We start from the raw sequence: 57,010 nt of genomic DNA, 5'->3' as shown, positions 1-57,010 counted from the left end.
AAGCGGAAGGCCTCGGGCGCGGTGAGCGAGACGGCCATGCCGTGCGGCACGATCGCGTCGTCCTGGGGGTAGCCGGCGGGCCGGTAGTCGCGGACCCGGCCGGCGATCGGGTAGGCGTTGGCGTGCGGCACGTGGACCCCGGCGTTGCCGAAGCCGAGGCCGGCGAAGGTCGCGGCGAGGGCCATCTGCTCCCGGGCCTCGACGTCGCCGCCGTCGGCGACCGCCCGCCGGAACGAGCCGGCCAGCAGGGTCATCGCCCGCTCGGACCACAGGTCGGCGATCGGGTTCGCCCCGCAGTAGGGCACCCGCTGCTCGGGCTGCTTGGCGTCGAAGTCGGCGAACCAGCGCGCCGTCCAGCTCTCGAGGGCGTGGCAGAGGATGTCCATGCCGGCGGCCGCGGTGACCATGGCCGGCTGGGTGAGGGTGAGCGCCGGGTCGACCACGGCCATGGTGGGCCGCAGCCGCGGGTGGCTGATGCCGGTCTTGACGTGCAGCGAGAGCACGTCGAGCACGCAGATGGTGGTGCTCTCGCTGCCGGTGCCGGTGGTGGTCGGGACGGCGACCAGCGGCAGCAGCGCGTCGACCGGCGCCAGCGCCCGGCCGACCGGGGCGTTGACGTAGTCCATGAGCTCACCGGGGTTGGTGGTGAGCAGGTTGACCGCCTTGGCGGTGTCGATCGCCGAGCCGCCGCCGACGGCGACGATCGCGTCGAACGGCCCGGCGTCGCGAGCGAACCCGATCGCCTCCGTGAGCGACTCGTCGGTCGGCTCGACGCGCGCGCGGTCGAAGACCACGACGTCGAGCCCGCGAGCGCGGGCCTGGTCGGCGATGCGCGCCGGGTGGCCGGTGGCGGCGACGCCGGGATCGGTGACGAGCAGCACCCGCCGGGCGCCCAGCGCGGCGAGGTCGTGGCCGATCTCGCCGGAGGAGCCGGAGCCGAACTTCAGCGCGGGGGCGGCGTAGGTGAAGACCGTCTCACTCATGTCCGCAGCCTAGTGACGAGCACCACGCCCGGGTCGGGCCGCATCGGCCGATCCGGGCCCGCGCGAGCACGGGGCGTGCGATCGTTGAGGCGATCTTGAGGCCGTCCTCGGCCTCCGTGCGGGGGCACCGTGGGTTACTGGCTGCCAGCACGCGACGTCCCGGGTCGAGCACGACGACGCGCCGGTTCGGATCCCCCCACCAGGAGTAGTAGAGGAACATGTCCCTCATGACGTCCGCCGCACGGGAGGCGTCGCTGCCGCGGCTCTCCGACGGCGCCGACGCCACGCTCCGCACCGTGGTCCCCGAGGGCATCTGCCGCGCGTTCCGGGTGCTGCCCTACGCCCAGCACGAGGGCCGGGTCCTCGTCGCCGCCGCCGACGCCGACGACGAGATCACCGCGCACGTGGTCGCCGAGCGCGTCGGTCGTCCCGTCGTCCTCGTGACCCACCGGGTCGCCGAGATCGTCGACGCCGTCGACGCCGCCTACCCGCCCGTCACGGCCGAGGTCGAGACGCCGCACGCCCGGCGCGCGCGCGAGCAGATGACGCAGCTGCTCGTCGCCGACCGCGCCGTCACCCCCGCACAGCTGCAGGACGCGCTGGCGGAGTACAGCCGCACGGGCGACCCGCTCGGTGAGATCCTCGTCGCGAGCGGAGCCATCGACGAGGGCGTCCTCGTCGATGCGCTCGCGCGCCTGCACGGGCTGCCCCGCGCCGAGCTGAGCGGCGTCGTCCCCGACCCCGGGCTCGTCGACCTGCTGCCCGAGCACCTCACGCGCACGCTGCAGGCCGTGCCGATCGCCGAGCACGACGGCGACGTCGTGCTCGCGGTCGCCCGCCCCCTGACCGGCGACGCCCGTGCCGCCGTCGCGCAGGCGCTCGGTCGGCCGTTCCAGCAGCGCCTGGCGCACCGGGCCGACCTCGCCCGGCTCGTGCAGCAGGTGCGCAGCACCCGGTACGCCGAGGTGGCCACGACCCACCTCGTCGAGCACCGTCCCGACCAGTCGGCACGCACCGTCGTCACGCCGGCCCAGCGCACGACCCTCTACGTGCTCGCGGCGCTCGCCGTCGTCTCCGCCGTCCTGGCGCCGGCCACGACCGCCGTCGCGCTCGTCGCCCTGGCCAGCGCCGCCTACCTGGCCGTCGCGGCCTACCGCCTCCGGTTGACCCTGCACGCGCTCGGCACGCGTCTCGAGACCGACGTCACCGACGAGGAGATCGCCGCGCTCGACGAGCGCACGCTGCCCGTCTACACGATCCTGGTGCCGCTCTACCAGGAGGCCGCGATCGTGCCGCGACTCGTGCGCGACCTCCACGCCCTCGACTACCCCCGCACCCGCCTCGACGTGAAGCTGCTCTGCGAGGCCGACGACGTCGCGACGATCGCGGCGGTCGAGCGCCTCGGGCTCCCGCCCCACCTCCAGCTGGTCGTCGTGCCCGACACCGAGCCCAAGACGAAGCCCAAGGCGTGCAACTACGGCCTGCAGCTGGCCACCGGCGACCTCGTCGTCATCTTCGACGCCGAGGACCGCCCCGACCCCGACCAGCTCAAGAAGGCCGTCGTCGCCTTCGACCGGGCGCCCGACGAGGTCGTGTGCGTGCAGGGCAAGCTCAACTACTTCAACCAGCACCAGAACCTGCTCACCTCGTGGTTCTCCAACGAGTACGCGATGCAGTTCGAGCTCGTGCTGCCCGCCATGGGCGCCGCCGGCGCGCCGATCCCGCTGGGCGGCACCTCCAACCACTTCCGGACCTCGGTGCTGCGCGACATCGGCGCCTGGGACCCCTTCAACGTCACCGAGGACGCCGACCTCGGCATCCGGCTGCACCGCGCAGGTCACCGGACGGCGATGATCGACTCGACGACGCTCGAGGAGGCCAACTCCGACCTGCGCAACTGGGTCCGCCAGCGCTCGCGCTGGAACAAGGGGCACTACCAGACCTGGCTCGTGCACATGCGCCACCCGGCGCGGCTGCTGCGCGAGATCGGCCTGCGCGACTTCGTCTCGTTCAACCTCACGATGGGTCAGGCCTTCGTGCTGCTGCTGAACCCGGTGTTCTGGGTGGTCACCGTGCTCGGGCTCCTCACGCAGGGCGGCGTCGTCACCGACGTCTACCCGCACGCGGCGCTCTACGCGGCGAGCGTGGCGCTGTTCCTCGGCAACTTCGTCTTCGTCTACCTCAACGTCGCCGGCAGCCTGCACCGCGGCGAGTTCGGCCTCACGCGCGTCGCCCTGCTCTCGCCGGTCTACTGGGCCCTGATGAGCTTCGCCGCCTGGCGCGGCTTCCTGCAGCTGTTCACGATGCCGTTCTACTGGGAGAAGACCGTGCACGGCCTCGACGAGGTCCGGCCGTGAGCCTCGACCACGCCCGGTCCGGGGTCGTCCGCCTCGGCGTCCGACGCACCGCCGACCTGCCCCGACGTCGCGGCGAGAGCCTCGCGGTGCTGGCTACGTTCACCGTCCTCTACACCGCGGTCGGCCTCTGGCTCGTGCGCGACCTGCACGTGGTCGAGCCCGAGACGCTCGACCGGTGGGCCCGGGCGCTGGCGATCTGGCACGGCGACGACCCCGGCCTCGGCGCCGTCGGCCGCGACCACGCCCCGCTGTCGGTGCTGCTGCTGGCGCCGTTCACGCTCGTCTCGTCACTCGCCACCTCGCAGGTGGCGATCCCCGTCGTGTCGGCGCTGGGCGCCGGCTGGGTCATGGTCGTGCTCGACACGATGATGCGGCGGGCCACGCTCGACCTGCCCGTGCGGCTCGCCGTGCTCGCGGCCCTCGGCCTCAACCCCGTGGTCGTCGTCCACGCCGCCACGGGCGGGCACGACGTGCTGTGGCTCGCCCTGGTCGTGACGGCGCTCGGCGGCCTCGTCGCCTGGTACGTCACCGCCGACGTCCGGTTCGTCATGGTCTCCGGGTTCGCCTTCGCCGGTGCCACGCTCACCGGCTACGGCAGCCTGCCGTTCGTCGTGGTCAGCACGGTGGCGGTCGCCGCGCTGGTCCGCCGCCTCGGTGCCGACCGCACCGAGGTCGAGGGCACCACGGTCGGCTTCGCCTCGCCCGCGCTCTACGTCGTGGTGCTCTGGGCCGGGTTCAACGCCGTGGCGCTCGGCCGGCCGTTCGGCTGGCTCGTCCCCGACCGCGGTCCGGCGGTGTCGTTCGCCGACGCCGCCCGCGGCACCGCCGACCTCGTGCTGCTCGGCGCGCCGGTCGCGCTCGTGGTGCTGCCAGCCCTGGTCGTGGTCGGCACGGTGCGACGCAACCCGCTCGCGCTGTGGCTCGGCGTGCTCCTGCTGACCTCGATCGTGCTGCCCGGCACCGGCGCGGTGCTCGGGCTCGCCGACCGCCCGCCGTCCGTCGCCGACGCCCTGCCCGTCCTGCTCCTCGCCGTCGTCGGCGCGATCTGGCTGATCCGTTCGGCCCTCACCGACGCCCGCCTCGTCGCCGGGGCCCTCGTCACCGGGCTCCTGCTCAGCGTCCCGGTCACCTTCGCAGCCATGGCCGACGCGCCCCGCCCGAGCCTCGAGCGCTCGTTCCACGACGCCGTCGTCGACGACGTCGCGGGGTAGCTACGGCGCTCGCAGCGCCTCGCGCACCACGGCGGTGACCTCGACGGCGCCCGCCGTCACGTCGGCGACCGGCACCCACGCGACGGCGTCGGTCGTGCCGCCCTGCTCGACGACGAGGTCGGCGTCGGGCACGTCGTCGACCAGGGTGGCGGCGTAGACCAGCCCGACGGTCTGCAGCTCCTCGTCGCGGCCGTTGGGCGCCGTGCCCTGCACGGTCTCGGACGTCGCCGCGAGCAGCCGGCCGGGCTCGCAGGTGGCCCCGGTCTCCTCGGCGACCTCGCGGACGACGGCGGCACGGGGCTCCTCGTCGAACTCGACGCCGCCGCCCGGCAGCGTCCAGAGGCCGGTGTGGAAGCCGCGCGACGAGATGCGGGTGAGCAGCACGGCGTCGTGGGGCGTCGAGCGCCGCACGAGGGCGTAGGCGGCGACCCGCTGCCAGCGGAAGGGCCGGTAGGCGTCGAGCGCCTCCTTGACCATCGCGACGACCGGCACGGTGCCGTCGAGCACGTCGGCGACCGGGCGCCACGCCGCCTCGATGGTGGAGCCGTCGACCTCGACGACGTGCGGCTCGGGCGAGTCGACCGGCACCCAGCCGTCGTAGACGATGCGCAGCGAGTGGGCGTCGACGCGGCGACCGCGGCGCCAGGTGTCGGGCAGGTGCAGGCTGAAGGTGCGCGCGGTCGGCGCGATCGTCACGTCGAGACCGGTCTCCTCGTGCACCTCGCGGACGACGGCGTCGCGCGGGTCCTCGCCGTGGTCGAGGCCGCCGCCGGGCAGCGTCCAGAGCTCGCTGCGCGAGACGCGCGGGGCCAGCCGGCTGAGCAGGATCTGGCCGTCGCGGACGATCACGGCGTAGGCCGCGACCCGCTGCACCTGAGGACCTGCCATGACCCCAACCCTAGAGAAGGGCAGGACTCCACGTGGGGGTGACTGCCGAACGCGGCATGCCGTCGAGGGTGTAGGACTCGTCACGTCCGACCGCGTCACCGCCGAGGTGTGCGGGATACCACGGTGCCCACTCCCCCGGCCGCGGGCGGTGCTCGGGCAGCCGCTGGACGTCGTCCAGGGTGGCCTGGAGGGTGGCGCCCAGCCGGCGCGTGGTCTCGACGAGGTCGGCGTCGGGCGCGACCGTCGTCGGCGTCCCGACCCGGACGTCGACCGTGCGTCCGCGCGTGACGAGCGGCCGGGGGAAGGGCGCGTCGAGCGCGCGCTTCTGGCCCCACAGGCGCTGCCCGCCCCAGACCGTGACCGGCACCAGCGGCGCTCCGGTCTCCCGGGCGAGGGCGACGGCGCCGGGCATGAGGGCCCGCACCGCGTAGGCCGCCGAGATGCCGGCCTCGGGGAAGACGCACACGACCTCCCCCGCGCGCAGCAGCGCGCGGGCCCGCAGGTAGGCCGCCGCCGGGGCCTCGCGGTCGACCGGCACGTGACCCATCGCGCTCATGGCCCGCCCGGCCGGGGAGTCCCAGATGTCGGCCCGGCACAGGAACCGCACACGGCGACCGGTCGCGAGCAACGCCCGGCCCACGAAGACGAAGTCGGGGAACGAGACGTGGTTGCAGGCCAGCACCACCGGTCCCTCGGCGGGCACGTGCTCGGCGCCCTCGGCACGCACGCGGAGGTCGAGGGCCCGCAACGCGACCTTGCCGGCCGCGATCGCAGCGGCGTAGACGGGCTCCATGCCGGGTGTTCGGAGCGGGCTAGGAGAACGGCGGGCGGTGGTCCTGGGCGAGCGAGCGTCGTCCGGCCCAGCGCCACACGCGGGCGGCGCGGTCGCGGTCGTCGTCGGTGACCAGGTTGCCCATCCAGCGCAGCGCGAGCGTCATCAGCCAGTCGGAGCGCATGCCCGCGGGGCCGAGCGCGGGCAGCAGCCGCGGCACGGTGACCAGCCCGGCGAGGCGACGGGCGATGGAGAACGCCTCGCCGTAGTGGCCGCGCAGCAGTGCCGGCCAGGCGAGGTCGAGCTCGTCGCGCTCGAGCATCACCTCGACCAGCAAGCGGCCGGTCTCGAGGCCGTAGTCGATGCCCTCGCCGTTGAGCGGGTTGACGCAGCCGGCGGCGTCGCCGATGAGCGCCCAGTTGCGCCCGGCGACGTTGCTGACCGCGCCGCCCATCGGCAGCAGGGCCGACGTCTTGGCCCGCAGGTCGCCCTCGAGCTCGAACTCCTCGCGGCGCTCGTCGGCGTAGAAGTCCATGAGCGGCTTGATCGCGATGTCGGCCGGCCGCTTGGCCGTGGCCAGCGTGCCGACGCCGAGGTTCACCTCGCCGTTGCCCAGCGGGAAGATCCAGCCATAGCCGGACAGGATGGCGCCGTCGGCGCCCCGCAGCTCGAGGTGGCTGCTGATCCACGGGTCGTCGGCCATGCCGCTGGCCACGTAGGAGCGACCGGCGACGCCGTAGACGGTCTCCCGGTGCCACTCGCGGCCGAGCAGCTTGCCGAGCGGCGAGCGGACGCCGTCGGCGACGACGAGGCGACGGCAGCCGACCTCGAAGGTCTCCTCGCCCTGCTTGAACACCACGGCGGCCACGCGGGCGCCGTCCCAGCGGACGTCGACCGCGCGGGCGCCGTCGATCGCCGTCGCGCCGCTCTTGATGGCGGCGGTACGCAGGTGGTCGTCGAGCTCGGTGCGCGCGACGGCGCTGCCCCAGTCGGGCAGTGTGCCGCCGGGCCATGGCAGCAGCAGCGTCTGGCCGAAGCCGTGCGCGCGCAAGCCCTGGTTGACGGTGTGGGCGCGCAGCCAGTCCTCGAGACCGAGCCGGCTGAGCTCGCCGATCGCGCGCGGGGTGAGGCCGTCGCCGCAGGTCTTGTCGCGCGGGAAGACCGCCATGTCGGCGAGCACGGTGTCGAGCCCGGCCCGGGCGGCCCAGGCCGCGGCGGCGGACCCGGCCGGACCCGCCCCGACCACCAGCACGTCGGTCTCCCTCGGCAGCACGCTCACTGCTCCATCATCTCAGCCCCACCCCAAGACGCCGAGTCGGCGCGGGTCAGGCCTGGGTGTAGGCCTGGTGGGCGAGCAGGTGGACGGCGTCGTCGGCGCAGGCCGTGGTGGGGTGCGCGACGAACACCGATCGGGTCTCGTCGGGCAGGTAGACCCGGAACCCGTCGACCTCGGTCGGGCGGCACTCGTCGGCCGGGTAGGAGCCGGCCGCGGCCTCGGAGACCAGCGCGGTGGCCTGCTCGCCGGGCTCGATGGTGAGCACCTCCGGCTTCGGGGCCTGACCGCTGGTGTCGCGGTCGGCCGGGGCGCCGACCTGCTCGCCGTCGCCCCCGCCGACGTAGGACAGGCCGCCGAAGCCCTCGATCTGGCACCAGATCTCCGAGGTGTTGGTGACCACGAGGCTGCCGTAACGCGTACCGGCGGCGTTGTCACCCGGCTCGTAGGTGACCGCCACGTCGCCCGCGCGGCACTCGGTCGGACCCTCCGGCTCCTCGGGATCGGCCCCCGGCGTCGCCGGGGCGCTCGAGGCGTCGGGGGCGTCGGGGGTGACGGTGCTGCCCGGCACCCCCGGCGTCGGCCGGCCGGCGGTCTCGCTCGCGCGGTCGGCGGGCGCGGCGTCGGAGCCGTCGTCGTCCGAGCCGCAGGCGGTGAGTCCCCCGGCGAGGACGGCGACCGCGGCGAGCGAGGCGAGGGTGCGGGCGGTGGTGGGCACGGGCATCGGTGATCCTCCAACGTGTCGTCGTTCGGCTGTCCGGGGTGAGACCTCGACGAGGCGCCCGGAGTTGTCGCGCAGACCTGAGAGGTTCTCGAGAACCGGGTCAGGCCGGGCGCCGGTAGGGCTGGTGCCCGATCAGGTGGACGGCGGGGTTGGCGCACCCGGTCGTCGGGTGGACGACGTACTGCGAGACCCGGGCGTCGGGCACGTAGACCCGGAACCCGTCGACGGGCACGGGGCGGCAGGTCCCCCGCGGGTAGTTCTGGGCGACCGACTCGTCGACGCGGCTCACGACGCTCTTGCCGGGGTCGAGCACGGTGACGGGCCGGCGTCCGGGGTCGCGGGTGGCCGCGGCCCCGATCTGCGTGCCGTTGCCGTGGCCGACGTAGGACAACCCGCCGTAGCCCTGCACGAAGCAGACCTGGTCGGGGGTGGTGTTGGTGAGCTTGATGACGCCGAAGCGGTGCCCTGCCCCGGCGCCGCGGGCGTGGTACGAGGCGGTCAGGTCACTGTTGGCGCACTCGCGCGGCTGGGCGGCGGCCGGCTGCGCCGTGACTCCCACCAGCGTGGCGCTGGCGGCGATCGTGAGCGCGGCCGCGGCGTGGACGACGGCGATCTTCTTCATCTCGAACACCTCTTCCCCGGCCCCGCACGGTGCGGGACCGTCATCTCCTACGACACCGCCGCCGGGGAGAAAGTTGCCAACGGCAACCGAAGAAGAGGCTGAGAACCTGTCCGGAAACGCGCCGAGGGCCCGCCGCGCAGCGCGCGACGGGCCCTCGGACGGTGGCTCAGTTCTGGTACGACCCGAAGTCGAAGTCGTCCAGCGCGACAGCCTGACCCGAGCCCTGACCGAACTCGTAGTCGTAGGAGTCGTAGCCGGTGACCGAGTAGGCCGCGGCGCGCGCCTCCTCGGTGGGCTCGACCCGGATGTTGCGGTAGCGCTCCAGACCCGTACCGGCCGGGATGAGCTTGCCGATGATCACGTTCTCCTTCAGGCCACGCAGGCTGTCGGAACGGCCGTGGATCGCGGCGTCGGTGAGCACGCGGGTGGTCTCCTGGAAGGAGGCCGCCGAGAGCCACGACTCGGTCGCGAGCGAGGCCTTCGTGATGCCCATGAGCACCGGACGACCCGAGGCCGGCTTGCCGCCCTCGGAGACCACGCGACGGTTCTCCTCCTCGAACTTCACCCGGTCGACCAGGTCGGACGGGAGCAGGTTCGTCTCGCCCGACTCGATGACCGTCACGCGACGCAGCATCTGCCGCACGATGATCTCGATGTGCTTGTCGTGGATGGCCACACCCTGCGAGCGGTAGACCTTCTGGACCTCGTCGACCAGGTGCTCCTGCGCCTTGCGGACACCGAGGATGCGCAGGACGTCCTGCGGCGACTCGGTGCCGACGATCAGACGGCGCCCGACCTCGACGTGCTCGCCGTCGGCCACCAGCAGGCGCGAGCGCTTGCTGACCGGGTACTCCTGCACCTCGGAGCCGTCGTCGGGCGTGATGAGGATCTTGCGGGTCTTGTCGGTCTCGTCGATCTCGACGCGGCCGGCCGCCTCGGCGATCGGGGCGAGACCCTTGGGCACGCGGGCCTCGAACAGCTCGACGACGCGGGGCAGACCCTGCGTGATGTCGTCGGCCGAGGCCGAGCCACCGGTGTGGAAGGTACGCATGGTCAGCTGCGTGCCGGGCTCACCGATCGACTGGGCGGCGATGATGCCGACCGCCTCGCCGATGTCGACGAGCTTGCCCGTGGCCAGCGAGCGGCCGTAGCACTTGGCACAGGTGCCGGTGCGGGCGTCGCAGGTCAGGACCGAGCGGACCTTGACGGTCGGGACGCCGGCGGCGATCAGCTCGCCGATCTTGACGTCGCCGAGGTCGCCGCCGGCCTCGACCAGCACCTCGCCGGTCTCGGGGTGGGTGACCTCGGTGGCCGCCGAGCGGGCGTAGGCCGCGGTCTCGGCGTTGTCGTCCTTGCGGACGACGCCGTCGTCGCCGACGACACCGATGACCTTGGGCAGACCACGCTCGGTGCCGCAGTCGTCCTCACGGATGATGACGTCCTGCGAGACGTCGACGAGTCGACGCGTCAGGTAGCCCGAGTCGGCCGTGCGGAGGGCGGTGTCGGCGAGGCCCTTGCGCGCACCGTGGGTGGCGATGAAGTACTCGACGACGGTGAGGCCCTCGCGGAAGTTCGACTTGATCGGCCGCGGGATGATCTCGCCCTTCGGGTTGGCCACGAGACCACGCATGGCCGCGACCTGGCGGATCTGGTTCATGTTGCCCGAGGCACCGGAGTTGACCATCACGAAGATGGGGTTGGTCCGGTTGTTCTGCTCGAAGTTGTCCTCCATGGCCTTGCCGACCTTGTTGGAGGCCTCGGTCCAGATCTCGATGAGCTCCTGGCGACGCTCCTCGTCGGTGACGAGACCGCGCTCGAACTGCTTCTGGATCTTGGCGGCCTTGTCCTCGAACTCCGAGAGGATCTCGACCTTGTTGTCGGGCGTGACGACGTCGTCGATCGAGACCGTGACGCCGGAGTGGGTGGCCCAGTAGAAGCCGGCCTCCTTGAGGGCGTCGAGCGAGGCGGCGACCTCGACCTTGGTGTAGCGCTCGGCGAGGTCGTTCACGATCGCGCCCAGGGCCTTCTTGCCCACCTCGTAGTTCACGAAGGGGTAGTCGGCCGGCAGGGTGTCGTTGAACAGCGCCCGGCCGAGGGTGGTGTCGAGGGTGAAGGTCAGCGCCTCGCCGGTGAACAGCTCGTGGTCGAGCGGCGGGACGGTGTCGACGAGCCGGATCTTGATCTCGCTCTGCAGCGTGATCTCGCCCCGGTCGAAGGCCATGATCGCCTCGGCCACCGAGGAGAACGCGCGACCCGAGCCCTCGGAGCCCGGACGGTCGGACGTCATGAAGAAGAGCCCGATGATCATGTCCTGGGTCGGCATGGTGACCGGGCGGCCGTCGGAGGGCTTGAGGATGTTGTTCGTCGACAGCATCAGGATCCGCGCCTCGGCCTGGGCCTCGGCCGACAGCGGCAGGTGCACCGCCATCTGGTCGCCGTCGAAGTCGGCGTTGAACGCCGTGCAGACGAGCGGGTGGATCTGGATGGCCTTGCCCTCGATGAGCTGCGGCTCGAAGGCCTGGATGCCGAGGCGGTGCAGCGTGGGCGCCCGGTTGAGCAGCACCGGGTGCTCGGTGATGACCTCCTCGAGCACGTCCCAGACCTCGGGACGCACGGCGCGCTCGACCATCCGCTTGGCGGACTTGATGTTCTGCGCGTGCGAGAGGTCGACGAGGCGCTTCATCACGAACGGCTTGAACAGCTCGATCGCCATGTTCTTCGGCAGACCGCACTGGTGCAGCTTGAGCTGCGGACCGGAGACGATGACCGAGCGGCCCGAGTAGTCGACGCGCTTGCCGAGCAGGTTCTGGCGGAAGCGACCCTGCTTGCCCTTGAGCATGTCGGACAGCGACTTCAGCGGCCGGTTGCCCGGGCCGGTGACGGGACGACCGCGGCGGCCGTTGTCGAACAGCGAGTCGACGGCCTCCTGGAGCATCCGCTTCTCGTTGTTGACGATGATCTCGGGCGCACCGAGGTCGAGCAGCCGCTTCAGTCGGTTGTTGCGGTTGATGACGCGGCGGTACAGGTCGTTGAGGTCGGACGTCGCGAACCGGCCACCGTCGAGCTGGACCATCGGGCGCAGGTCCGGCGGGATGACCGGGACGGCGTCGAGCACCATGCCGCGCGGCTGGTTGCCGGTCTTGCGGAACGCGTCGACGACCTTGAGGCGCTTGAGGGCGCGGACCTTCTTCTGGCCCTTGCCGGTGGCGATGGTCTCGCGCAGCGACTCGACCTCGGCCTCGATGTCGAAGCCCTCGAGGCGCTTCTGGATCGCCGTGGCGCCCATGTGGCCCTCGAAGTACTTGCCGAACCAGTTCTTCATCTCGCGGTAGAGCAGCTCGTCGCCCATGAGGTCTTGGACCTTGAGGGTCTTGAACGTCGACCAGACCTCCTCGAGGCGGTCGAGCTCGCGCTGGGCACGGTCGCGCAGCTGCTTCATCTCGCGCTCGGCGCCGTCGCGCACCTTGCGGCGCTGGTCGGCCTTGGCGCCCTCGGCCTCGAGCGCGGCGAGGTCGTCCTCGAGCTTCTTGGTGCGGTCCTCGAGCGAGGTGTCGCGGCGCTTCTCGAGCATCTCGCGCTGCTGCTGCACCTTGGCCTCGAGCGAGGTCAGGTCGCGGTGACGGGCGTCGTCGTCGACCGAGGTGATCATGTAGGCCGCGAAGTAGATGACCTTCTCGAGGTCCTTCGGGGCGAGGTCGAGCAGGTAGCCCAGCCGCGACGGCACGCCCTTGAAGTACCAGATGTGGGTCACGGGAGCGGCGAGCTCGATGTGGCCCATGCGCTCACGGCGCACCTTGGAACGGGTCACCTCGACGCCGCAGCGCTCGCAGATGATGCCCTTGAAGCGCACGCGCTTGTACTTGCCGCAGTAGCACTCCCAGTCCCGGGTGGGACCGAAGATCTTCTCGCAGAAGAGGCCGTCACGCTCGGGCTTGAGCGTGCGGTAGTTGATGGTCTCCGGCTTCTTGACCTCGCCGTGGCTCCACGTGCGGATGTCGTCCGCGGTGGCCAGGCCGATCTTGAGCTGGTCGAAGAAGTTCACGTCGAGCACGATGGCTGCAACCCTTCGTAGTTACTTGAAGAAAAGAAGTTGAGGGGGGCGGAGGCCGGCGCCGCCCGGGGGCGGCGCCGGCGCATCACACCTCTTCGACCGAGCTGGGCTCGCGACGCGACAGGTCGATGCCGAGCTCCTCGGCGGCGCGGAAGACGTCCTCCTCCGCGTCGCGGAGCTCGATCTGCGAGCCGTCCTGGCTGAGCACCTCGACGTTCAGGCAGAGCGACTGCATCTCCTTGACGAGCACCTTGAACGACTCGGGGATGCCGGAGTCGGGGATGTTCTCGCCCTTGACGATGGCCTCGTAGACCTTGACGCGACCGGGCACGTCGTCGGACTTGATCGTCAGCAGCTCCTGCAGGGCGTAGGCGGCGCCGTAGGCCTCCATCGCCCAGACCTCCATCTCACCGAACCGCTGGCCACCGAACTGGGCCTTACCGCCCAGCGGCTGCTGCGTGATCATCGAGTAGGGGCCGGTCGAACGCGCGTGGATCTTGTCGTCGACGAGGTGGTGGAGCTTCAGGATGTACATGTAGCCCACCGACACCGGGTCCTTGAACGGCTCGCCGGAGCGACCGTCGAACAGGTTCGCCTTGCCGGTCTCGTCGATCATCCGCACGCCGTCGCGGTTGGGGATCGTGGCCCCGAGCAGGCCGGTGATCTCGTCCTCGCGCGCACCGTCGAAGACGGGCGTGGCCACCTTCGAGTCGGGCTCGGCCTTGTCGGCGTGGATCTTGATCAGCCGCTGCTTCCAGTCGGCGTCGGACTTGTCGTCGGACAGGTCGAGGTCCCAGCCCTGCTTGGCGAGCCAGCCCAGGTGGAGCTCGAGGATCTGGCCGATGTTCATGCGTCGCGGCACACCGAGCGGGTTGAGGACGACGTCGACGGGCGTGCCGTCCTCCATGAAGGGCATGTCCTCGATCGGGAGGATCTTGGCGATGACGCCCTTGTTGCCGTGGCGGCCGGCGAGCTTGTCACCGACGGAGATCTTGCGCTTCTGGGCCACGTAGACCCGGACCAGCTGGTTGACGCCGGGCGGCAGCTCGTCGCCGTCCTCGCGGTCGAACACGCGGACGCCGATGACCGTGCCGGACTCACCGTGCGGGACCTTCATCGAGGTGTCGCGCACCTCGCGCGCCTTCTCGCCGAAGATCGCGCGGAGCAGGCGCTCCTCGGGGGTGAGCTCGGTCTCGCCCTTGGGCGTGACCTTGCCGACCAGGATGTCGCCCGTGGTGACCTCGGCGCCGATGCGGATGATGCCGCGCTCGTCGAGGTCGGCCAGCATCTCCTCGGAGACGTTGGGGATGTCGCGGGTGATCTCCTCCGGGCCCAGCTTGGTGTCGCGGGCGTCGACCTCGTGCTCCTCGATGTGGATCGAGGTGAGGACGTCCTCCTGCACCAGGCGCTGGCTGAGGATGATCGCGTCCTCGTAGTTGTGGCCCTGCCACGGCATGAACGCGACCAGCAGGTTGGTGCCCAGCGCCATCTCGGCGTCGTCGGTGCACGGGCCGTCGGCGATCGGCGAGCCGACCTCGAGACGGTCGCCCTCGGCGACGAGCGGGCGCTGGTTGATGCACGTGCCCTGGTTGGAGCGACGGAACTTGGCCAGCTTGTAGGTGGTGTAGGTGCCGTCGTCGTTCATCGTCTCGACGAGGTCGGCCGAGACCTCCTTGACGACGCCGGCAGCCTCGGCCACCACGACGTCGCCGGCGTCGACGGCGGCGCGGTACTCGATGCCGGTGCCGACGAACGGGCTGTCGCTGGTGATCAGCGGGACGGCCTGACGCTGCATGTTGGCGCCCATGAGCGCGCGGTTGGCGTCGTCGTGCTCGAGGAACGGGATGAGCGCGGTGGCGACCGAGACCATCTGCCGCGGCGAGACGTCCATGTAGTCGACCTCGTCGGCCAGGACCTCGGAGACCTCGCCACCCTTCTGGCGCACGAGCACGCGCTCGTCGACGAAGGAGCCGTCGTCGTCGAGGATCTGGTTGGCCTGGGCGATGACCTGGCGGTCCTCGTCGTCGGCGGTGAGGTAGTCGATGCGGTCGGTGACCTGGCCGTTCTCGACCTTGCGGTAGGGCGTCTCGACGAAGCCGAACGGGTTGATGCGGCCGTAGGAGGCCAGCGAGCCGATCAGACCGATGTTCGGACCCTCAGGGGTCTCGATCGGGCACATGCGGCCGTAGTGCGAGGGGTGGACGTCGCGGACCTCCATGCCGGCGCGGTCGCGCGAGAGACCACCCGGGCCGAGGGCCGAGAGGCGCCGCTTGTGGGTCAGACCGGCGATCGGGTTGGTCTGGTCCATGAACTGCGAGAGCTGCGAGGTGCCGAAGAACTCCTTCAGCGCCGCCACGACCGGCCGGATGTTGATCAGCGACTGCGGCGTGATGGCCTCGACGTCCTGCGTGGTCATGCGCTCGCGGACGACGCGCTCCATGCGGGCCAGACCGGTGCGGAGCTGGTTCTGGATGAGCTCGCCGACCGTGCGCATGCGGCGGTTGCCGAAGTGGTCGATGTCGTCGGGGCCGACGTCGAGCGGGCCGGCCGGCGCCTCGACCTGCTCCTTGCCGTCGTGCAGCGCGACGATGTACTTGATCGCGTTGACGACGTCGGAGATGGTCAGCGTCTGCTGGTCGAAGGCCTCGACCAGGCCGAGCTTCTTGTTGATCTTGTAGCGGCCGACCTTGGCGAGGTCGTAGCGCTTGGGGTTGAAGTAGTAGTTCTTCAGCAGCGTCAGCGCGGCCTCGCGGGTGGGCGGCTCGCCCGGGCGCAGCTTGCGGTAGATGTCGAGCAGCGCGTCGTCGGGACCCTGCGTGTGGTCCTTCTCCTCGGTGAGCTGGATCGACTCGTACTGACGCAGCTCCTCCATGACGGCCTCGTAGTCGTAGGCCTCGCCGGTGTCCTCGGCCACGGCCTGGAGGGCCTTGAGGAGCACCGTGATGTTCTGCTTGCGCTTGCGGTCGAGGCGGACGCCGACCAGGTCGCGCTTGTCGATCTCGAACTCGAGCCAGGCGCCGCGCGAGGGGATCAGGCGCGCGGTGTAGATGTCCTTGTCGGAGGTCTTGTCGGGCGTGCGCTCGAAGTAGACGCCGGGGCTGCGGACCAGCTGCGAGACGACGACGCGCTCGGTGCCGTTGATGACGAAGGTGCCCTTGGGGGTCATCAGGGGGAAGTCGCCCATGAAGACCGTCTGGCCCTTGATCTCACCGGTCTCGTTGTTGGTGAACTCGGCCGAGACGTAGAGCGGCGCGGAGTAGGTGAAGTCCTTCTCCTTGCACTCGTCGACGGAGTACTTGGGGTCGTAGAAGACGGGGCTCTCGAACGAGAGCGACATCGTCTCGGAGAAGTCCTCGATCGGGGAGATCTCCTCGAAGATCTCCTGCAGGCCCGACTTGGGCGAGACGTCGACGCCGGCGTCGAGGCGGGCCTGGACCTGGGCGTCCCAGGCCTCGTTGCCGACCAGCCAGTCGAAGCTGTCGGTCTGCAGCGAGAGGAGCTGGGGAACCGCGAGGGGCTCGGTGATCTTCGCGAACGAGATGCGGCGGGGGTTGCCGCCGGTGGTGCTGGAGCTGGCAGAGGTGCTGCGCGCGGCCAAGAGAGATCCTTCGAAGCGTCATTCGACCGGAGAACGCCGGACCACCACAACATCGCCACCGGGCAGGCAGATGCGCATCTGAGGGCAGGCGCAAAGGGCCACAGTACAGCACTCGTACGCGCACCACAACACTTCCGGGCGCCGAAAGACGAGCGTTGTTCGATGATGAACCCGACGGGCCCGCCGGTCAAGGACATCGGGCCAATTCGGGCCGCTCAGTCGCAGGTTCCGCCCGGTTGGGTGATCAGGCAGTCGACGAGCCACCGGTCGTCGTCGTCGACCATGCGCAGCGTGACCTGGTCGCGGTAGACGGTGTCCTTGCCGGCGTTCTTGGTCGGGCGGTCGACGAAGACGAGGACGTCGACGCGGTCCTCGCCCGTGCGCACGACGCCCGAGGCGAGCACGTCGGTCGTGACGATGGACTTGGTGCGCGTCGCGTTGTCGGCCACGACCTCGGAGAACTCGTCGAACTCGGTCGCGAAGCGGTCGGTGAGGTAGGGCCGCGCGGCGGCGAAGCCCTCCTCGAGGTCGCGGAAGTCGTAGGAGAGCACCGGGCCGATGGCCGCCTCGGCGGCGGCCTGCGCGGCCGCCACCTCCCGGGCGTCGGGCAGGCCGCCGCCGTCGTCGTCGTCGCCGCCGACGCCGGTGACGAGCGAGACGGCGGTCGCGACCACCAGGACGGCGGCGAGGACCGCGAGGCAGGCGGCGAGCCGGGCCGGCCCTCGGGAGGGCCGGCCGTCGGCGCTGCTGGCGGCGCTGCTGGCGGCGACTCCCCCAGCAGGGCCGGCCGTCTCGTCGTCGGGCTCGTCGGAGTCGTCGGCGGGGGTCTCCTTGGCGAGGGTCACCGCGGTCGGCGGCTCGGCCACGACGTCGTCGGCGACCCGGTCGTCGGCGTCGTCGCCGTCGTCCTCGGCGGCGGCGAGCTCGGCGTCGTGGGCGGCACGGCGGTCGGGGTCGAGCAGCACCTCCGCGGCGCGGTTGCGCTGCTTGAAGCGTCGGTCGGACGGCTCGAGGTCGGCGACCGAGGCCTTCCAGGCGCTGCGGATCTCGGCGTCGGTCGCGTCCTGCTCGACGCCGAGGACGTCGTACCAGCTCGGGATCATCGGTAGGCCTCCCAGGCGTCGAGCGTGACCACGAGCTCGCCCATGGCGGTGCCCAGGTCGGTGCGGGCCGTGGCGCAGGGCGCGGTGTCGGCGGTCGCGCAGTCGGCTCCGAGGGCGGTGACGGCGTCGCCGACCGCGACGGCCTGGCTCAGGGTGCGCTGCACGAGCGAGGTGACGTCGCCCGGCGGCTCGCCGACGTAGACGCGGCTGTCGGGGTTGGTGGCGCCGCGCAGGCTGTTGGCCAGCGAGCCGGCCGCGGTGCCGAGGGCCGCCGGCGCGTCGGCGCACCCGGCCCGGGCCGGGTCGGGCGCCAGGGGGAAGCTGCACGCGTCGAGGTCGTCGATCGCTGCCCGCACGCTGACCTCGCGGTTGGCGACGATCTCGGCGAACCGGCTGGTGATCGCATCGGTGCCGGCGGCCGGCGGCTCCGACGTCGCCCCGCCGCCGGGAGACCCGGTCGGCGGGTCGGTCGGCGGGTCCGTCGGCGGGTCGGTCGGCGCGTCGGTCGGGTCGCCGGTCGCGGTCTCGTCCTCGCCGCTGACGCCCTCGAAGGCGTCGACGAGCCAGGTGCCGTCGATGCGCACGAGCTGCACCCGGAGCCGGAACTGGCGCTCGCCGGCCGCGACGCGGTCGCCGTCGGCGGCGTCGGCCGCGGGGTCGGGGTAGGACTGGGTGAGCGAGCCGGTGACCAGCGCGGACGCCGCGTTGTCGTCGAGCGACTCGAGCGCGGCGACGTAGACCTCCGCCTGGCGGCCGACGCCGGCCTGCGACACGGTCGCCTCGGCCAGGGCGACCTGCTCGTCGAACTCGGTCGCGAAGGCGGGGGTGATCAGCTCGCGCACGCCCGCGGCGTAGGCGGGCAGCTTGTTCTGGGCGTCGAGGTCCTCGGGCCCGTAGTTGAACAGCCGCAGCACGAACTGCTGGGCCTGGTTGAGCACGAGGTCGCGGGTCCGCGGGTCGTCCGCGTCGCCGTCGGCGCCGGCGTCACCCTCGGCCGAGGCGCCGAAGAGCTGCCCGGCGCGGCTGCCGACGGACCCCGAGGTGTCACCCCACCGGACGCCGAGCACGGCCAGGCACGCGACGGCCACCACGGCCGAGACGGCGACGACGATCGTGAACGAGCCGGGACGTGTGCGGTGACCTACTGACCCATCGCGGGTTGGAGGTACAGCCACTTCCACGACTCCTCTCCGACCGACCGGGGGGCAACGGTAGCGGGCTGGTCCCAGGGCGCGACGGGCCGCGGGTCGGCCGGGTCGGTCAGCGTGACCTCGCCGGTGTCGGGGTCGTAGAAGGCGTCGGGACGCGCGTAGCCCGTGGCGGCGCGGGGCGGCAGGTTCTGCGCGCCGCGGGGGTTCGACTTCGACGGCGGCTCGGTGCAGCGGGCGTCGACGTTCATGCCCGGGTCGGTGAACCGCTCCTGGGGCGTGCGCTCCACGGTGCCGCCGTAACCCTCGTAGCACGGCGAGGTCGTGCTGAGGATCAGGCCGAAGTGGGCGTCGTAGGGCTTGTCGCCCTCCTTGGCCACCACGGTGAACGTGCCCTCGACCACGTAGGGGTAGATGGAGAAGATCTGCTTGATGCCCGGCAGGTTCTCCTGCACGACCTCGCCGGTGGTGATGAGGTTGTCGAGCAGCGAGCCGAGCTCGACCCGGTTCTCCTCGATGAGCGCGCGCACCTGGTTGATGTTGCTCGACCCGGTGTCGATGAGGCGCTCGAGGTCGGGGTTGGCGTCGGCGAGGGTGCCGCTGAACAGCGCGAGCTGGTCGGCGAAGGTGCGCAGGTTGCTCTGCGAGTCGATCTGGGTGTTGAGGACGACGTTGCTGTCCTCGATCAGCTTCGTGGTGATGTCGAAGTTGTCGTCGGCGGCCTCGATGAAGGAGTTGCCGGTGTCGATGATCGTCTCGAGGTCGTCGCCGGTGCCCTGGAAGGCCTTGCCGAGCTCGTCGACGGTGGTGCGCAGGGCGTCCTGGTCGACGGAGCTGACGGTGCGGGACAGGTTGCCGAGGAGCTGCTCGGTCTGGATGGGGATCCTCGTGTTCGCCATCGCGATCTGGGAGCCGTCCTCGAACGGCTTCCCGTCGTCGGACTCGGGCTGGAGGTCGACGAACTGCTCGCCGACCGCCGAGCGGTTGCCGACCTCGGCGATCGAGTCGGCCGGGATGTCGTCCCACTTGTTCTCGATCTCGAGGACGACGTCGACGCCGTCGTCGGTCAGCTCGAGCTCCTTGACCGTGCCGACGCTGGTGCCGCGGTAGGTGACCTCGGCGCCGGCGAAGATGCCGCCGGCGTCGCGGAAGTGGGCGGTCACCTCGTAGCTGTCGTCGCGCACGAGCTTGTCGAGGCGGGCGTAGCGCGCGCCGACGAAGCTCACGCCGAGCAGCGTGATGATCACGAAGACCAGCAGCTGGACCTTGGTGCGACGGGTGATCACTGCGTCACCATCCCCGGGGTCAGCAGGCTCACCAGAGCCGGGTCGTAGACGGCCATCAGCTCGCCGACGGTCGGGCCGCTGCCGCTGGGCTGGTCGGCGGCCCCGAGGCCCGGCCGGTTGAGCAGTCCGCCGATGCCCGACAGCGCGCCCGGCAGGCCGGGGATGTCGAGCGGCAGCAGCCCGCCGTTGCCGCCGTTGCCGTTGCCGCCGTTGCCGCCCAGGCCTCCGAGGCCGCCCAGCGGACCTTGCGGACCGACCAGACCGCCGAGGATGTCGCAGATCGGGTTCGACGGCGTGTTCTCGCACACGGAGTCGACGAGGCCGGCGAGGCAGGCCCGGTTGAAGGTGTCGATGCACGCGGCGAGGGCGTCCTGGGCGTCGGCGCACAGGTCGGCGAAGTCGGGCAGCGGCCCGACCTGGGGAATCTCCTCGAGCGGTGTGCACGGGATGCCCGGCAGCTCGCCGGTGAGGTCGAGCTGCAGGTTGATCGACAGGTTGGTGTAGTCGCCCATGTGCAGGTTGCGGGCGACCTGCGGGTCGCGGCCCACGGCCTCGTCGACGAACGGGTAGGTCAGAGCCACGTTGAAGGAGTCGACGAGCGCGTCGCCGGCGGCCGCGAGCTGGCCGAGGATCGGCTGCAGCTGGCGGACCGAGACGATGGTGTTCTCCTTCGAGCGGCGGATGACCCGCACGCCGACGTCGCTCAGCCGGTCGAGCTTGTCGAGCATGGTGACGAGGTCGTCGCGCTGGCGGTCGAGCGAGAGCACGGCCGAGGGCAGCTCCTCGAGCGCGAGGTCGATCTTCGGCTGCTGCCGGCGGACGCCGATCGCGAGCTGGTTGAGCGACTCGATGGCGTCGACGATGTCGGCCTTGTTGGCGTCGAGCTGGCCCATGAACGAGGCGACCTGGTCGAGCAGCGACTTCACGGAGTCCTCCCGCCCGGACAGGGCCGCGTTGACCTCGCGGGTGATGGTGCGCACCTTGTCGAGACCGCCGTTGTTGAGCAGCAGGCTCAGTGCACCGAGCACCTGCTCGACCTCCGGCGTCTGGCCGGTCGAGTCCAGGGTGATCTCGTCGCCGTCCGCCAACCTGCCGCGCGCGCCCTCGGCGGGCGGGGCGAGGGAGACGAACTTCTCGCCGAGCAGGCTGGTCTGGCGGATGGTGGCGGTGGCGTTCTCGGGCAGGTCGACGTCGTTGCGGATCTCGATCTCGACCTCGGCGGTGTAGCCGTCGAGCTCGACGGAGGAGACCTTGCCGACGTTGACGTCGTTGACCTTCACGCTCGACTGGGGCACCAGGTCGAGCACGTTGTCGAACTGCACGGTGATCTTCATCGGGTCGCTGCCGACGTCGGTGCCTCCGGGCAGCGGCAGCTGGTAGACGTCGAAGTCGCAGCCGGACAGCAGCACGCTGCCGACGACGACGGCGACCAGGCCGCGGACGAGGCGCTTCACCGGCCGTCTCCCTTCGTCGGGACGGCGGACGGCACGAGCCCGCCCAGGGTCGGGTCGGACTCGCCCGCGTAGAGCGACCCGGTGCCGGGAGCCATCGCGGCGGCGCGCGGCAGCGGCAGCGTCTGGATGAGGTTGCAGAGCGTCTGGGCGTCGTCGTAACCGGCGACGAACGCGCACAGCACGTCCTTCGGGTCGTTGGTCAACTTGTGCAGCAGGTTGCCGATGTTGGCGTTGGTGTCGAGGGTGCCGGTGTCGGGGTTGTAGGTCAGCTGCAGGTTGTTGAGCGCCAGCGGCGCGATGCGCAGCGTCTCGTCGAGCGCCGCACGCTGCTTGACCAGCACCTTGGCGACCCGGTTGACGCCCTTGATGTCCTGCTTGAGGATGCCGCGATTCTCCTTGACGAACGAGCCGACCTCGTCGAGCGCGGTGCCGAGGTTGCGCAGCGAGCCCGCGAGCTCCTCGCGCTCGTCGGCGAGCAGCGTGGAGACCCGCGCGAGCGAGTCGTTGAACTCGCGGACGGTGGTGTCGTTGTCGGCGAGGGTGGTGATGAACTTCTGCAGCTCGGCCGCCGCGCCGAAGAGCTCGTCCTTGTTGTCGTCGAGCGTCGTGCTCAGCCGGCTGAAGTCCTGGATGGTCTGGTTGAACTGCTCGCCCTCGCCGCCGAAGTTGCGGGCGGTGACCTTCAGCAGGTCGGACAGCGCACCGTCGGCGTTGGCGCCGTTGGGACCGAGGGCGACGGTGAGCCGGTCGAGGTTGGCGTAGATCTGGTCGAGCTCGAGCGGGATCTCGCCCTCGGTCTCGAGCACGGCGTCGTCGGGCAGGGTCTTGTCGCCCTTCACGAACGCCGGGCCGATCTGCACGTAGCGGTCGCCGACGATGGCCGGCGAGATGATCATCGCTCTCGCGTCCATCGGCAGGTCGACGTCGGGGTCGTAGGTCATCGTCACCTTGACCCGCTCCCCCTGGGGCACGATCGTCTCGATGCGCCCCACGGGCACCCCGAGCACGCGCACCTCGCTGCCCTCGTAGAGCGACACGGTGCGGTCGAAGTAGGCGGTGACCACCTTGTCGTCACTGCCCTCCTGGAAGAAGACCAGGGCGGCGACGGCGACGAGCAGCAGAATGACGAGCGGCGCGGCGATGCGCTTGAGGACGTCCATCACGGCGAGGCCTCCTGACCGAGCACGGGCAGCGGCGGGAGGTTCTCGATGTAGGTGTCGAACCACGGGCCGGTGCCGAGCGTGTTGGCGAAGACGCGGTAGAACGGCGCCAACAACCGCAGGCTGTTGTCGAGGTTGTCCTCGTTCTTGTTGAGCACGTCGAGCACCCGCTTCAGCTCGGTCAGCGCCGGCTTGAGGTCGGCCCGGCTCTGGCGGACCAGGGTGGTCAGCTCGCGCGAGAGCGTCTGGGTGGAGACCAGGATGCGGTGGATCTGCTCGCGACGCTGCAGCAGCGCCTCGAAGAGGACGTCGGAGTCCTTCATGATCTGCACGATGTCCTCGTCGCGGTCGCCGAGGACGGTCGAGACCCGCCGCAGGTTCTTCAGCAGCGAGTTGATCTGGTCGTCGCGCGCCGAGAGGTTGGACGAGAGCCGGCTGAGGCCGTCGAGCGCCCCGCGGAACTCCTCCGGGGTGTTGCGGGTGAGGTCGGCGAGAACGGTCAGCGACTGCGAGAGCTGGTCGGTGTCGATGCCGGCGCCGCTGTCGGTGCCGTCGTCGGCGGGCTCGCCGTCGCCGATGGTCTCGGCCAGGCCCTCGAAGGCGTCGACCACGTCGAAGGGCAACGTGGTGCGCTCGACCGGGATGGTCGAGCCCTCCTCGAGCTGACCGTCGCCGGCCGGCTCGAGGGAGAGGTACATGGCGCCGAGCAGGGTCTTGACCTGGATCGAGGCGGCCGTCTGGTCGCCGAACTCCTCGTCGGTCTTGACGTTGAAGGTGACCCGGACCAACCCGTCGTCGATCTTGATGTCGTCGACGGTGCCGATGCGGACCCCGGCCATGCGGACCTCGTCGTCGGGGCGCAGGCCGGCGGTGTCTTGGAACTCGGCCTGGTAGGTGTCACCCCCGCCGATGAGCGGGAGGTCCTGGGCCTTGAACGAGGCCACCAGCAGCAGCAGGATCGCGGCGATGCTGATCGCCCCGATGATCACGGGGTTGCGTTCGCGGAAGGGCTTCATCGCGAGCTCGCCTTCGGGGTCGTCACGTGGTTCATCCGAGCGTGCACCTCGGTCCACCGATGTTGGGCGGGATCGGCAGCTGGTCGATCGACGGCAGCGGCGCCGGCAGCTTGACGCTGCCGGTGAAGTCGCAGAGGTAGAAGTTGAAGTAGGAGCCGTAGATGGCCGTGCGTCCGATCTTGTCGAGCTTGATCGGCAGCACCTGCAGCGCCCGGTCGAGCTCGGCCTTGTTGCGGTCGATGTTGCCCGCGAGCTTGCGCAGCTTCTTGATGTCGTCGACGAACGGCGGCCGGACGCCGACGACGAGGTCGGCGGTCTCCTCGGTCAGCAGGCTGATGCCGTCGAGGGAGTCGAGGATGGCCCGGCGGTCGTCCTTGAGGCCGGCGACGAGGGTGCGGAAGTTCTGAATGAGCGCGGTCAGCTGCTGGTCGCGGTCGGCGATGTGGTCGAGCACGAAGTCGAGGTTCTCGAGCAGCTCGCCGATGACGGCGTCGCGGTCGGCGAGCTCGTCGGTGACCGAGGCGGTGCTGCGCAGCAGCCCCTCGAGCGTGCCGCCCTCGCCCTGGAAGACCTGGATGACCTCGAAGGACAGCTTGTTGACGTCGTCGGGCGACAGGGCGCGGAAGAGCGGCTTGAAGCCGTTGAACAGGCGCGTGAGGTCGAGCGCGTCGGTGGTGCGCGACCGAGGGATGGTCTCCCCCGGCTCGAGGATGCCGGTCTCGCCCTCGCCCTGGCTCAGCGCCAGGTAGCGCTGGCCGACCAGGTTGCGGTAGCGCAGCGCGGCCAGCGTCGACTGCGTGAGCTCGGTGCCCTTCTCGACGGTGAAGGTGAGCTCGGCCTGCTTGGCCGGCTGGTCGAGCGTCGGGGCGGCGAGGTCGGCCTCGTCGTTGTCGACGATCTCGATCTTCTTCACCGTGCCGACCTTGACGCCGGCGATGCGCACGTCGTCGCCCTCGACCACGCCCGTGGCGTCGTTGAAGACGGCCTTGTACTCGCGGGTCGGCTCGAAGCTTAGGTTGCCGATGAGGATCACCAGCAGACCGGTGGCCATGAGGGTGACCACCATGAAGACGGTCAGCTTCGCCAGGTCGAGGGAGGTCTTCTTGTCGAGGATCTTCACTGCAGGCTCACCTCCGCGCCGCGCGCCATGGGGGCGACCAGCAGCGGGCCGAGGTCGCTGACCTCGTCGGCGTCGACGCCGAGACCCGGCGCGAGCAGCTCGCGGTAGAGGTCGGTCTCGGCCGGGCTGCCGAGGTCGCCGTCGTCGCCGAGGTAGCTGGTGCCCACGCGCGAGGTGCCCTTGCCGGTGGGCCGGTCGACACCGTCGTCGAAGTCGGGCACCCGCTTGAAGATGTTGTCCTGCGACCACGGCGGGTTGGGCAGGTTGATGCAGGTGGGCCCTCGGTCCACGGCGATGCGCGGCAGGTCGCCGGTGTCGTAGGGCCGCGGCTGGCGCGGCAGGGTCTCGAGCACGATGTGCAGCTTGAACCCGCGGAAGGCCTCGGCCTGCAGCTTGCCGGCGTTGACCAGGCCCTGGGTCAGGCAGGGGAACTCGGGTGAGTAGCGGGCCAGCACGCGCAGCTGGCGCGCGCCGAGGTCGGCCAGGCGCACGAGCTCCTCCTCGTTGTCGGCCAGGAAGGTGCGCGTGGTGTCGGAGAAGTCGCCGACGTCGGTGAACAGCTGCTGCAGCTTCGCCTCGCGGTCCTCGAGCGTGGTGGTGGTCAGCACGGTGTTCTCGAGCACCTCCCCCACCTCGGGCAGGATCTCGTTGTAGACGTCGGAGACCTCGGAGGTCAGGCGGAGGTCCTCGACCAGCTCGGGGATGCGCGGGTTGAGCCGCTTGAGGTAGGCGTCGAGGGTCTCGAGGTTGTCGCCGAGGCGGTCGCCGCGGCCCTCGAGCGCCGTCGCGAGGGCGGTGAGCGTCTCGCTGATCTTCTCCGGCTGCACGGCCTGGAGCAGCGGGTAGAGGTCAGAGAGGACGGCCTCGACCTCGGTCGGCACCTTCGTCTTGGTGATGACGTCGTCGGCCTGCAGGGTGCCCTGCGGGTCGTCGGGGACGACGAGCGAGACGTACTTCTCGCCGAACAGCGTCTTGGGCACGATCGAGCCGGTGACGTTGGCCGGGATCTGGTCGATCTTGTCGGGGTAGATGCCGAGGTCGATCTCGGCGCCCTTGTCGGTGGGCCGGTAGTCGAGCACCTCGCCGACGATGACGCCGCGGACCTTGATGTCGGCGCGCTTGGGCAGCTGCAGTCCGATCGTGGAGGTCTCGAGCGTGACCTCGTCGTAGTCGGTGAACTTCTTGGTGAAGATGGCGTAGGTGAGCCACACGCCGCCGACGAGCAGCGCGAGGAACACCACGCCGAGCAACCGGGCGTTGAAGAGGACCTTCTTCATCTCACCTCACCCGGCCAGTCTGACGGTCGTGCTGGCGCCCCAGATGGCCATGGACAGGAACAGGTCGATCACGTTGACGGCCACGATGCTCGAGCGGACGGCGCGGCCCACGGCCACGCCGACCCCGGCCGGACCGCCCGAGGCGGTGTAGCCGTAGTAGCAGTGGATGAGGATCACCACGACGGCGAAGACCAGGACCTTGCCGAAGGACCACAACACGTCGCCCGGTGGCAGGAACACGTTGAAGTAGTGGTCGTAGGTGCCCGAGCTCTGCCCGTAGAACTGGGTGACGACGAGCCGGCTCGCGACGTAGGAGGACAGCAGGCCGACGACGTAGAGCGGGATGATCGCGATGAGGCCGCCGACGATGCGGGTCGTGACCAGGAACTGCATCGACGGGATGGCCATCACCTCGAGGGCGTCGACCTCCTCCGAGATGCGCATGGCGCCGAGCTGGGCGGTGAAGCCGCAGCCGACCGTGGCCGCGAGCGCGATGCCGGAGACCAGGGGGGCGATCTCGCGGGTGTTGAAGTAGGCCGAGACGAAGCCGGCGAAGTTGGCCGTGCCGAGCTGGTCGAGCGCGGCGTAGCCGGACAGTCCGACCTGGGCGCCGGTGAAGAACGTCATGCCGAGGATGACGCCGACCGTGCCGCCGATGACCGCAAGCGCGCCGGAGCCGAGGGTGACCTCGGCCAGGATGCGCATGATCTCCTTGGGGTACCGGGTGACCGAGCGCGGCGTCGCCGCGAGGGCGCGCAGGTAGAACGCGAGCTGGTTGCCCAGGTCGTCGAGCGAGCTGAGCGGCTTCTGGTAGACCGCCTTGATGCTGGCCATCGCCTGCCTCAGCCTCCCTTCGGCGGCACGAGCTGCAGGTAGATCGTGCTCAGCACGAAGTTGACGACGAACAGCAGCAGGAAGGTGATGACGACCGACTCGTTGACGGCGTCGCCCACGCCCTTCGGACCGCCGCCGGCGCTCATGCCCTTGTAGGAGGCCACGATCGCGGCGATGAGACCGAAGATGAGCGCCTTGATGAGGCCGATGTAGAGGTCGGGCAGCTGGGCCAGCGCGGTGAAGCTGGCGATGTAGGCGCCGGGGGTGCCGTCTTGCAGGATCACGTTGAACACGTAGCCGCCGGCGACGCCGACCACGCTGACCAGCCCGTTGAGGAAGACCGAGACGAGCATGCACGCGAGCACGCGGGGCACGACGAGCCGCTGGATGGGGTCGATGCCGAGCACCATCATGGCGTCGAGCTCCTCGCGGATCTTGCGGGCGCCGAGGTCGGCGGCGATCGCCGAGCCACCGGCGCCGGCGATCAGCAGCGCGGTGCCGATGGGCGCGGCCTGCTGGATGACGGCGAGCACCGACGCCGAGCCGGTGAACGACTGCGCGCCGAACTGCTTGATCAGGCCACCGACCTGCAGCGCGATCACCGCACCGAACGGGATGGCGACCAGCGCCGTGGGGATGATCGTGACCGAGGCGATGAACCAGGCCTGCTGCAGGAACTCGCGCAGCTGGAACGGGCGGCGGAACAGGCCACGGAACACGTCGAGCGCGAAGGCGAACAGGTTGCCCGCGGTGCCGACGGGGCGCAGGATGCGCGCCGAGGTGATGGATGCCATGTATCAGAGGAGGTCGACGGTCTCGACGCCCGGGTTGGACGACTGGAACGACCCGGGAGGCGGCGTGACGCCGTTCTCGCGACACCACGCGCCCGGCTCGCGCTGGGCCCGGCGCGGGATGCCGCTCGAGGGCATCATCTGCAGCGGAATCGGCGGCAGCGGCGGGAGCTCGAGGTGCGACTCGGCGGCCAGCTCGTCGGCGTCCTTCTCCTCCGACATGCCGATCGGGCCGACCATCTGGGAGTTGAGGAACTGGCGCACGACCGGCTCTTCAGAGCTGAGCAGCATCTCGCGCGGGCCGAACATCGCCAGGTGCTTGTGGTAGAGCAGGCCGATGTTGTCGGGCACCGTGCGGCAGCTGTTGACGTCGTGGGTCACGATCATCATCGTCGCGTCGATCTGGGCGTTGAGGTCGACCAGCAGCTGGTTGAGGAACGAGGTGCGGACCGGGTCGAGACCCGAGTCGGGCTCGTCGATCAGCAGGATCTCGGGGTCGAGCACCAGCGCGCGGGCCAGGCCGGCCCGCTTGCGCATGCCGCCGGAGATCTCACCGGGCAGCTTGTCCTCGGCGCCGAGCAGACCGACGAGGTCCATCTTCTCCATGACGATGTCGCGGATGTCGGACTCGGACTTCTTGGTGTGCTCGCGCAACGGGAAGGCGACGTTGTCGTAGAGGTTCATCGAGCCGAACATCGCGCCGTCCTGGAACAGCACGCCGAACAGCTTGCGGATCTCGTAGAGCTCCTTCTCGGGGCACGTGGCGATGTCGGTGCCCTCGATGATGATCGAGCCCCGGTCGGGCTTGAGCAGGCCGATCATGGTCTTGAGCAGCACCGACTTGCCGGTGCCGGACGGGCCGAGCATCACGCAGATCTCGCCTGCGGGGAACGTGAGCGTGACGTCGCTCCAGATCAACGACTTGCCGAACGACTTGGTCAAGCCATCCAGCTTGATCTCAACACCCATGTCTGTCCTTCACTCGTCGTCGTCGGCACGGGGCCGGGAGCACGTGCGGTGACGTCGCGCTGCGTGGCCGGCACCACACACTCGTGAGTAACAACGTCGCCGCCCCAGCGAGGTTACGCATCTTTGTGCCTGACGTCACGTGGATGCCCAGATCCGAGACCGAGCCGAGACAGAGGCTCTCACCTGCGACAACGCGGTCCGGCACCCGCAGACGCCACGAGGCGGCCACCCCTAGGAGGGGTGACCGCCTCGTGCTGGTCGCGCGGCACCGGGCCGCGCGTCAGGTCACTTGAGGGTGACGGTGGCGCCGGCGCCCTCGAGGGCCTCCTTGGCCTTGTCGGCCGCAGCCTTGTCGACCTTCTCGAGGACGGCCTTGGGCGCGGACTCCACGAGCTCCTTGGCCTCCTTGAGACCGAGCGAGGTGAGGGCGCGCACCTCCTTGATGACGTTGATCTTCTTGTCACCAGCGGCCTCGAGGACGACGTCGAACTCGTCCTGCGCGGCGGCCTCCTCGCCACCACCGGCAGCGCCACCGGCGGCCGGGGCGGCGGCCACGGCGACGGGGGCGGCGGCGGTGACGCCGAAGGTCTCCTCGAACTGCTTCACGAACTCGGAGAGCTCGATCAGGGTCATCTCCTTGAAGGCGTCAAGGAGCTCGTCGGTGCTGAGCTTCGCCATGGTGGCGTTCCTTCCATTCGGGTGCCCGGGCGGCGTGCGCCGTCCGGGCGGGTTTCAGGTGGTGTGGTGAGCGCCTGGATCAGGCGTCGGTGGTCTCGGCCTCGTCGGCAGCGGCCTCGGAGGTCTCCTCGGCGGGAGCCTCCTCGGCAGCGGCCTCCGGAGCCGGGGCCTCCTCGGCGGCGGCCGGCGTGCCGGCACCACCTGCGAGGATCGAGGGGTCCTCCTCGGCCTTGGCCTGCAGCGCACCCGCGAGACGGGCGGCCTGGGCGATCGGCGCGTTGAGGAGGTAGACGGCCTGGGAGAGCGAGGCGAGCATCGCGCCCGCCAGCTTGCCCAGGAGCACCTCGCGCGACTCGAGGTCGGCCAGCTTGGCGACCTCCTTCGCGTCGAGGATGTTGCCGTCCAGGACACCGCCCTTGATGACAAGAGCGGGGTTGGCCTTGGCAAAGTCACGCAGACCCTTGGCCGCCTCGACGACGTCGCCATTGATGAAGGCGATCGCGGTCGGGCCGGTCAGCAGGTCGTCGAAGCCGGTGATGCCCACCTCGTTGGCGGCGATCTTGGCCAGCGTGTTCTTGACCACGGCGTAGTTGGCGTTCGCACCGAGGGAGCGGCGAAGGTCCTGCAGCTCCTTGACGGTGAGACCGCGGTACTCGGTCAGGACAGCGCCGTCAGCGTCGTTGAACTGCTCAACGATCTCCTCGACGGCGGCTTGCCTCTCAGCCCGCGCCATGGGTCTCCTTCCGGACGGAGACCACCATCTGGCCCGAGAAGCACGAACGCCCTGAGCGCGGGCGCTCAGGGCGTGGGCTTCTGGACGAAGCTGCTCTGGTCACCTGCGCAGGCCGTCCGCGTCGCGGAACCTTCGGTCTGGGTGCGGTGCACCTGGACCACCGGCGGTCTCTGGTTTCTGCGGACGACTGTACGGGGGCGTGCGGACGTCGTCCAAATCCGCGGCCCGCTGGACGGCGACGGCCCGCCCAGCGTGCGCTGGACGGGCCGACGTGACGAGCAGGCTGGGAGGCTCAGGCCTCCGCGTCGTCCTCGCCCGCGACGTTGCGCACGCGGTTGGGGTCGACCTGGATGCCGGGGCCCATGGTCGTGGAGACCGTGACCTTCTTCAGGTAGCGGCCCTTGGAGCTGGCCGGCTTGAGCCGCAGCACCTCCTCGAGGGCGGCGGCGTAGTTCTCGGCAAGCTGGGTCTCGTTGAACGAGGCCTTGCCGATGATGAAGTGCAGGTTGGCGTGCCGGTCGACGCGGAACTCGATCTTGCCGCCCTTGATGTCGGTCACGGCCTTGGCCGGGTCCGGGGTGACGGTGCCGGTCTTGGGGTTCGGCATGAGGCCGCGGGGGCCGAGCACGCGGCCCAGACGACCGACCTTGCCCATCATGTCGGGGGTCGCGACGACGGCGTCGAAGTCGAGCCAGCCACCGGAGACGCGCTCGATGAGCTCGTCGCCACCGACGATGTCGGCGCCGGCGGCCTCGGCCGCGGCGGCCTTGTCACCGTTGGCGAACACGAGGACGCGAGCGGTCTTGCCGGTGCCGTGGGGCAGGTTGACGGTGCCGCGCACCATCTGGTCGGCCTTGCGCGGGTCGACGCCGAGACGCATCACGACGTCGAGGGTCTCGTCGAACTTCTTCTTGCTGGAGGCCTTGGCGATCTTGATCGCGGCCAGCGGGGCGTAGAGCTCGTCCTTGTCGAACTGCTCGGCAGCCGCGCGGTAGGTCTTGCTGCGCTGCATGGTGATGTCTTCTCTCTGGAGTGGAGCTAGAAGGACGTGGTACGGCGGGCCAGCAGGGGCCCTCCCACGGGTGTTACTCGGTGGTGACGCCCATCGATCGGGCGGTGCCCTCGACGATCTTCATCGCGGCGTCGATGTCGTTGGCGTTGAGGTCGGGGAGCTTCGTGGTCGCGATCTCGCGCACCTGGTCCTTGGTCAGCTTGCCGACCTTCTCCTTGTGCGGGACGCCCGAGCCCTTCTGCAGACCGGCGGCCTTCTTGATCAGCTCGGCGGCCGGCGGGGTCTTGGTGATGAAGGTGAAGCTGCGGTCCTCGTAGATGGTGATCTCGACGGGGATGACGTTGCCGCGCATGGACTCGGTCTGGGCGTTGTAGGCCTTGCAGAAGTCCATGATGTTGACGCCGTGCGGACCGAGCGCGGTACCGACCGGCGGGGCCGGGGTCGCGGCGCCGGCCTGGAGCTGCACCTTGACGAGTGCGGCGATCTTCTTCTTGGGAGGCATGATCCTCTTCCTTCTCGTGTGGTCACGACGGGGGCGGGTGCCCCCTGCCACGGGGTGTTACTGCTGTTCAGTCTGACTCGCCACGCGCACCAGGAGAAATCCGGAGGTCGCGCGTCGCGTCGGCCTTGCGCGCTGGGTCGGCGGTGATGCGACCCGCGTCAGACGCGCTGGATCTGGTCGAAGCGGAGCTCGACCGGGGTCTCGCGACCGAAGATCTCGACGAGGGCCTTGACCTTCTGGGCCTCGGCGTTGATCTCGGTGACGGTGGCGTGGAGCGTGTCGAACGGGCCGTCGATCACGATCACCGAGTCGCCCTCGTTGAGGTCGACCTCGATGGTGCGCTTGGCGGCGGTGGTCGTGCCACCCGACGCGGCGGCCGGCGAGCCGGCGGCCGCGGCGACCTCGGCCGCAGCGGCCTGGACGGCGGGGGCGAGCATGTTCTCGACCTCGTCCATGAGCAGCGGCACCGGCTGGTGGCTGTTGCCGACGAACCCGGTGACGGACGGCGTGTGACGCACCGTCGACCACGACTCGTCGGTGAGGTCCATGCGGACCAGCACGTAGCCGGGGTGCGAGGGCCGCTTGCGGGTGCGGCGCTGGCCGTTCTTGATCTCGACGATGTCGGCCATGGGGACCACGATCTCGTGGATGTAGTCCTCCATGTTGAGCGAGACGATCCGGTTCTCCAGGTTCGACTTCACCCGGTTCTCCATGCCGGAGTAGGTGTGCACGACGTACCAGTCGCCGGGCTTGGCCCACAGCTCGCGGCGGAACGCCTCGAGCGGGTCCTCGTCGACGACCTCGGCGGCGGCGGCCTCCTCGTCGGCGACCTCAGCGGCGTCGAGGGTGTCGACGGTCTCCTCGATCGCCTCGGCGGCCTCCTCGTCGGCGACCTCGGCCTCGGCCTCGACCTGGTCGAGCACCGGCTCGTCGACGCCCTCGCCCTGGTCGAGCGCGGCGACGACGTCGTCGGCCTCGGTCTCGACGTCGGCCGGGGCGGTGCCCTCGGCCGCGCCCTCGGTGGCCTCGGCGACGTCGTCCTCGAAGGACACGTCGTCGAGCACCGCGTCGGCGTCGTCGACGTCGTCGGCCGAGGCCGGCGTGGCGTCGTCGAGCTCGGCGGCACCGGCGGTGTCGGACTCGTCGGACTCGTCGGCGAAGTCGAAGTCGTCGTCGAGAGAGGCGGTGTTGGCCTCGTCAGCCTCGTCGAAGTCGGCGTCGTCGAGGTCGTCGAGGGAGAACTCGCCCTCGTCGAGGTCGACGGTCTCGTCAGGCTGCTCGGACACGTGCTGCTCCATCACTTGCTAGGGGGTACGGCGGGGCGTCGGCCACACGGCCGACCGGGCGTCGGTCAGACGCCGGACTGGCCACCGAAGATCTTGAACGCCAGCTGGCCGAAACCGAGGTCGAGGGCCGAGACGATCGCCATCATCACCAGCACGAACACCATCACCACGATGAAGTAGGTGATCAGCTGCTCCTGGGTGGGGTAGACCACCTTGCGCAGCTCGGCGACGACCTGCCGGTAGAACGTCGGGATGCTGGTGCGCTTGTTCGACTCGCTGGGCTTGTCGTCCCGGGAACCGCGGACCGCGCTGCTGTCCGACACGCCACTCACCTCTCGCCGTACGTCTGGAGCGTGGTCGTTGTGATCACGCTGGTCGTGCTGGTCGTGCTGTCTTGCAGGGCACGAGGGACTTGAACCCCCAACCTTCGGTTTTGGAGACCGATGCTCTGCCAGTTGAGCTAGTGCCCTCCATGGGGATCGTCATGCCGCTCCGGCCCGGTCGCGGGCACGGCGAAGCATGGGGAAGATCCACCGGTGGTGGAGTCTACGGGTCGGCGGTGAGCCACGTCCAAACGACTGCCGAACCCGGCCGCCTCAGACCCCGCTCGGACGACCCCGCTCGACGCCCTCGGGCCGGTTGCGCCCGCCGAAGGCGTACTCGAGCGCGAAGAGCACGAACCCGACGGCGACCAGTCCCCCGCACCACAGCAGCGAGGTCCAGTCGTCGACGACCATGTAGACGGCCACGGCGACGTTGCCGACGACGCCCAGGACCAGCAGCACGCTCGGTGCCCGGTAGGTGTCGCCGTCGTCGTCGCGACCGCGCAGCTTGAACGTGGCCAGGATGACCATCGTGTAGACGACGAGGAGCAGCAGCACCGTGACGTCGGCGAGCTTGGTGACGACGTCGAGGTCGCTGCCGGCCTGGGTGATGGCGAAGCCGACCAGCAGCAGCGCGACGACCACGCCGACCGAGAAGAGCGAGCCCACCCACGGCGTCCGGCGCGTGGGGTGCAGGGTCGCGAACGCGTCGGGGACGACGTCCTCGCGCGCCATGCCGTAGAGGATGCGCGGCTGGGTGACGAAGGTGACCAGGGTGGTGTTGGTGATCGCGACCATCGCGATCAGGGAGAAGATCACGGTGACCGCGCCGACGCCGATCGGCAGCAGGCCCGACGACGAGCCCTCCCGGACGACCTCGAGCAAGGGGACGTCGGACCCGGCGAGCACCTCGGTGGAGACGACCATCGAGGTGCCGGCGGCCACGATCACGTAGATGATGCCGGCGACGACCATGCCGCCGATGAGGGCGCGCGGGAAGTGTCGCTGCGGCTCGACGACCTCCTCGGCCACGTTGGCGGCGTTCTCGAAGCCGGTCATGGCGAAGAAGGCCAGCGCGACGCCGGCCAGGACCGCGAAGACCTCGTTGCCGTTGGTGTCGAACTCGACGACCCGGCCGACGTCGCCGTCGCCGCGGGCGAGCAGGGCGAGGGCCACGACGGTGACGATGAGGAGGCCGGCGACCTCGACCACGGTCATCACCGCGTTGGCGACCACCGACTCGTTGATGCCGAGGTGGTGGATCACCGTGAGCGCGAGCAGCAGGAGCATCGAGACCAGCAGCGCCGGCGGCAGGTCCCACACGGCGTCGAAGTAGCGCGCGAAGCCCGAGGCCAGCGATCCGGTGGCGGCGAACGAGGCGCCGAGCATCGTCACGGTGACCACGAAGGTCAGCACCCTGTTGCCGAACGCGCGCTCGACGAACAGCGCGGCTCCGGCGGCACGGGGGTACTTGGTGACCAGCTCGGCGTAGGCGGCGCCCGTGACGATCGCGATCGCGACGCCGACGGCGAAGGCGATCCAGAAGGCGCCGCCCACCTCGCCGGCGACGGCGCCGATGAGCACGTAGATGCCGGAGCCGAGCACGTCACCGAGCACGTAGAAGAACAGCAGGCGGCCGGTCACCGACCGCTTGAGCCCGCTCTCGTCGTCCTGGGTGTCCGGCGCCTTGGCGAGGTCGGTCATGAGTGGGTGCTCCTGACGGGGTCCGCGGCGACGGCCGCGGTGGCCGCCCGAGTCCACCATCGCAACGGCCGATGGCGTCGGTGTCTAGCGCCCTCGGGGTGTGGCGCCGGCCGGTCCTACGATGAAGGGCATGACCGTGCGACTCCAGCAGCTGATGGCGTGACCGGTGCCGACGTCCGCGACCTCCGGACCCTGCCGAAGGCGCACCTGCACCTGCACTTCACCGGGTCGATGCGGCACGCGACCCTGCTCGAGCTGGCCGAGCGCGACGGCATCCGGCTGCCCGACCAGCTCGTCTCGGAGTGGCCGCCGACGCTGAGTGCGGCCGACGAGAAGGGCTGGTTCCGCTTCCAGCGGCTCTACGACGTCGCCCGCTCCGTGCTCCGCACCGAGGACGACGTGCGGCGGCTGGTGCTCGAGGCCGCCGAGGACGACGTGGCCGACGGCGGTCGCTGGCTCGAGATCCAGGTCGACCCGAGCGGCTACGCGGCGCGCTTCGGCGGCATCACGGCCTTCACCGACCTCGTGCTCGACGCCGTCCGCGACGCCTCGCGACGCACCGGCCTCGGCATCGGCGTGGTGATCGCGGCCAACCGCACCCGCCACCCGCTCGACGCGCGCACGCTGGCCCGCCTCGCCACGCAGTACGTCGACCGCGGCGTCGTCGGCTTCGGGCTGTCGAACGACGAGCGGCGCGGACGCACCTCGGAGTTCGCCGGCGCCTTCGCGATCGCCGAGCGGTCCGGGCTCCTGCTCGCCCCGCACGGCGGCGAGCTGCGCGGCCCCGACCACGTGCGGGTCTGCCTCGACGAGTTGCACGCCGACCGGCTCGGTCACGGCGTCCGCTCGGCCGAGGACCCCGACCTGCTGGCCCGCATCGTCGACGCCGGCGTCGCGCTCGAGGTGTGCCCGGTCTCCAACGTGGCCCTCGGCGTCTACACCGACCTGACGTCGGTGCCGCTGCCGACGCTGCTCGAGGCCGGCGCCACGGTCGCGCTCGGCTCCGACGACCCGCTGCTGTTCGGCTCGCGGCTCGCCGCCCAGTACGCCACGATGCGCGCCGCGCACGACCTCGACGACGCCACCCTCGCCGAGCTGGCCCGGATGTCGGTGCGGGCCTCGCGGGCGCCGTCCGAGGTGCGCGACGCGGCCCTGACCGACATCGATGCCTGGCTGGGCGCATAGACCGGTCGCCTCGGTGGCAGGATCCGCGCATGGCCGCACCCGACGACACCCCTGACTTCCTCGCCAAGCCGGCGGCGCCGTCGAGCGACGCCGAGACGCAGCCCTTCCCGGCCACGCCCGTCCCGCCGTCCGGCGGGCCGTCGGGCCCCGGACCCGAGCCGACGACGCCGTACACCCAGCACGTGCACCACGAGCCGGCCCAGCCGCCGTACGCGCCGTACGCGCCCTACGCCCCGGTGCCGGGCATGCCGGGCTACCCGTTCGCGCAGCCGCACGGTGGCGCCAACGTGGCGATGGGCCTGGGCATCGCGAGCCTGGTGTGCGCGGTCACCACGCCGTTCTTCTGCTTCACGATGGTCGGCGTGCTCTGCGGGCCGTTCGCGATCGTGCTCGGGGCGCGGGCGCGCGGTGACATGTCGCGCGAGCCGGGTCGCTACAGCAACGAGGGGGCCGCGATGGCCGGGCTCGTCACGGGCATCATCGGCACCGTGCTGGGCCTGGCGATGATCGCCCTCGTGGTGCTGTTCCTCGGCGCCGTCTTCGGCGGCCTCGGCGCCCTGAGCTGACGCCCTACAGCTCGCAGCCCAGCAGCACGGGCTCGTTGACGAGCGTGACGGCGTAGGCCGCCTGCACCCCGTCGCGGACGGCGCGCGCGAGCGCGAGCAGGTCGGCCGTGGTGGCCTCCCCGCGGTTGGTGAGGGCCAGCGTGTGCTTGGTCGACAGGCCGGCGGGCGCGCCGGGCTCGACGGCCCAGCCCTTGCCGAAGCCGGCGTGCTCGATGAGCCAGGCGGCGCTGGTCTTGACCAGCCCGTCGCCGGCGGGCCAGGCCGGGGCCCCGTCGGGCACCTGGTCGGCGGGCAGCACCGGGTTGGTGAAGAAGCTGCCGGCGCTCCACGTGTCGTGGTCGTCGGCGTCGAGCACCATGCCCTTGCCGGCGCGCAGGCCGAGCACGGCGGTGCGGACGTCGGCGACCGGCGCGCGCTGCCCCGGCTCGACGCCGAGGGTGCGAGCGAGCTCGGCGTAGGCGATCGGGGCGCCGAGGGCGTGCGGGCCGCCGACGGCGAGCTGGAACGTGACGTCGAGGACGACGTGGCGCCCCCCGCCACGGAACCGGTCGGCCTTGAAGCGCGAGTGGCGGTAGCCGAACCCGCAGTCCGGTCCGGCGAAGGTGCGCACGCCCTTCATCAGCCGGTCGTAGACCCGCACCCGGGCCACGGTCTGGGCGACCTCCTGGCCGTAGGCGCCGACGTTCTGCACCGGGGTCGCGCCTACCGAGCCCGGGATGCCGGACAGGGCCTCGACACCGACCCAGCCGCGCTCGACGGCGTGGGCGACGAAGGCGTCCCAGTCCTCCCCGGCGGCGACGGTGACCAGCACTCCCCCGCAGGTCGGGTCGTCGCCCTCGTGGTCGGCCGCGATGCCGCGCGTCGCGACCTCGACGACGGTGCCGTCGAAGCCGGCGTCGGCCACGACGAGGTTGCTGCCGCCACCCAGCACGAGCACCGGCTCGCCGGCGTCGTCGGCGGCAGCGACCGCCTCGACGAGCTCGGCCTCGGTCGTCGCGGTCACCCAGCGCCGAGCGGGTCCGCCGAGACGCAGGGTGGTGTGGTCGCGGATCAGCCGCGGGCCCGTGACCTCAGGCACGCAGGGTGACCTTGCACGCGCCGAGCACCTTGACGTCGTCGCAGGTCGCGGTGAGCGTGATCGTGCCGTCGTCCTTCTGCGTGCCCGACACGACGACGTCGACGCCCTCGACCGGCACGACGACGGGCTTGGTGAACTTCGCGCCGATCGAGGCGATGCGTCCCCGCCCGCCGACGTGCTCGTCGACGTAGCGCGCGGCCAGCGCGAGGGTGTACATGCCGTGGGCGATCACGCCGGGCAGGCCGACGGCGAGCGCGACCGACTCGTCCTGGTGGATGGGGTTGTGGTCGCCGCTGGCGGCGGCGTAGGCGACGAGCGCCTCGCGGGTGACCCGGAAGGTCTGCGGCGCGAGCTCGGTGGTCATCGGGCGTCTCCTCCCTCGGGCGCCCGGTGCACGAGCGTCGCGGTGCCGGTGCACACGAGCGCGCCGTCGGCGTCGGTGACCGTGCTGGTGGTGCCGATGATGTCGTTGCCGCCGATCTGCCTCAGCGAGGCGACGGTCAGTGCGACCGAGAGCACGTCGCCGGGCACGACCGGGCGCTCGTGGGCGAACTCCTGCGCGCCGTGGACGACGCGTGACAGGTCGACCTGCTCGGCGTCGAGGAACGCCATCATCGCCTCGAACGCCGGCACGATCGGGTAGGTCGCCGGCGCCGGACCGCCGTCGTAGGCGGCGCCGGTGGCCTCGACGAACGCGCGCACCGAGGTCTCGGTGACCTCGTGCGGCGGGGCGGGCGGGTAGGTGCGTCCGACGATGGTGGCATCCACGGCCGCGACGCTAACGCAGCCGAGCCCGCCACCGGTCTCCGGGGCGGGCTCGTGCGAGGGACGCTGGGTCAGCGGGTCTCGCGGTGCGCGGTGTGCTTGCGGCAGCGCGGGCAGAACTTGTTCAGCTCGATCCGGTCGGGGTCGTTGCGCCGGTTCTTCTTCGAGATGTAGTTGCGCTCCTTGCACTCGGTGCAGGCGAGCGTGATCTTGGGGCGAACGTCGGACGACTTGCTGGCCACGGGACTTCCTCTGGTTGTGCGGGCGTGCGGGGTGATCGGTAGCGGGAGCGGGACTCGAACCCGCGACACCACGATTATGAGTCGTGTGCTCTAACCACCTGAGCTACCCCGCCGGGGGCTGACGTACTGAGAGCCCCTTTACGGAATCGAACCGTAGACCTTCTCCTTACCATGGAGACGCTCTGCCGACTGAGCTAAAGGGGCAACGACGAAGAACGATACACAGGGGTCGAGGGAAACATGAAATCGGTTCGCCCTGCTGCGTTCTGGCCGTTGCCGGAGCCTGCCAGGGGCCCCGGTGACGGGACCTTCTCAGGGTCTCCGCACGCTTCTCAGGTGTTGCAACTCCTGGGAACGTCAGGAGTACCCGGTGCACCGGGTACTCCCCGCCCGGGCCGGCACGGAGCCGCCGGTCAACCGACCGTGAGGCTCGCGAACGGGCGGGCCTCCTCGAGCTCGTAGGCCAGCTCGATGAGCGCCGCCTCGTGGCCGGCCGCGGCGCCGAACATCATGCCGACGGGCAGGCCCTCGGACGACGTGGCGAGGGGCAGCGAGATGGCGGGGTCGCCGGTGGCGTTGTGGAGCGGGGTGAAGGCGACCCAGGCCAGGAGCCGCTCGATGATCGTCTCGTAGGGCAGGGTCGGGTCGAGGTGGCCCACCGGCGGGGTCACGGTGGCCAGGGTCGGCGTGAGGGTGACGTCGTAGGTCTCGTGGAACGCCGTCGAGAGCTGCGACGAGCGGCGCAGCCGGCGGATCGCGCCGGGCAGGCGGGGCAGCCCCCGGGTGGCGGTGCGAGCCAGGCCGCGGGTCAGGTTGTCGAGCCGGGCGGGGTCGAACGAGCGGCCGTGCTCACGGCGTCCGGTGCGCACGAGGACCAGCGCGAGGGTGGCCCAGTAGAGCAGGAAGTCGTCGCGGAACCCCGGCGCGACCGGTGGGTCGACCTCGTCGACGTGGTGGCCGAGCGACTCGAGCAGGGCGGCGGTCTCGAGGGTGAGCGCGGTGACCTCGGGCGAGGCCGCGACCCCGGCGCCGGTGGTGGCGAGCGCCACCCGCAGCCGCTTGCGCCCCGGTCGGGTGAGGTCGCCGACGGGCGGCAGCGACAGGTCGCGGTAGACGCGCTCGGCCTCACGGAAGAACGCCGCGGTGTCGCGCACGGTGCGGGTGACGACGCCGTCGGCGACGATGCGCACGGGCATCTCGCGCAGCTGCTTGTCCTGGGCGAGGCGCCCGCGGGTGGGCTTGAGCCCGACGAGGCCGTTGACGGCCGCCGGGATGCGGATCGAGCCGCCGCCGTCGTTGGCGTGCGCGATCGGCAGCGCGGACGACGCCACCAGTGCCGCCGAGCCGGCCGACGACGCGCCGGCCACGTGGTCGAGCGACCAGGGCGAGCGCACCGGCCCGAGCCGCGGGTGCTCGGCGGCGGCCGAGAAGCCGAACTCGGACAGCTGGCTCTTGCCGAGCGGCACCAGGCCGGTGGCGAGGTACATGCGGGCGAGGTCGCCGTCGGCCCGCGCGGGCCGCGGGGTCCAGGCGTCGGTGCCCTGACGGGTGGGCATGCCCTCGACGTCGCAGTTGTCCTTGACGACGGTCGGCACGCCGGCGAAGTAGCCGCCGCGCGGGGACCGGGCCTCGACCCGGGCGCGGTCGTAGGCGGTGTAGGCCATGGCGCCGAGGTCGGGCGCGACCGCTCGCACGCGCGCGATGGCGGCCTCGACGACCTCGTGCACGCCGACCTCGCCGGACTGGATGGCCTCGACCAGGCCGACGGTGTCGTGGGTGCCGAGGGCGTCGTCGGTGACCGCGGCGACGCGGCGTGCGGTCGTCATGCGCTCGCCTCGTCGGTGCGGCCTCGCCGGTGGCACCCCTCGAGGTGCGGGTCGAAGACCGCGATCGCCTCCATGAGCGCGTACATCGTGGTGGGGCCGACGAAGGCGAAGCCGGCCTTCTTGAGAGCCTTCGAGAGCGCCTTCGACTCGGCCGAGGTGGTGGCCATCGCGGAGGTGTCGGCGTAGGACGGCGGCGGGTCGGGTGCGAAGCCGAGCACGAACGCCTCGAGCCCGCCCTGCTCGCGCAGGGCCACGGTGGCCCGGGCGTTGGTGACGGCGGCGGCGATCTTCAGTCGGTTGCGCACGATGCGCGCGTCGGCCATCAGGCGGGCCTGGTCGGCGTCGTCGAAGGCCGCGACGCGGTCGGCGTCGAAGTCGCAGAAGACCTCGCGGAAGGCGGGACGCTTGTTCAAGATGGTCGACCACGAGAGCCCGGACTGGAAGGCCTCGAGGGTGAGCCGCTCGAGGTAGGCCGACTCGCCGTGCACGCGCCGGCCCCACTCGTCGTCGTGGTAGTCGCGCATCACGCCGGGCGCCGCGCCGGCCCAGGGGCAGCGCGGGGTGCCGTCGTCGCCGATGAGAGGTCCCATGCCTGCATCCTGTCCCACGCCACCGACAGCGTCGCTGTCTATGCTGCGCGCGTGCCCCGGACGCCTGCCCTGACTGCCCTGGTCGTGGCGGCGGTGCTGGTCGTCGCCGGCTGCTCCGACGACGGCGACGCCGGGTCGAGCACCACGCCGCCCGCGGTCGCGCCGACGGCGCCGACCGACCGTGCCCTCGTCGAGGTGCTCGACGCCGGCAGCGGCGATCGACGCGCCCTGGCGCTCGACGTCGACGCCGACACCTCGCAGGAGGTCTCGCTCGTGCTCGAGCAGGAGCTCGTGGCCGACGAGGCGGTCACCCGGGTGCCGGCGATCTCCTTCGCGATGACCTCCGTCGTCACCGCCGTCGGCGACGACGAGGTCGCCACCGAGCAGACGTTCGGCGAGCCCGGGCTCGCCGGCGACCGGCTGAGCGAGTCCGACGCCGCCGCGGTGCGGGCGCAGCTCGGCACGCTGACCGGCACGACGTCGCAGCTGGTCGTGCGCCGCGACGGCACCACCGTGCGCGCCGCCGACGGCGTCCCCGCGGCCGCGCAGCCCGACAGCCTGCTGCGCCTGCTGGTGCCGGTGCTGCCGACCGGCGAGGTCGGGGTGGGGTCCACGTGGACGGCGACGACGGTCGTGCTCGTCGACGGCGCGCTGGTCGACCAGGTCGCGACCTACACGCTCTCCTCGCTCGAGGGCGACGACTACGTCGTCGAGGTCACCGCCGAGCAGCAGTATCGGCCGGGCGACGTCGGCGGCACCGAGGTCCGCTCGGGTCGGGGCACGGTCACCGCGACGCTCACGGGCTCGCTCCGGAGCGTGGTGCCGACGGAGGCGTCGGCCACGGTCTCCTCGCAGGTCGTCTACGTCGTGGCGGGCGCGGCCAGCGAGCTGCGCAGCACGTTGGCGCTCGACCTCAGCGCGGGGGGCTGAGCGGCAGCACGAACGAGACGGTGCTGCCGACGCCGGGCGCACTCTCGACGTCGAGCACGCCCCCCATGAGCGTGACCAGCCGTTGCGAGATGGCGAGGCCGAGACCGATGCCGCCGTGCCGGCGGGTGGTCGACGCGTCGGCCTGACGGAACGACTCGCACACCACCTGCAGCTGCTCGGGCGTCATGCCGATGCCGGTGTCGGTGACCGCGAACCGGACGGCGGCGGGGTCGGCGCCCTCGGCGGTCACCCGGACGTCGATCTGACCGGCGGCGGTGAACTTCGTCGCGTTGTCGACCAGGTGGGTGAGCACCTGCGCGATGCGGACGGGGTCGCCGGTGCAGTGCGTCGGCAGGTCGGCGTCGACGGTCTGCGCGTAGCGGATGCCCTTGGTGTCGATGGCGGGGCGAAGGGCGAGCAGGGTGTCGTCGACGAGTGCTTCGAGGTCGAACGACACGCTCTCGAGGTCGGTACGACCGGACTCGATGCGGGAGAAGTCGAGGAGGTCGTCGACCAGGCGCAGCAGCCGCTCGCCGGACCGCTCCATGATGTCGAGCAGCTGCTGCTGCTCGGGGTCGAGGTCGGTGTCGGCGAGCATCTCGGCAGCGGCGAGCACGCTGGTGAGCGGCGTGCGGACCTCGTGGCTCATGGTGGCCATGAACTCGGACTTGGCCTCGGTGGCGCTCTCGGCGACCACGCGCGCGGCGGCGAGGTCGTGCTCGGCCTGCTTGCGCTCGGTGATGTCGTCGGCGATGCCGAAGACCTCGACGACCTCGCCGTCGACGACGATGGGCAGGCCGATGATCTCGAGCTCGCCGATGCTGCCGTCGCGCCGGTGGAACCGCGCCTCGATCGTGGTGGTCTCGCCCCGCAGGATGGCGGCGAAGCCGGCCAGCACGGCGGGCACGTGCTCGTCGACGAGGAGGTCGACGAAGTGGCTGCCGAGGAGGTCGTCCTCGGTGTAGCCGCCGCTGTGCAGCAGCGCGCCGGCGTTGACGGAGGTGAAGTAGCCGCCGAGGTCGACGGCGAAGACGCCGTCGGGGTGGTAGCTGACGAGCGTGGCGAGCCGCGCCGCCGTGAGCCGGGTGCCCCAGGCGGGGTCGTAGCGCGCACGGACGTCGGGCCGCTGCGGCTCGGGGTGGTGGTGGGCCAGGCTCATCGTCGTTCTCGCAGCCGGGCGTTCGGCAGGGACGGGGCCGGGATCGGCGGGAGCTCGTCGCCGAGCGGGCCGTAGCGCGTCTCGGTGCCGTGCTCGACCTGGGCCTGCCAGTCGGCGCGAAAGGCCGCCACCTCGTCGTGGGTGCGTCCGATGAAGTTCCACCACATGACGATCGACTCGCCGAAGGGCGGTCCGCCGAGCAGGAGCGCCCGCACCGGCTCGTCGCCGGCGACCAGCTCGAGGGCGAGGCCGCCGGTCGGCAGGTAGACGAGGTCGTGGGCCGCGGCGGCGTGCCCGGCCACGTGCAACGACCCGGTGTCGACGAGCAGCCCGTGCTCGAAGCCCGGGTCGACGTCGAGGACGACGCGCGCGCCGGCGTCGAGCAAGAGCTCGGCACCGAGCAGCGGCGTGGCGGTGGGTACCGGCGAGGTGTCACCGAGCAGCGAGCCGAGGAAGACCCGCGCCTCGAGGCCCGGGCGCCGGACGGCGTCGGGCGCGTGGTGGGTGAAGCCGGGCTCGTCGTGGCGGGCGTGGTCGGGCAGGGCCACCCACAGCTGGGCGCCGTGCAGCGTCGTGGAGCCCGAGGTGGAGATCTCGGAGTGGCTGATGCCGCGCCCGGCCGTCATCAGGTTGACCTCGCCCGGTCGCACCAGGGCGTGGTGGCCGGCGCTGTCGCGGTGCTCGATCTCGCCGGTGAACAGCCAGCTCACCGTGGCCAGACCGGTGTGCGGGTGGGGTGCCACGCTCATCACGGTGTCGTCGGGACCGTAGTGGTCGACGAAGCACCACGCGCCGATGAGCGAGCGCTGTCGCGAGGGCAGCGTGCGGCGCACCGTCATCGCCCGCGGTCCGCCGAGCGGCACGTCGCGGGGCGCGATGATCTCGACCCCGGCCTCCGGGCCGGAGCGGCACACGACCTCACCGGGGTCGCGATCCAGCACGCTCACCCAGCGAGTGTGACACCCTTTGCCGCGTTTGACACGCCGTCAGCTCTGGTGCACCGGATCTGTTGCCCTCTTGTGGCTGTCCTGTAGATCGCGGTCGGCCGCCTTGGTGATCCCGGGCCGTCCGCCGCGGGGCGGCTCGAGCCGCACCACGACCGACTTCGACGTCGGGGTGTTGCTGCCCTCGGCCTTGGAGTCGAGCGGGATCAGGGGGTTGGTCTCGGGGTAGTAGGCCGCCGCGCAGCCGACCGGCTGGTCGTAGGCGACGATGCGGAACGCGGGCGCGGTGCGCTCGGAGCCGTCGTCCCACTCGCTGACCAGGTCGACCAGGTCGCCGTCGGCGAACCCGAGGTGGCGCACGTCGTCGGGGTGCACGAACACGACGCGCCGACCGCCCTTGACCCCGCGGTAGCGGTCGTCGAGGCCGTAGATCGTGGTGTTGAACTGGTCGTGGCTGCGCAGGGTCTGCAGCAGGAGGCGCCCGTCGGGCACCTCGAGCACCTCGAGCGGGCTGATCGAGAAGATCGCCTTGCCCGCCCCCATGCCGTCGTCGCCCACCCCGTCGGTGGGGAACGTGCGCGAGTCGCGCGGCGGGTGCGGCAGCACGAACCCGCCCGGCTGGTCGACCTTCTCGTCGTAGGCCGCGCAGCCCGGCACGACGTTGGCGATGCGGCGGCGGATCGTGGCGTAGTCGTCGCGGAACTCGCCCCACGGGATCGCGACGTGCCCGTCGTCGAGCGTCGCCTCGGCGAGCGAGCACACGATGTCGACCTCCGAGCGCAGCAGCGGCCCGGCCGGGGCGAGGGGGCCCTTCGAGGCGTGGACGGCGGACATCGAGTCCTCGACGGTCACCCGCTGCTCGCGACCACCGGTGCGGTCGCGCTCGGAGCGGCCCAGCGCCGGCAGGATCAGCGCCTCGCGACCGGTGACGACGTGCGAGCGGTTGAGCTTGGTGGAGACGTGCACCGTGAGGTCGGCGCTGCGCAGGGCCGCCTCGGTGACCTGGGTGTCGGAGACGGCCGAGGCGAAGTTGCCGCCCATCGCGAAGAAGAACCGGGCCCGGCCGTCGGCCAGCGCCTTCACGGAGTCGACGGTGTCGAAGCCGTGGTCGCGGGGCGGGTCGAAGCCGAACTCGGCCTGCAAGGCGTCGAGGAACGCCGGCTTGGGCCGCTCCCAGATGCCCATCGTGCGGTCGCCCTGCACGTTGGAGTGCCCGCGCACCGGGCACAGGCCGGCCCCGGGCTTGCCGATGTTGCCCTGCAGGAGCGCCACGTTGACGAGCTCCTTGATGGTGGCGACCGAGTTGCGGTGCTGGGTGATGCCCATCGCCCAGCAGAAGACGGTGGCGTCGGACCCGGCCAGCAGCGCCCCGAGCTCCTCCACCTGCGAGCGGGTCAGCCCGCTGGCCCGCTCGATCTCGGACCAGTCGACGTCGCGGGCCTGCTCGGCCCACTCGGCGAAGCCGTGGGTGTGCTGACGCACGAAGTCGTGGTCGATCGCGTCGTGCTCGAGCAGGTAGGCCGCGACGCCCTGCCACAGCGCCAGGTCGCCGTTGACGCGCACCGGCAGGTGCAGGTCGGCCAGGGCGGTGCCGGTGACGATGCCCTTCGGCGTCTGCGGGTTCTTGAAGCGCACGAGGCCCGCCTCGCGCAGCGGGTTGACCGCGACGATGGTGGCGCCGTTGTTCTTCGCCTTCTCCAGCGCCGAGAGCATGCGTGGGTGGTTGGTGCCGGGGTTCTGCCCCTGCACGACGATCAGGCGGGCGGTCTCGACGTCGTGCAGCGAGACCGAGCCCTTGCCGATGCCGATCGTCTCGGCGAGCGCCACCGACGTGGACTCGTGGCACATGTTCGAGCAGTCGGGCAGGTTGTTGGTGCCGAAGGCACGCGCGAACAGCTGGTAGACGAACGCGGCCTCGTTGGAGGTCTTGCCGGAGGTGTAGAAGATCGCCTCGTCAGGGCTGGCCAGGCCGCGCAGCCGCTCGCCCATGAGCGCGAACGCGTCGTCCCACGCGATGGGCTCGTAGTGGGTGCCGCCCGCGCGGCGCACCATCGGCTCGAGGATGCGGCCCTGCTGCCCGAGCCAGTAGTCGGTCTTGTCCTCGAGGTCGGCCAGGGAGTGCTCGGCGAAGAAGCGCCGGTCGATGGTGCGCTTCGTGGCCTCCTCGGTGACCGCCTTCGCGCCGTTCTCGCAGAACTCCGCGGTGTGCCGGTGCCCGGCCTCGGGGTCGGGCCACGCACAGCCCTGGCAGTCGAAGCCGTCGACCTGGTTGAGCTTGAGGAGGGTGCGCGCGGTGCGGGTCGGACCCATCTGCTCCATCGCGCGCTTCATCGCGACCGCGACCGCCGTCGACCCGGCGGCGGCGTGCGCCTCTCCCCCGACCTCGAGGTCGGCCTCGTCGATGTCGTCCTTCGGTGCCTTGCTCAAGGGTCGGGCCATGCCTCCATCTTGACCCCGAGGGTGAAGGCCCGCACCACCTGACGGGCGAGGCGTCGTCCGGGAGGCTCGCCCTAGTCACAAATGACCTGTCTCCGGGGCTGCGGGTCGCGCTAGGTTGCAGCGCCGCGACGTCGCGGCGCCCCTCCGCCACCGCCCCGAACCGAGGAGCCCCCATGTCGCAGTCCCCGCCGCCCCCGCCGCCGCCCGGCGGTTACGGATCCCCGCCGCCCGGCGGCTACGGCTACGGGGGCCAGCCCCCCGGCGCGGCCAGCTGGGACGTCGGCACGGCGCTGAGCTACGGCTGGACGAAGTTCCAGGCCAACGCCGGCCAGATCATCCTCGCCGCGCTCGCCCTGTTCGTCGGCGTCGCGGTCGTCGTGGTCGGCTTCGTGGCGATCCAGAGCGCCATCATCAGCTACGACACGAGCTTCTTCGTGGTGCTGTTCCTCAACGCGGTCTTCGTGGCGGCGCTGATCGTGGTGCTCCAGATCATCGGCGCCGGCATCATCCGCGGTGCGCTCGACATCACCGAGGGTCGCGAGTTCACGGCCGCCACGGTGTTCAAGTTCCAGAACGTCGCCAACGTCGTCGTCACCGCGCTGCTGATCGGCGCCGCGGTGCTCGTCGGCACGATCCTGTGCTACCTGCCGGGCCTCGTGGCCGGGTTCGTCACCAGCTACGCCCTCTACTTCGTCGTCGACAAGAACATGGCGCCGGTCGACGCGATCAAGGCCAGCTTCGAGCTGGTCAAGGACAACCTCGGCAACACCGTGATCTGGTACATCGTCAGCGCCATCGTGGGCGGTGTCGGCGCGATCGCGTGCGGCGTCGGCCTGCTGGTGACCTACCCGATCGCGATCATCGGCACCGCGTACACCTACAAGAGGCTGACGGGCCAGGAGGTCGCGCCCTGACGGGCGCCGCCTGCCCCGCCGGGTCCGGCCCGATGTCGTACCTGCGCTGACCGGCGTGGCCACTACCGTCACGACCATGTCGGTCCAGCTCGGTCAGCACCCGCCGCCGCGACACGTCGTCGCCCATCTCAGCGACCCGCACCTGCTCGCCGGCGGCGTGCGCCAGTACGGCGTCGTCGACACCGAGGCCGGTCTGGTGGCCGCCCTCGAGCGGCTCGCGCACGTCGACCCGGCGCCACAGGTGCTGGTCTTCACCGGCGACCTCGCCGACCGGGCCGAGCCGGCGGCGTACGCGCGGCTGCGCGAGCTGGTCGAGCCGGTCGCGGCGGCGATGGGGGCGGTCGTCGTGTGGACGATGGGCAACCACGACGAGCGGGCGGCCTACTCCCTCGGGCTCTTCGACCGTGCGAGCGACGAGCCGCAGGACCACGTGGTCGAGGTCGGCGGCCTGCGCGTCGTCGGGCTCGACACGAGCGTGCCCGGCTTCCACCACGGTGAGCTCGAGCCGCGGCAGCTGGCCTGGCTCGCCGACGTGCTCGCCACGCCGGCCCCGCACGGCACGGTGCTCGCGATGCACCACCCGCCCATCCCGGTCCCGATGCTGCGGGCGGGCGAGCTGATCGAGCTGGCCGACCAGCAGGCACTGGCCGACGTCGTCGCCGGCACCGACGTCCGGGTGGTCCTGGGCGGGCACTTCCACTACTCGTCGTGGTCGACGTTCGCGGGCGTGCCGGTCACCGTGGCGTCGGCGTCCTGCTACACCAGCGACCCGGCTCCCGACGGCCGCTTCGTCTCGGGCGTCGACGGCCACACCGCCTTCTCGATGGTGCACCTGTACGACGACCGCGTGGTCGGCACGGTCGTGCCGATCGCGCCGGCCCCGGAGGTCACCGGGCACCCGTCGGACGTCGTCGCACAGCTCGAGGCCCTCTCGTTCGACGAGCGTCGCGAGATCCTCTCGCGCAAGACCTCCGACTTCAACGCCGACCACGAGGACCACTCGCCGCGGGCTTGACGCTCAGTCGGCGGTGGCCGATCGGCGCACGAGCGCGTAGCCGACCAGCGTGGTCAGCGCCGTGAGCACCAGCAGCATGACGACCGCGAGCAGGTAGTGCCCGGCACCGGCCTCGATGAGGGAGTCCTCGTTGAAGCGCTCGACGGGGACCCGCCCGAGACCCATGGCGCTGCCGGTGGCGGCGTAGGCCCACCGCGACGGCGACAGCCAGGCGATCTGCTCGAGCAGAGGCCGGTCGTGGATCTGGAAGAGCGAGGCCGAGAGCACGAGCTGGACCATGATCGTGCCGACCAGGGCCGGCATGGTCTGCTCGGTGCTGGTGACCAGCGCCGAGAGCGTCAGGCCGAAGACCACCATCGACGTCGACAGCAGGCCGATCACGACCGCGATGCGCAGGCTGCCGAGGTCGCCGTCGGGGGCGGGCAGCCCGACGACGGCGATGAAGGTGACCACCAGGCCCTGCAGGAACGCGGCGAGGCCGAGGACGATGATCTTCGAGGCGAAGTAGACGCCGGGCGAGAGGCCGACGGCGTACTCGCGCTGGAAGATCGGTCGTTCGCCGACCAGCTCGCGGATGGCCAGCGCGGTACCCATGAGACAGGCCGCGACGATGAGCACGATGAGGCGCTGGGTCGCCTCCCCGGCGCCGTTGCCGTCGGGCCCCAGGCCGGCCGACTCGAGCGAGAGCCCGTCCTTGCCGGGCACGATGCGGCTGAGCAGCCCGAGCACGAGCGGCAGCGCGAGCAGCATCGACAGCAGCAGCCGGTCGGCCATCACCACGGCCAGGTTGCGGCGCACGAGCGTGGAGAGCTGCTTGCCGAACGACTGGCGCGGCGCCGTCGGCACCGGCGCGGCGATCTGCAGGTGACCGGTGTCGGTGGACTGGCGCGGCGGCGTGATGCGCGACCAGAGGTCGGGCTCGTCGAGGAGGTCGAAGACCTCCGGGTAGTTGGAGACGCCGAAGTGCGCCAGGACGCCGGCCGGTGGGCCGAAGTAGGCGATCCGGCCACCGGGGGCGAGCACCATGACGTTGTCGCACACGTCGAGCGCGAGCACTGAGTGCGTCACGACGACCACGACCCGGCCCTCGTCGGAGAGCGCGCGCAGCTGCTTCATGACCTCGAGGTCGAGGCCGGGGTCGAGGCCCGACGTGGGCTCGTCGAGGAACAGCAGCGGCGGCGCGGTGAGCAGCTCGGTGGCGATGGAGACGCGCTTCTTCTGCCCGCCCGAGAGCTGGCTGCCGATGCGGTTGTCGAGGCGCGTCTGCAGCTGCAGCTGGCCGGCGACGGTCTGCACCCGCTGCGCGCGCTCCTGGGCGCGCGTGTCGGGCGGCAGGCGCAGCTCGGCGGCGTAGCCGAGGGCCTGCTTGACCTTGAGCTGCGGGTGCTGGATGTCCTGCTGCGGCACGAGCCCGATCTGGAAGCGCAGCTGGTCGTAGTGGGCGTAGAGGTCGTGGCCCTGCCAGATGACCCGGCCGTGGGTGGCCGGGCGCAGCCCGGTGAGGGCGCCGAGCAGGGTCGACTTGCCGGCGCCCGAGGGCCCGATGACCGCGGTGAGCGACGACGGCTCGAGCGTGAAGGAGACGTTCTCGAGCAGTCGCTTGCCGCCGCCGACGACCACCGAGAGCCCGTCGGCGTAGAGCGTGAACTCGTGCTCGGTGGCCGAGGCGGCCAGCTGGGCGCCGTCCCAGCGGAAGGTCAGGTTGCCGAGGATGACCTCGCTGCCGGGCTGCAGGGGGGCCGAGCCCGCGAGCCGCCGGCCGTCGACGAAGACGCCGTTGAAGCTGCCGAGGTCGTGGATGACGGCGGGGTTGCCCAGCTCGAGCCGGGCGTGGAAACGCGAGACGAGCGGGTCGTCGAGCACGATGTCGTTGGACAGGTCGCGCCCGATCGTCACCACACCGCCGGCCGAGGTGTGGCCGGGGATCATCGTCATGCCGTGGGCGAGCTGCCCGGGCGGCAGCTTCTGCTGGGCCACGATCGGCGCCTGGCCGACCGGCGGCGGGGCCTGCGGCACGTAGGGCGGAGGCGGCGCGAACGCCCCGGCGCCGGGCGTCGGCGGAGGCACCGGGAGCGGTCGGCCGGACGGCGGCGCGAGGTGCTCGGTGGCGGCGTACGGCGGTGGGTTCGGCGCGGCCGGCGCGGCCGGGAGGACGAGCCAGGCGCTGACGGCCTCGCCCTGGGGGTCGCCGAGCGCGAGCACGGTGGCTCCCGCGTGCAGAGGCACCTGCTGGATGCGCTGGCCGGCGACGTAGGTGCCGCCCGAGCTGGAGTCGACGGCGTACCAGGCGTCACCCTGGCGCTCGAACGCCAGGTGGTGGCGCGAGGTGCGCGGGTCGGCCACGACGACGTCGCACGACGTGTCTCGCCCCACGACCACGCGCTCCTGGTCGAACTCGCGAGGGCCCTGGGCGGTCTGCACCACCAGACGGGCGCGGCTGTGGTCGTTCATGACGCGATCACCCTAGTGCGGGTCGGCGTCGTCGTCGCGAGGACGGACCCGGCGGGGTGGCGGCGTCGTGCCGACGCGGGGGGTGACGCGGCTCACAACTTGTGCCATCCTGGGTGCCGCGAGGTTTGTTAATCCGCCTTACTAACTCGGTAGAAGGACGTGAACGACGATGACCGGACCCCAGCGACCCCTGCGACGACCCCGCCCGATCGACTCGACGGGGGTGATCCGACGCCCCTCGCCCCGCACCGCCGTGACGGCCCTCGCCGCCGCGGCCGGAATGGTGGTGGCCGCCGCGGTCGCGGCCGTCGTCCCGATGTCGGCGTCGACGGCCGCCGAGGCGTGCGTGGCGCCCTACGGCGCCGGCACCGTCTACACCGGCGGCCAGCAGGCCTCCCACCAGGGCCACAACTGGACCGCGAAGTGGTGGACCCAGGGCGAGGTGCCGAGCACCGGCGGCTCCGGGGTGTGGACCGACGCCGGGGCCTGCGGCGGCACGACCCAGCCGACCGACCCGCCGACGACGAACCCGCCGACCACGCCGCCGACGAACCCGCCGACCGACCCCGGCGACGCCAAGGTCGTCGCCTACTTCACCGAGTGGGGCACCTACGGGCGCGGCTACGACGTGAAGAACATCGACACCAGCGGCTCGGCCGACCAGCTCACCCACATCCTCTACGCCTTCGGCAACGTCACCGGCGGCGAGTGCACGATCGGCGACTCCTACGCCGCCTACGAGCGGGCCGTCACGGCCGACAAGTCGGTCGACGGCGTCGCCGACACCTGGGACCAGGCGCTGCGCGGCAACTTCAACCAGCTCCGCAAGCTCAAGGCGAAGCACCCCGGGCTGAAGGTGATCTGGTCGTTCGGCGGCTGGACCTGGTCGGGCGGCTTCGGCCAGGCCGCGCAGGACCCCGCGGCGTTCGCGAGCTCGTGCCACGACCTCGTCGAGGACCCTCGCTGGGCCGACGTGTTCGACGGCATCGACATCGACTGGGAGTACCCCAACGCCTGCGGCCTGTCGTGCGACACCAGCGGTCGTGACGCCTACACGACCATGATCGCGGCGCTCCGCTCCGAGTTCGGCAGCGACCTGGTCACCTCGGCCATCACCGCCGACGGCACCGACGGCGGCAAGATCGACGCCGCCGACTACGCCGGCGCCGCGCAGTACCTCGACTGGCTGATGCCGATGACCTACGACTACGCCGGCGCCTTCAACCCCCAGGGCCCGACGGCGCCGCACTCACCGCTCACCGACTACGCCCAGCAGCCCACGCCCGGCTTCGACTCCCAGACCGCGATCGACAAGCTGCTCTCGCTCGGCGTCCCGGCGGACAAGCTCCTGCTCGGTGTCGGCTTCTACGGCCGCGGTTGGAGCGGCGTCACCCAGTCGACGCCGGGAGGCACCGCCACCGGCGCCGCGCCCGGGACCTACGAGCCCGGCATCGAGGACTACAAGGTGCTCAAGCAGCGCTGCCCGGCCACCGGCACCGTCGGCGGCACCGCCTACGCGTTCTGCAACGGCGAGTGGTGGAGCTACGACACCCCGGCCACCATGGCCGCCAAGATGGCGTGGGCGAAGTCGAAGGGCCTCGGCGGCGCGTTCGCGTGGGAGCTCAGCGGCGACACGGCCGACGGCGAGCTGATGCGCGTCATGGGCGAGGGCATCCGGTGACCCGGCCCACCGGGCTCAGCCGTCGCTCGCTCCTGCTGCGCTCGGCCGGGGTCGCCGGCGTCGGGCTCACCGCGCCGCTGTGGCGTCCGCCCGCGGCGTCCGCGGCCGGACCCCTGCCCCTCACCGTCCTCAACCGGTCGGGCCGGTTCGCCGACGACGGCGTGTTCGTGCACGTCGTCGGCACCGAGCTGGCCACCGGCCGGCAGGGCCACGTCGACGCCGTGGGCGCCTTCGTGCCGGCCAGCCTGGCCGACAACGGCCCCGACGGCACGGCGCCCTACGGCATACCGCTCTCGCAGCGGCGCACCGTCGGGCTGCCCGAGATGTCGGCGCGGGTCTACGTCTCGCTGGGGGCGCCCATCCCGTTCCGGGTGGTCGGCACCCCCGGCGGTGCCGGCATCGTGCACCCCGCCGGCTGGGTCGCGAGCGACCCGTCCTACGGGCTGCTCTACGACATGATGGAGTTCACGCACCAGTCCGGGGCGATGTACTGCAACACCACCATGGTCGACATGTACAGCCTGCCGCTCTCGATCCTGCTCCGCGGACAGCGCGAGCAGCGCGTCGGCGAGACGGTCTCCGGCGGGCGCGCCAGGTTCTTCGACGCCATCAGCAGCCAGCCCGGCTTCGACCGACTCGTCGTCGGCGACACCAGGGTCGTCGCACCGAGCCACGGCATCGGGGCCGGCACGTTCGACGCGGGCTACCTCGACGACTACATCGCCTCGTCGTGGTCGGCCTACACCGGTAGCGACCTCACCGTCGTCGCCGGGCCGCAGACCTACCGCTGCCGGGTCGAGGGTGGTCGCATGACCGCCTACCAGGGGTCGGAGGTGAAGGCGTCGTTCGCCCAGCCGTCGACGTCCGACGTGCTGTTCTGCAACGGCGCCATCACCGCCCCCAACGACGGCGTCGGCGGCCCGGTGGCCGCCATCCTCGGCGCCGCCCTCAACCGCACGACGCTGCGCGACGTCGCGACGCAGCCGTCGACCGACCCGGGCCGGTTCTACCGGGAGGAGCGCACCAACCACTACGCGCGGGTGCTGCACGAGATCCACACCGACGGCCTCGCCTACGGGTTCGCGTTCGACGACGTCGCCGGGTTCGCCTCCTACATCCAGGACCCGGCGGCGCGCGAGGTCGAGCTGAGCATCGACCCGCTCTGATCCGGACCGGCCCGGCACACCACCGACCTCGCACGTGCCCGGCCGGTCCGTTCCACCCGCGCGACCCGTCGTACGACCTCGTACGGCGGGTCGCGTGGTCTCAGCGAACGACCCGGTAGCGCAGGTGGGTCACCGCTGGCGCGACGAGCACGCGAGTCTGCTCGAGCGCGACCCGGGTGCCCAGCGCGTCGACGAGACGTCGTCCTCCGCCGAGCAGCACCGGCACGACCGCGAGCTCGAGGTCGTCGAGCACGCCGGCCTCGAGGCACGCACGCGCCAGGTCGGCTCCGTGCACCAGCACGTCGGCGTCGCCGGCCGCCTCCTTCGCCCACGCCTTCAGCGTCGCCAGGTCGTCGTCGACGACGTGCACGTACGGCGGCCGGACGTCGTGGACGGCGGCGTCGCGTGTCGCGACGAAGATCGGGACGCCGTGGTGGTCGCCGTCCCACTGGCCGGCGTACTCGAACGTCTTGCGTCCGACGACGACGGCGCCGGTCGTCATGAGCTCGGCGAACACCTGCCCGCTCACACCCGGCGGGTCGAACCACGGCCGCTCCGCGGTCGACGGGCCCAACCAGTCGTGCAGCACTCCGCCGTCGACGCCGAGACCCATGCCGGGGCCGTCGTCCGGGACGGCGACGTAGCCGTCGAGCGACATGGACATGTGCAGCACCGAGTGGGAGGTCATGGCGGTACCGACCCGACGAGTCTCCGCCCCTCATCGCCGGCGCGACACAGGGCGGAGGTTTCCGCCCCCGTCGCTAGAGACGAGGACTCCCCCGGCGACCTAGTTTCGTGCCACGCCACCGCGGCACGCAGGACCCGGGGCGCCAGGGGACAGCAGGAGGAGCCATGGCCGGACTGATCGGCGCCGACGTCGAGGCGCTCGAGCGCCTCGCCGCCGACTTCGGCGACGGCGCCCAGGAGCTGCGCGACCTCAGCGCGCAGCTGGCCGGGGCGATCGAGGCGGCCAGCGACTGGCAGGGCCCCGACGCCGACCGCTGCAAGGAGGAGTGGGGCAGCTTCGCTCAGGAGCGCATGACGAAGGTCGGCGACGCCCTGGCCACCGCCGGCCGGCTGCTGTCGCAGAACGCCGAGGAGCAGGAGCGGGCCAGTGGCTCGGGAGCCGCGGGCGCCTCGGCCGGCTACGGGCTGATGCGGCTCGTCGGCGACCTGAACACCCTGCGCGCCGCGGCCATGAAGGTGCTCTCGCCGGTGCTCAAGGCGAAGGCCCTCGTTGACTTCCTCCGCCTGCTGCGTCTCAAGACGCTCGGTGAGCTGATGAGCTCGGTCAAGGTCGCCGAGGCGCTCAAGGTGTTCATGCAGGGCAGCCGGACCGGCGGCGTCCTCGGCATGATCGGGCTGCCGCAGCTCGGCCGGCTCGCCGGGCGCGTCTTCCTGCCGATGACCGCGGTCACCGGCGTCGTCGACGTCTTCACCGGGGGCGGCTACGAGGGGTGGCGCGGCTGGGCGACCCGGGGCTTCGGCCTCGCTGGTGCGGTCGGGGCCGGCACCCTCCTGGTCGGCGGTGCCGCCATGGTGGCCTCGGCGCCGGTCACCGCGACCGTCGCGGCCGTCGCCGTCGCCGGCTACGGCCTGTGGAGCGCCGGCAACTACGTCTACGACAACCGCCACCAGATCGCCGACGCGGCCACCCGGGTCTACGGCCAGGTCAGCTCGACCGTCGGCCAGGCGTGGGACGGCGTCCGCGGTGGCTACGAATCGGCGATCGGGTGGGCGCGTGGCCTGCTCGGCGGCGCACGACCGGCAGGGGCAGGAGCCTGATCATGAGCATCGACTACAGCGACACCAAGCTGACCGCGGCCCCGGCCGACGCCGTCCGGCCCGAGGTGCAGACCATCGCCCTCGAGATCCTCACCGACGAGGAGCTCTCGGTGCTGGTTCCCGACCAGGGCGTCGTCGTCTCCCCGGTGCTCGACGACGTCTCGGAGGCTGAGCGGGACGCCGTGCGCCGCACCGCGTTCCGGGGCCTCGTCGCCCGCGGCATCGTCGACGCGCCCGACCCCGCGGCGGTCGCGGCGGTGCTCGCGTCGTCGGCGGCGGCCTCGGGCGACGCCGGGATCGACCTCCAGGTCCGCAACGACGTGCTCTCGGCGCTCACCCTGCGCCGGAGCGCCTCGGCGGTCGTCGCCGTCGCCCGCACGACGTCGACGTCACAGGACTTCTGGTACGCCCACGTCGTCCAGGAGGTCGTGCTGCTCGAGGAGGTCGGCACCGACGGCCTCCACCGCTTCGCCCTCGGTCACGCCCGCGACCTGCCCGACCTGCTCGTCGGGGCCGTCGTGCACCCCGAGGCCGTCGACGGCGACGGCGACGACGTCGAGCTCGCGGCGTCCCCGGACTCCGAGGCGCCGGTCGAGCTGGCCGAGCGGCTGGGCCGCGCCTACCTGCGCGCCGACGTCCTCGTGGTCACGCGCGAGCCGGGCGCGCTCGTCGACCGCCCCGACCTGACCGGCCTGTTCAGCGGGCCGCAGGGATCGTGGTCGGTGCACTCACGCCCGGGCTCGCAGCGGGCCTGGGCCCGGGCCGAGACCGTCGCCACGATCACCGAGCGCACGCGGGCCCTCGCCGCCGAGGCCACGAGCACCGGGGCGGCGTCATGATCTACGGGATGGACCCCGAGGCCGTGATGAACCTGGCCACGAAGATGGCCGACGTCGCCGAGCGCGTCCGCGGCCTCGAGACCCGGCTCACCGGTGGGCTCGCCGCGACCGAGTGGGTCGGTCCTGACCGCGAGCGCTTCGAGAACGAGTGGGCCGCCCTGCACGTCGTCGCCCTGCGGCTGGCGGCCGAGGTGCTCGACGACGCCTCCCGCCTCGCCTCGGAGCAGGCTCGCGACCAGGACCACGCCTCGGCCTAGCAGCGCGGACGGCGCTTGCGCCGGCCCGCTCAGTCCCCGCCGTAGCGGACGCCGAGCGCCTCGAGTCGCGCCCGGCCGCCGTCGAGGGCGGTGAGCACCCACGAACCCCCGTCAGGGGTCAGGGTGAAGGTGTGCTCGTGGTGGGCGGCCCAGGTGCCGTCGCGCGTGACGACCGTCCACTCGTCGTCGAGGACGTCGGTGGCCGGGCTGCCGAGCGTGACCATCGGCTCGACGGCGAGCGCGAGGCCGGGCACGAGTCGCGCGCCGCGCCCGGGCTTGCCGAGGTTGGGCACGTCGGGCGGC

General features: G+C 71.5%; 50 protein-coding genes and 3 tRNA genes (2 of these 53 cut by a window edge). 12 read left to right on the top strand and 41 right to left on the bottom strand.

The genetic code is table 11. The features are described from left to right. Positions 1 to 983: the 5' portion of a hydroxyacid-oxoacid transhydrogenase gene (locus ABFT23_RS13725; RefSeq protein ID WP_347896051.1), read on the bottom strand. It extends 286 nt beyond the left edge of the window; only the first 983 of its 1,269 coding nucleotides appear in the window; the start codon lies at positions 981 to 983; its stop codon lies off the left edge, out of view. A 227-nt stretch (positions 984 to 1,210) separates the two neighbouring features. Between ABFT23_RS13725 and ABFT23_RS13720 the strand changes: the two genes are divergently transcribed. Both ABFT23_RS13720 and ABFT23_RS13715 read left to right on the top strand, forming a co-directional pair. Beyond that, positions 1,211 to 3,340, top strand: a complete 2,130-nt coding sequence (locus ABFT23_RS13720; RefSeq protein ID WP_347896048.1) for a glycosyltransferase — start codon at positions 1,211 to 1,213, stop codon at positions 3,338 to 3,340. Then, the gene (locus ABFT23_RS13715) at positions 3,337 to 4,551 is read left to right on the top strand and encodes a hypothetical protein (RefSeq protein ID WP_347896047.1); all 1,215 of its coding nucleotides are present in this window, start codon (positions 3,337 to 3,339) and stop codon (positions 4,549 to 4,551) included. The genes ABFT23_RS13720 and ABFT23_RS13715 overlap by 4 nt, the downstream gene beginning before the upstream one ends. Here the strand turns inward: ABFT23_RS13715 and ABFT23_RS13710 are convergent, their stop codons facing one another. The 26 genes from ABFT23_RS13710 to ABFT23_RS13585 form a co-directional block, all read right to left on the bottom strand. After that, on the bottom strand, positions 4,552 to 5,439 hold the full coding sequence (locus ABFT23_RS13710) for an NUDIX domain-containing protein (protein ID WP_347896045.1): 888 nt from the start codon (positions 5,437 to 5,439) through the stop codon (positions 4,552 to 4,554). It lies immediately after the preceding gene. A 10-nt stretch (positions 5,440 to 5,449) separates the two neighbouring features. After that, positions 5,450 to 6,232, bottom strand: a complete 783-nt coding sequence (locus ABFT23_RS13705) for a lysophospholipid acyltransferase family protein (RefSeq protein ID WP_347896043.1) — start codon at positions 6,230 to 6,232, stop codon at positions 5,450 to 5,452. A gap of 19 nt (positions 6,233 to 6,251) precedes the next feature. Continuing rightward, positions 6,252 to 7,490, bottom strand: a complete 1,239-nt coding sequence (locus ABFT23_RS13700; protein WP_347896041.1) for a geranylgeranyl reductase family protein — start codon at positions 7,488 to 7,490, stop codon at positions 6,252 to 6,254. A 46-nt stretch (positions 7,491 to 7,536) separates the two neighbouring features. After that, positions 7,537 to 8,208 carry a DUF4232 domain-containing protein gene (locus ABFT23_RS13695; protein ID WP_347896039.1) on the bottom strand — a complete coding sequence of 224 codons (672 nt, stop codon included), beginning with the start codon at positions 8,206 to 8,208 and terminating at the stop codon, positions 7,537 to 7,539. 100 nt (positions 8,209 to 8,308) lie between these two features. Continuing rightward, positions 8,309 to 8,830, bottom strand: coding sequence for a DUF4232 domain-containing protein (locus ABFT23_RS13690; RefSeq protein ID WP_347896037.1), 522 nt, complete (start codon positions 8,828 to 8,830; stop codon positions 8,309 to 8,311). Positions 8,831 to 8,996: 166 nt separating this feature from the next. Further along, entirely contained in the window at positions 8,997 to 12,881 is a 3,885-nt protein-coding gene (locus tag ABFT23_RS13685; RefSeq protein WP_347896035.1) for a DNA-directed RNA polymerase subunit beta', read from the bottom strand. 85 nt (positions 12,882 to 12,966) lie between these two features. Further along, on the bottom strand, positions 12,967 to 16,479 hold the full coding sequence (rpoB, locus tag ABFT23_RS13680; RefSeq protein WP_347896033.1) for a DNA-directed RNA polymerase subunit beta: 3,513 nt from the start codon (positions 16,477 to 16,479) through the stop codon (positions 12,967 to 12,969). A 215-nt stretch (positions 16,480 to 16,694) separates the two neighbouring features. Next, entirely contained in the window at positions 16,695 to 17,582 is an 888-nt protein-coding gene (locus ABFT23_RS13675) for a J domain-containing protein (RefSeq protein ID WP_347896031.1), read from the bottom strand. Beyond that, positions 17,579 to 18,673 (bottom strand): hypothetical protein, encoded by a 1,095-nt coding sequence (locus ABFT23_RS13670; RefSeq protein WP_347896029.1) that lies wholly within the window; start codon positions 18,671 to 18,673, stop codon positions 17,579 to 17,581. Before ABFT23_RS13670 ends, ABFT23_RS13675 begins: the two co-directional genes overlap by 4 nt. Positions 18,674 to 18,723: 50 nt before the next feature. After that, the gene (locus ABFT23_RS13665; RefSeq protein ID WP_347896027.1) at positions 18,724 to 20,016 is read right to left on the bottom strand and encodes an MlaD family protein; all 1,293 of its coding nucleotides are present in this window, start codon (positions 20,014 to 20,016) and stop codon (positions 18,724 to 18,726) included. After that, on the bottom strand, positions 20,013 to 21,470 hold the full coding sequence (locus ABFT23_RS13660; protein ID WP_347896025.1) for an MCE family protein: 1,458 nt from the start codon (positions 21,468 to 21,470) through the stop codon (positions 20,013 to 20,015). Before ABFT23_RS13660 ends, ABFT23_RS13665 begins: the two co-directional genes overlap by 4 nt. Beyond that, complete coding sequence (locus tag ABFT23_RS13655) at positions 21,467 to 22,630, bottom strand: MCE family protein (protein ID WP_347896085.1); 1,164 nt, start codon at positions 22,628 to 22,630, stop codon at positions 21,467 to 21,469. The genes ABFT23_RS13660 and ABFT23_RS13655 overlap by 4 nt, the downstream gene beginning before the upstream one ends. Further along, positions 22,630 to 23,646, bottom strand: coding sequence for an MCE family protein (locus tag ABFT23_RS13650; RefSeq protein ID WP_347896023.1), 1,017 nt, complete (start codon positions 23,644 to 23,646; stop codon positions 22,630 to 22,632). The genes ABFT23_RS13655 and ABFT23_RS13650 overlap by 1 nt, the downstream gene beginning before the upstream one ends. A gap of 31 nt (positions 23,647 to 23,677) precedes the next feature. Then, positions 23,678 to 24,766: an MlaD family protein gene (locus tag ABFT23_RS13645; protein ID WP_347896021.1), complete on the bottom strand. Its 1,089-nt coding sequence runs from the start codon at positions 24,764 to 24,766 to the stop codon at positions 23,678 to 23,680. Beyond that, positions 24,763 to 26,043, bottom strand: a complete 1,281-nt coding sequence (locus tag ABFT23_RS13640; protein ID WP_347896019.1) for an MCE family protein — start codon at positions 26,041 to 26,043, stop codon at positions 24,763 to 24,765. Before ABFT23_RS13640 ends, ABFT23_RS13645 begins: the two co-directional genes overlap by 4 nt. Positions 26,044 to 26,049: 6 nt before the next feature. Further along, positions 26,050 to 26,877: an MlaE family ABC transporter permease gene (locus tag ABFT23_RS13635; protein WP_347896017.1), complete on the bottom strand. Its 828-nt coding sequence runs from the start codon at positions 26,875 to 26,877 to the stop codon at positions 26,050 to 26,052. 8 nt (positions 26,878 to 26,885) lie between these two features. Continuing rightward, the gene (locus tag ABFT23_RS13630; protein ID WP_347896015.1) at positions 26,886 to 27,671 is read right to left on the bottom strand and encodes an MlaE family ABC transporter permease; all 786 of its coding nucleotides are present in this window, start codon (positions 27,669 to 27,671) and stop codon (positions 26,886 to 26,888) included. Between the two features lie 3 nt (positions 27,672 to 27,674). Continuing rightward, entirely contained in the window at positions 27,675 to 28,637 is a 963-nt protein-coding gene (locus ABFT23_RS13625; protein ID WP_347896013.1) for an ABC transporter ATP-binding protein, read from the bottom strand. A gap of 285 nt (positions 28,638 to 28,922) precedes the next feature. After that, positions 28,923 to 29,315 (bottom strand): 50S ribosomal protein L7/L12, encoded by a 393-nt coding sequence (gene rplL / locus ABFT23_RS13620; protein WP_347896011.1) that lies wholly within the window; start codon positions 29,313 to 29,315, stop codon positions 28,923 to 28,925. Positions 29,316 to 29,394: 79 nt separating this feature from the next. Beyond that, positions 29,395 to 30,048 (bottom strand): 50S ribosomal protein L10, encoded by a 654-nt coding sequence (gene rplJ / locus ABFT23_RS13615; protein WP_347896009.1) that lies wholly within the window; start codon positions 30,046 to 30,048, stop codon positions 29,395 to 29,397. Positions 30,049 to 30,340: 292 nt separating this feature from the next. Next, a complete protein-coding gene (gene rplA / locus ABFT23_RS13610; protein ID WP_347896007.1) occupies positions 30,341 to 31,060 on the bottom strand; it encodes a 50S ribosomal protein L1 in 720 nt (239 codons plus the stop codon). 73 nt (positions 31,061 to 31,133) lie between these two features. Continuing rightward, positions 31,134 to 31,562 (bottom strand): 50S ribosomal protein L11, encoded by a 429-nt coding sequence (rplK, locus tag ABFT23_RS13605; RefSeq protein WP_137294363.1) that lies wholly within the window; start codon positions 31,560 to 31,562, stop codon positions 31,134 to 31,136. Positions 31,563 to 31,720: 158 nt separating this feature from the next. Further along, positions 31,721 to 32,848, bottom strand: coding sequence for a transcription termination/antitermination protein NusG (nusG, locus tag ABFT23_RS13600; protein WP_457623443.1), 1,128 nt, complete (start codon positions 32,846 to 32,848; stop codon positions 31,721 to 31,723). Between the two features lie 65 nt (positions 32,849 to 32,913). Beyond that, positions 32,914 to 33,171, bottom strand: a complete 258-nt coding sequence (gene secE / locus ABFT23_RS13595) for a preprotein translocase subunit SecE (protein WP_347896005.1) — start codon at positions 33,169 to 33,171, stop codon at positions 32,914 to 32,916. A gap of 74 nt (positions 33,172 to 33,245) precedes the next feature. After that, positions 33,246 to 33,318: transfer RNA gene (locus ABFT23_RS13590), tRNA-Trp, on the bottom strand. A gap of 126 nt (positions 33,319 to 33,444) precedes the next feature. After that, positions 33,445 to 34,875: an APC family permease gene (locus ABFT23_RS13585; RefSeq protein ID WP_347896003.1), complete on the bottom strand. Its 1,431-nt coding sequence runs from the start codon at positions 34,873 to 34,875 to the stop codon at positions 33,445 to 33,447. A gap of 159 nt (positions 34,876 to 35,034) precedes the next feature. On the opposite strand from ABFT23_RS13585, the gene ABFT23_RS13580 reads away from it, so the two are divergent. Next, the gene (locus ABFT23_RS13580; protein ID WP_347896001.1) at positions 35,035 to 36,060 is read left to right on the top strand and encodes an adenosine deaminase; all 1,026 of its coding nucleotides are present in this window, start codon (positions 35,035 to 35,037) and stop codon (positions 36,058 to 36,060) included. A gap of 29 nt (positions 36,061 to 36,089) precedes the next feature. Further along, positions 36,090 to 36,626: a DUF4190 domain-containing protein gene (locus ABFT23_RS13575; protein WP_347895999.1), complete on the top strand. Its 537-nt coding sequence runs from the start codon at positions 36,090 to 36,092 to the stop codon at positions 36,624 to 36,626. A gap of 4 nt (positions 36,627 to 36,630) precedes the next feature. Here the strand turns inward: ABFT23_RS13575 and ABFT23_RS13570 are convergent, their stop codons facing one another. The 8 genes from ABFT23_RS13570 to ABFT23_RS13535 form a co-directional block, all read right to left on the bottom strand. Then, entirely contained in the window at positions 36,631 to 37,704 is a 1,074-nt protein-coding gene (locus ABFT23_RS13570) for a UDP-N-acetylmuramate dehydrogenase (protein WP_347895997.1), read from the bottom strand. After that, a complete protein-coding gene (locus ABFT23_RS13565) occupies positions 37,697 to 38,068 on the bottom strand; it encodes a MaoC/PaaZ C-terminal domain-containing protein (protein ID WP_347895995.1) in 372 nt (123 codons plus the stop codon). Before ABFT23_RS13565 ends, ABFT23_RS13570 begins: the two co-directional genes overlap by 8 nt. Then, positions 38,065 to 38,472 (bottom strand): FAS1-like dehydratase domain-containing protein, encoded by a 408-nt coding sequence (locus ABFT23_RS13560; protein WP_347895993.1) that lies wholly within the window; start codon positions 38,470 to 38,472, stop codon positions 38,065 to 38,067. Before ABFT23_RS13560 ends, ABFT23_RS13565 begins: the two co-directional genes overlap by 4 nt. 68 nt (positions 38,473 to 38,540) lie before the next feature. Further along, a complete protein-coding gene (gene rpmG, locus ABFT23_RS13555) occupies positions 38,541 to 38,711 on the bottom strand; it encodes a 50S ribosomal protein L33 (protein ID WP_347895991.1) in 171 nt (56 codons plus the stop codon). 39 nt (positions 38,712 to 38,750) lie between these two features. Beyond that, positions 38,751 to 38,824, bottom strand: a tRNA-Met gene (locus ABFT23_RS13550). Between the two features lie 18 nt (positions 38,825 to 38,842). Next, a tRNA-Thr gene (locus tag ABFT23_RS13545) sits at positions 38,843 to 38,915 on the bottom strand. 209 nt (positions 38,916 to 39,124) lie between these two features. After that, entirely contained in the window at positions 39,125 to 40,537 is a 1,413-nt protein-coding gene (locus ABFT23_RS13540) for an amidase (RefSeq protein ID WP_347895989.1), read from the bottom strand. Continuing rightward, on the bottom strand, positions 40,534 to 41,127 hold the full coding sequence (locus ABFT23_RS13535; protein ID WP_347895987.1) for a DNA-3-methyladenine glycosylase I: 594 nt from the start codon (positions 41,125 to 41,127) through the stop codon (positions 40,534 to 40,536). The genes ABFT23_RS13540 and ABFT23_RS13535 overlap by 4 nt, the downstream gene beginning before the upstream one ends. A 51-nt stretch (positions 41,128 to 41,178) precedes the next feature. On the opposite strand from ABFT23_RS13535, the gene ABFT23_RS13530 reads away from it, so the two are divergent. Further along, a complete protein-coding gene (locus tag ABFT23_RS13530; protein ID WP_347895985.1) occupies positions 41,179 to 42,057 on the top strand; it encodes a hypothetical protein in 879 nt (292 codons plus the stop codon). Here the strand turns inward: ABFT23_RS13530 and ABFT23_RS13525 are convergent. The 3 genes from ABFT23_RS13525 to ABFT23_RS13515 are packed head-to-tail and all read right to left on the bottom strand — an operon-like array spanning position 42,041 to position 46,599. Further along, positions 42,041 to 43,216: a PAS domain-containing sensor histidine kinase gene (locus ABFT23_RS13525; RefSeq protein ID WP_347895983.1), complete on the bottom strand. Its 1,176-nt coding sequence runs from the start codon at positions 43,214 to 43,216 to the stop codon at positions 42,041 to 42,043. The genes ABFT23_RS13530 and ABFT23_RS13525 overlap by 17 nt on opposite strands. Next, positions 43,213 to 44,163: a pirin family protein gene (locus ABFT23_RS13520; RefSeq protein WP_347895981.1), complete on the bottom strand. Its 951-nt coding sequence runs from the start codon at positions 44,161 to 44,163 to the stop codon at positions 43,213 to 43,215. Before ABFT23_RS13520 ends, ABFT23_RS13525 begins: the two co-directional genes overlap by 4 nt. Positions 44,164 to 44,202: 39 nt before the next feature. Beyond that, positions 44,203 to 46,599 carry an FdhF/YdeP family oxidoreductase gene (locus ABFT23_RS13515; RefSeq protein WP_347895979.1) on the bottom strand — a complete coding sequence of 799 codons (2,397 nt, stop codon included), beginning with the start codon at positions 46,597 to 46,599 and terminating at the stop codon, positions 44,203 to 44,205. A gap of 173 nt (positions 46,600 to 46,772) precedes the next feature. Between ABFT23_RS13515 and ABFT23_RS13510 the strand changes: the two genes are divergently transcribed. Both ABFT23_RS13510 and ABFT23_RS13505 read left to right on the top strand, forming a co-directional pair. Continuing rightward, on the top strand, positions 46,773 to 47,513 hold the full coding sequence (locus ABFT23_RS13510; protein ID WP_347895977.1) for a hypothetical protein: 741 nt from the start codon (positions 46,773 to 46,775) through the stop codon (positions 47,511 to 47,513). Positions 47,514 to 47,589: 76 nt separating this feature from the next. Beyond that, positions 47,590 to 48,528 carry a metallophosphoesterase gene (locus ABFT23_RS13505; protein ID WP_347895975.1) on the top strand — a complete coding sequence of 313 codons (939 nt, stop codon included), beginning with the start codon at positions 47,590 to 47,592 and terminating at the stop codon, positions 48,526 to 48,528. Positions 48,529 to 48,531: 3 nt separating this feature from the next. Here ABFT23_RS13505 and ABFT23_RS13500 read toward each other — a convergent pair whose 3' ends face one another. Beyond that, the gene (locus tag ABFT23_RS13500) at positions 48,532 to 50,979 is read right to left on the bottom strand and encodes an FHA domain-containing protein (protein WP_347895973.1); all 2,448 of its coding nucleotides are present in this window, start codon (positions 50,977 to 50,979) and stop codon (positions 48,532 to 48,534) included. 223 nt (positions 50,980 to 51,202) lie between these two features. On the opposite strand from ABFT23_RS13500, the gene ABFT23_RS13495 reads away from it, so the two are divergent. Beyond that, positions 51,203 to 52,660 carry a glycosyl hydrolase family 18 protein gene (locus ABFT23_RS13495; RefSeq protein WP_347895971.1) on the top strand — a complete coding sequence of 486 codons (1,458 nt, stop codon included), beginning with the start codon at positions 51,203 to 51,205 and terminating at the stop codon, positions 52,658 to 52,660. After that, positions 52,657 to 53,826: a beta-1,3-glucanase family protein gene (locus tag ABFT23_RS13490; protein WP_347895969.1), complete on the top strand. Its 1,170-nt coding sequence runs from the start codon at positions 52,657 to 52,659 to the stop codon at positions 53,824 to 53,826. The genes ABFT23_RS13495 and ABFT23_RS13490 overlap by 4 nt, the downstream gene beginning before the upstream one ends. A 100-nt stretch (positions 53,827 to 53,926) precedes the next feature. On the opposite strand, the gene ABFT23_RS13485 is transcribed toward ABFT23_RS13490, so the two are convergent. Further along, entirely contained in the window at positions 53,927 to 54,514 is a 588-nt protein-coding gene (locus ABFT23_RS13485; protein ID WP_347895967.1) for a dihydrofolate reductase family protein, read from the bottom strand. Between the two features lie 164 nt (positions 54,515 to 54,678). Between ABFT23_RS13485 and ABFT23_RS13480 the strand changes: the two genes are divergently transcribed. The 3 genes from ABFT23_RS13480 to ABFT23_RS13470 are packed head-to-tail and all read left to right on the top strand — an operon-like array spanning position 54,679 to position 56,707. Then, positions 54,679 to 55,611: a WXG100 family type VII secretion target gene (locus ABFT23_RS13480; protein ID WP_347895965.1), complete on the top strand. Its 933-nt coding sequence runs from the start codon at positions 54,679 to 54,681 to the stop codon at positions 55,609 to 55,611. A gap of 2 nt (positions 55,612 to 55,613) precedes the next feature. After that, positions 55,614 to 56,450, top strand: coding sequence for a hypothetical protein (locus ABFT23_RS13475; protein WP_347895963.1), 837 nt, complete (start codon positions 55,614 to 55,616; stop codon positions 56,448 to 56,450). An 8-nt stretch (positions 56,451 to 56,458) separates the two neighbouring features. After that, the gene (locus tag ABFT23_RS13470; RefSeq protein ID WP_347895961.1) at positions 56,459 to 56,707 is read left to right on the top strand and encodes a hypothetical protein; all 249 of its coding nucleotides are present in this window, start codon (positions 56,459 to 56,461) and stop codon (positions 56,705 to 56,707) included. 29 nt (positions 56,708 to 56,736) lie between these two features. On the opposite strand, the gene map is transcribed toward ABFT23_RS13470, so the two are convergent. After that, positions 56,737 to 57,010, bottom strand: the 3' portion of a protein-coding gene (map, locus tag ABFT23_RS13465; protein ID WP_347895959.1) for a type I methionyl aminopeptidase. It continues 548 nt past the right edge of the window; 274 of the gene's 822 nt are visible here — the last part of the coding sequence; its start codon lies off the right edge, out of view; its stop codon occupies positions 56,737 to 56,739.

The sequence above is a fragment of the Nocardioides secundeburneus genome, assembly GCF_039939255.1.
In the GTDB taxonomy this organism is placed as follows: Bacteria; Actinomycetota; Actinomycetes; order Propionibacteriales; family Nocardioidaceae; genus Nocardioides.
This window is presented reverse-complemented; position numbering and strand designations above follow the sequence as displayed.

Bases quoted from the DNA above. Each gene is read 5' to 3' on its own strand.
- ABFT23_RS13720 (WP_347896048.1), top strand. From the start codon at position 1,211: ATGACGTCCGCCGCACGGGAGGCGTCGCTGCCGCGGCTCTCCGACGGC.
- ABFT23_RS13710 (WP_347896045.1), bottom strand. From the start codon at position 5,439: ATGGCAGGTCCTCAGGTGCAGCGGGTCGCGGCCTACGCCGTGATCGTC.
- ABFT23_RS13705 (WP_347896043.1), bottom strand. From the start codon at position 6,232: ATGGAGCCCGTCTACGCCGCTGCGATCGCGGCCGGCAAGGTCGCGTTG.
- ABFT23_RS13695 (WP_347896039.1), bottom strand. From the start codon at position 8,208: ATGCCCGTGCCCACCACCGCCCGCACCCTCGCCTCGCTCGCCGCGGTC.
- ABFT23_RS13690 (WP_347896037.1), bottom strand. From the start codon at position 8,830: ATGAAGAAGATCGCCGTCGTCCACGCCGCGGCCGCGCTCACGATCGCC.
- ABFT23_RS13675 (WP_347896031.1), bottom strand. From the start codon at position 17,582: ATGATCCCGAGCTGGTACGACGTCCTCGGCGTCGAGCAGGACGCGACC.
- ABFT23_RS13655 (WP_347896085.1), bottom strand. From the start codon at position 22,630: ATGGACGTCCTCAAGCGCATCGCCGCGCCGCTCGTCATTCTGCTGCTC.
- ABFT23_RS13650 (WP_347896023.1), bottom strand. From the start codon at position 23,646: ATGAAGCCCTTCCGCGAACGCAACCCCGTGATCATCGGGGCGATCAGC.
- ABFT23_RS13640 (WP_347896019.1), bottom strand. From the start codon at position 26,043: ATGAAGAAGGTCCTCTTCAACGCCCGGTTGCTCGGCGTGGTGTTCCTC.
- ABFT23_RS13635 (WP_347896017.1), bottom strand. From the start codon at position 26,877: ATGGCCAGCATCAAGGCGGTCTACCAGAAGCCGCTCAGCTCGCTCGAC.
- ABFT23_RS13630 (WP_347896015.1), bottom strand. From the start codon at position 27,671: ATGGCATCCATCACCTCGGCGCGCATCCTGCGCCCCGTCGGCACCGCG.
- ABFT23_RS13625 (WP_347896013.1), bottom strand. From the start codon at position 28,637: ATGGGTGTTGAGATCAAGCTGGATGGCTTGACCAAGTCGTTCGGCAAG.
- rplL (WP_347896011.1), bottom strand. From the start codon at position 29,315: ATGGCGAAGCTCAGCACCGACGAGCTCCTTGACGCCTTCAAGGAGATG.
- rplJ (WP_347896009.1), bottom strand. From the start codon at position 30,048: ATGGCGCGGGCTGAGAGGCAAGCCGCCGTCGAGGAGATCGTTGAGCAG.
- rplA (WP_347896007.1), bottom strand. From the start codon at position 31,060: ATGCAGCGCAGCAAGACCTACCGCGCGGCTGCCGAGCAGTTCGACAAG.
- rplK (WP_137294363.1), bottom strand. From the start codon at position 31,562: ATGCCTCCCAAGAAGAAGATCGCCGCACTCGTCAAGGTGCAGCTCCAG.
- ABFT23_RS13585 (WP_347896003.1), bottom strand. From the start codon at position 34,875: ATGACCGACCTCGCCAAGGCGCCGGACACCCAGGACGACGAGAGCGGG.
- ABFT23_RS13575 (WP_347895999.1), top strand. From the start codon at position 36,090: ATGGCCGCACCCGACGACACCCCTGACTTCCTCGCCAAGCCGGCGGCG.
- ABFT23_RS13565 (WP_347895995.1), bottom strand. From the start codon at position 38,068: ATGACCACCGAGCTCGCGCCGCAGACCTTCCGGGTCACCCGCGAGGCG.
- ABFT23_RS13540 (WP_347895989.1), bottom strand. From the start codon at position 40,537: ATGACGACCGCACGCCGCGTCGCCGCGGTCACCGACGACGCCCTCGGC.
- ABFT23_RS13535 (WP_347895987.1), bottom strand. From the start codon at position 41,127: ATGGGACCTCTCATCGGCGACGACGGCACCCCGCGCTGCCCCTGGGCC.
- ABFT23_RS13525 (WP_347895983.1), bottom strand. From the start codon at position 43,216: ATGAGCCTGGCCCACCACCACCCCGAGCCGCAGCGGCCCGACGTCCGT.
- ABFT23_RS13515 (WP_347895979.1), bottom strand. From the start codon at position 46,599: ATGGCCCGACCCTTGAGCAAGGCACCGAAGGACGACATCGACGAGGCC.
- ABFT23_RS13510 (WP_347895977.1), top strand. From the start codon at position 46,773: ATGTCGCAGTCCCCGCCGCCCCCGCCGCCGCCCGGCGGTTACGGATCC.
- ABFT23_RS13505 (WP_347895975.1), top strand. From the start codon at position 47,590: ATGTCGGTCCAGCTCGGTCAGCACCCGCCGCCGCGACACGTCGTCGCC.
- ABFT23_RS13500 (WP_347895973.1), bottom strand. From the start codon at position 50,979: ATGAACGACCACAGCCGCGCCCGTCTGGTGGTGCAGACCGCCCAGGGC.
- ABFT23_RS13485 (WP_347895967.1), bottom strand. From the start codon at position 54,514: ATGACCTCCCACTCGGTGCTGCACATGTCCATGTCGCTCGACGGCTAC.
- ABFT23_RS13480 (WP_347895965.1), top strand. From the start codon at position 54,679: ATGGCCGGACTGATCGGCGCCGACGTCGAGGCGCTCGAGCGCCTCGCC.
- ABFT23_RS13475 (WP_347895963.1), top strand. From the start codon at position 55,614: ATGAGCATCGACTACAGCGACACCAAGCTGACCGCGGCCCCGGCCGAC.
- ABFT23_RS13470 (WP_347895961.1), top strand. From the start codon at position 56,459: ATGGACCCCGAGGCCGTGATGAACCTGGCCACGAAGATGGCCGACGTC.